Annotated in this window: 51 protein-coding genes and 1 pseudogene (2 of these 52 only partly in view); 27 read left to right on the top strand and 25 right to left on the bottom strand. The window is 73.1% G+C overall.

From position 1 onward, the window contains the following. On the bottom strand, positions 1–1085 hold the start of the coding sequence (locus ABT070_RS07390; RefSeq protein ID WP_451099788.1) for an ATP-binding cassette domain-containing protein. Its footprint begins 1300 nt before the window's first position; the window shows 1085 of its 2385 coding nt (coding positions 1–1085); its start codon is at positions 1083–1085; the stop codon falls past the left edge of the window. A 309-nt stretch (positions 1086–1394) separates the two neighbouring features. Here ABT070_RS07390 and ABT070_RS07385 point away from each other — a divergent pair, with 309 nt between their 5' ends. Continuing rightward, positions 1395–3317 (top strand): PAS domain S-box protein, encoded by a 1923-nt coding sequence (locus ABT070_RS07385; RefSeq protein WP_351755947.1) that lies wholly within the window; start codon positions 1395–1397, stop codon positions 3315–3317. On the opposite strand, the gene ABT070_RS07380 is transcribed toward ABT070_RS07385, so the two are convergent. The 3 genes from ABT070_RS07380 to ABT070_RS07370 form a co-directional block, all read right to left on the bottom strand. After that, positions 3301–4278: an ATP-grasp domain-containing protein gene (locus ABT070_RS07380; RefSeq protein ID WP_351755944.1), complete on the bottom strand. Its 978-nt coding sequence runs from the start codon at positions 4276–4278 to the stop codon at positions 3301–3303. The two genes, ABT070_RS07385 and ABT070_RS07380, sit on opposite strands and share 17 nt — an antisense overlap. 356 nt (positions 4279–4634) lie before the next feature. Continuing rightward, a complete protein-coding gene (locus tag ABT070_RS07375; protein ID WP_351755941.1) occupies positions 4635–7019 on the bottom strand; it encodes a phosphoketolase family protein in 2385 nt (794 codons plus the stop codon). Positions 7020–7170: 151 nt separating this feature from the next. Beyond that, complete coding sequence (locus tag ABT070_RS07370; protein ID WP_351755938.1) at positions 7171–7641, bottom strand: RpiB/LacA/LacB family sugar-phosphate isomerase; 471 nt, start codon at positions 7639–7641, stop codon at positions 7171–7173. 573 nt (positions 7642–8214) lie between these two features. Between ABT070_RS07370 and ABT070_RS07365 the strand changes: the two genes are divergently transcribed. Next, entirely contained in the window at positions 8215–11136 is a 2922-nt protein-coding gene (locus ABT070_RS07365) for a glycosyl hydrolase 115 family protein (protein ID WP_351756033.1), read from the top strand. Between the two features lie 205 nt (positions 11137–11341). On the opposite strand, the gene ABT070_RS07360 is transcribed toward ABT070_RS07365, so the two are convergent. The 3 genes from ABT070_RS07360 to ABT070_RS07350 form a co-directional block, all read right to left on the bottom strand. Further along, complete coding sequence (locus ABT070_RS07360) at positions 11342–12109, bottom strand: YqjF family protein (protein ID WP_351756030.1); 768 nt, start codon at positions 12107–12109, stop codon at positions 11342–11344. Positions 12110–12478: 369 nt separating this feature from the next. Further along, a complete protein-coding gene (locus ABT070_RS07355) occupies positions 12479–13624 on the bottom strand; it encodes an RNA polymerase sigma factor (protein ID WP_351755935.1) in 1146 nt (381 codons plus the stop codon). Further along, the gene (locus ABT070_RS07350) at positions 13621–14040 is read right to left on the bottom strand and encodes a YciI family protein (protein ID WP_351755932.1); all 420 of its coding nucleotides are present in this window, start codon (positions 14038–14040) and stop codon (positions 13621–13623) included. The genes ABT070_RS07355 and ABT070_RS07350 overlap by 4 nt, the downstream gene beginning before the upstream one ends. A gap of 313 nt (positions 14041–14353) precedes the next feature. Here ABT070_RS07350 and dhaK point away from each other — a divergent pair, with 313 nt between their 5' ends. The 3 genes from dhaK (at position 14354) to ABT070_RS07335 (ending at position 16452) form a co-directional block, all read left to right on the top strand. Continuing rightward, on the top strand, positions 14354–15346 hold the full coding sequence (gene dhaK, locus ABT070_RS07345; protein WP_351755929.1) for a dihydroxyacetone kinase subunit DhaK: 993 nt from the start codon (positions 14354–14356) through the stop codon (positions 15344–15346). 82 nt (positions 15347–15428) lie between these two features. Beyond that, the gene (dhaL, locus tag ABT070_RS07340; protein ID WP_351756028.1) at positions 15429–16034 is read left to right on the top strand and encodes a dihydroxyacetone kinase subunit DhaL; all 606 of its coding nucleotides are present in this window, start codon (positions 15429–15431) and stop codon (positions 16032–16034) included. A gap of 7 nt (positions 16035–16041) precedes the next feature. Further along, complete coding sequence (locus tag ABT070_RS07335; protein ID WP_351755926.1) at positions 16042–16452, top strand: PTS sugar transporter subunit IIA domain-containing protein; 411 nt, start codon at positions 16042–16044, stop codon at positions 16450–16452. Between the two features lie 168 nt (positions 16453–16620). Here the strand turns inward: ABT070_RS07335 and ABT070_RS07330 are convergent, their stop codons facing one another. Further along, positions 16621–17259 carry a TetR/AcrR family transcriptional regulator gene (locus ABT070_RS07330; protein WP_351755923.1) on the bottom strand — a complete coding sequence of 213 codons (639 nt, stop codon included), beginning with the start codon at positions 17257–17259 and terminating at the stop codon, positions 16621–16623. A 156-nt stretch (positions 17260–17415) separates the two neighbouring features. On the opposite strand from ABT070_RS07330, the gene ABT070_RS07325 reads away from it, so the two are divergent. Then, the gene (locus ABT070_RS07325) at positions 17416–18177 is read left to right on the top strand and encodes an SDR family NAD(P)-dependent oxidoreductase (RefSeq protein WP_351755920.1); all 762 of its coding nucleotides are present in this window, start codon (positions 17416–17418) and stop codon (positions 18175–18177) included. A gap of 680 nt (positions 18178–18857) precedes the next feature. On the opposite strand, the pseudogene ABT070_RS07320 reads toward ABT070_RS07325, so the two are convergent. Then, a pseudogene (locus ABT070_RS07320) lies at positions 18858–19556 on the bottom strand (glycoside hydrolase family 75 protein); the annotation flags it as partial. Positions 19557–20008: 452 nt separating this feature from the next. On the opposite strand from ABT070_RS07320, the gene ABT070_RS07315 reads away from it, so the two are divergent. Continuing rightward, on the top strand, positions 20009–20989 hold the full coding sequence (locus ABT070_RS07315) for a fibronectin type III domain-containing protein (RefSeq protein ID WP_351755917.1): 981 nt from the start codon (positions 20009–20011) through the stop codon (positions 20987–20989). A 208-nt stretch (positions 20990–21197) separates the two neighbouring features. Further along, positions 21198–21749, top strand: coding sequence for a hypothetical protein (locus ABT070_RS07310; RefSeq protein WP_351755914.1), 552 nt, complete (start codon positions 21198–21200; stop codon positions 21747–21749). Here the strand turns inward: ABT070_RS07310 and ABT070_RS07305 are convergent. From ABT070_RS07305 to ABT070_RS07290, 4 genes are all read right to left on the bottom strand, one after another. Beyond that, positions 21746–22291, bottom strand: coding sequence for a PadR family transcriptional regulator (locus ABT070_RS07305; RefSeq protein WP_351755911.1), 546 nt, complete (start codon positions 22289–22291; stop codon positions 21746–21748). The two genes, ABT070_RS07310 and ABT070_RS07305, sit on opposite strands and share 4 nt — an antisense overlap. Positions 22292–22322: 31 nt before the next feature. Then, entirely contained in the window at positions 22323–24338 is a 2016-nt protein-coding gene (locus ABT070_RS07300) for an FAD-dependent oxidoreductase (protein WP_351755908.1), read from the bottom strand. A gap of 116 nt (positions 24339–24454) precedes the next feature. Further along, positions 24455–24823, bottom strand: coding sequence for a hypothetical protein (locus ABT070_RS07295; protein WP_351755905.1), 369 nt, complete (start codon positions 24821–24823; stop codon positions 24455–24457). Between the two features lie 236 nt (positions 24824–25059). After that, the gene (locus tag ABT070_RS07290) at positions 25060–25962 is read right to left on the bottom strand and encodes a hypothetical protein (RefSeq protein WP_351755902.1); all 903 of its coding nucleotides are present in this window, start codon (positions 25960–25962) and stop codon (positions 25060–25062) included. A gap of 240 nt (positions 25963–26202) precedes the next feature. Here ABT070_RS07290 and ABT070_RS07285 point away from each other — a divergent pair, with 240 nt between their 5' ends. After that, positions 26203–28269 (top strand): SpoIIE family protein phosphatase, encoded by a 2067-nt coding sequence (locus tag ABT070_RS07285; RefSeq protein WP_351755900.1) that lies wholly within the window; start codon positions 26203–26205, stop codon positions 28267–28269. A 118-nt stretch (positions 28270–28387) separates the two neighbouring features. Beyond that, complete coding sequence (locus ABT070_RS07280; RefSeq protein WP_351755897.1) at positions 28388–29080, top strand: hypothetical protein; 693 nt, start codon at positions 28388–28390, stop codon at positions 29078–29080. Here the strand turns inward: ABT070_RS07280 and ABT070_RS07275 are convergent. After that, positions 29073–29930 carry a putative protein N(5)-glutamine methyltransferase gene (locus tag ABT070_RS07275; RefSeq protein WP_351755895.1) on the bottom strand — a complete coding sequence of 286 codons (858 nt, stop codon included), beginning with the start codon at positions 29928–29930 and terminating at the stop codon, positions 29073–29075. The genes ABT070_RS07280 and ABT070_RS07275 overlap by 8 nt on opposite strands. A 251-nt stretch (positions 29931–30181) precedes the next feature. Between ABT070_RS07275 and ABT070_RS07270 the strand changes: the two genes are divergently transcribed. Further along, on the top strand, positions 30182–30643 hold the full coding sequence (locus ABT070_RS07270; protein WP_351755892.1) for a MarR family winged helix-turn-helix transcriptional regulator: 462 nt from the start codon (positions 30182–30184) through the stop codon (positions 30641–30643). A 16-nt stretch (positions 30644–30659) separates the two neighbouring features. Here ABT070_RS07270 and ABT070_RS07265 read toward each other — a convergent pair whose 3' ends face one another. Together ABT070_RS07265 and ABT070_RS07260 are read right to left on the bottom strand one after the other, a co-directional pair. Beyond that, complete coding sequence (locus ABT070_RS07265) at positions 30660–31388, bottom strand: GNAT family N-acetyltransferase (protein WP_351755889.1); 729 nt, start codon at positions 31386–31388, stop codon at positions 30660–30662. Beyond that, on the bottom strand, positions 31385–32317 hold the full coding sequence (locus ABT070_RS07260) for an NADP-dependent oxidoreductase (RefSeq protein WP_351755886.1): 933 nt from the start codon (positions 32315–32317) through the stop codon (positions 31385–31387). The genes ABT070_RS07265 and ABT070_RS07260 overlap by 4 nt, the downstream gene beginning before the upstream one ends. 207 nt (positions 32318–32524) lie before the next feature. Between ABT070_RS07260 and ABT070_RS07255 the strand changes: the two genes are divergently transcribed. The 7 genes from ABT070_RS07255 to ABT070_RS07225 all read left to right on the top strand — a co-directional run bounded on the left by ABT070_RS07255 (position 32525) and on the right by ABT070_RS07225 (position 38313). Continuing rightward, a complete protein-coding gene (locus ABT070_RS07255; RefSeq protein WP_351755884.1) occupies positions 32525–33130 on the top strand; it encodes a sulfite oxidase-like oxidoreductase in 606 nt (201 codons plus the stop codon). A gap of 7 nt (positions 33131–33137) precedes the next feature. Beyond that, the gene (locus ABT070_RS07250) at positions 33138–33893 is read left to right on the top strand and encodes a ferredoxin reductase (RefSeq protein WP_351756026.1); all 756 of its coding nucleotides are present in this window, start codon (positions 33138–33140) and stop codon (positions 33891–33893) included. Between the two features lie 156 nt (positions 33894–34049). Beyond that, entirely contained in the window at positions 34050–34637 is a 588-nt protein-coding gene (locus ABT070_RS07245) for an Rv1733c family protein (RefSeq protein ID WP_351756024.1), read from the top strand. A gap of 87 nt (positions 34638–34724) precedes the next feature. Further along, positions 34725–35693: an acetylxylan esterase gene (locus ABT070_RS07240; protein WP_351755882.1), complete on the top strand. Its 969-nt coding sequence runs from the start codon at positions 34725–34727 to the stop codon at positions 35691–35693. A 10-nt stretch (positions 35694–35703) separates the two neighbouring features. Further along, positions 35704–36108 carry a nuclear transport factor 2 family protein gene (locus tag ABT070_RS07235; protein WP_351755879.1) on the top strand — a complete coding sequence of 135 codons (405 nt, stop codon included), beginning with the start codon at positions 35704–35706 and terminating at the stop codon, positions 36106–36108. Positions 36109–36218: 110 nt separating this feature from the next. Continuing rightward, the gene (locus tag ABT070_RS07230; RefSeq protein WP_351755877.1) at positions 36219–37385 is read left to right on the top strand and encodes a serine hydrolase domain-containing protein; all 1167 of its coding nucleotides are present in this window, start codon (positions 36219–36221) and stop codon (positions 37383–37385) included. 166 nt (positions 37386–37551) lie between these two features. Continuing rightward, the gene (locus ABT070_RS07225; RefSeq protein ID WP_351755874.1) at positions 37552–38313 is read left to right on the top strand and encodes a GntR family transcriptional regulator; all 762 of its coding nucleotides are present in this window, start codon (positions 37552–37554) and stop codon (positions 38311–38313) included. Here the strand turns inward: ABT070_RS07225 and ABT070_RS07220 are convergent. Both ABT070_RS07220 and ABT070_RS07215 read right to left on the bottom strand, forming a co-directional pair. Continuing rightward, positions 38291–39058, bottom strand: coding sequence for a class I SAM-dependent methyltransferase (locus ABT070_RS07220; protein WP_351755871.1), 768 nt, complete (start codon positions 39056–39058; stop codon positions 38291–38293). The genes ABT070_RS07225 and ABT070_RS07220 overlap by 23 nt on opposite strands. A gap of 5 nt (positions 39059–39063) precedes the next feature. Next, positions 39064–39627 carry a PadR family transcriptional regulator gene (locus ABT070_RS07215; RefSeq protein WP_351755868.1) on the bottom strand — a complete coding sequence of 188 codons (564 nt, stop codon included), beginning with the start codon at positions 39625–39627 and terminating at the stop codon, positions 39064–39066. Between the two features lie 79 nt (positions 39628–39706). Between ABT070_RS07215 and ABT070_RS07210 the strand changes: the two genes are divergently transcribed. Beyond that, a complete protein-coding gene (locus ABT070_RS07210; protein WP_351755865.1) occupies positions 39707–40114 on the top strand; it encodes a nuclear transport factor 2 family protein in 408 nt (135 codons plus the stop codon). A 2-nt stretch (positions 40115–40116) separates the two neighbouring features. Here the strand turns inward: ABT070_RS07210 and ABT070_RS07205 are convergent, their stop codons facing one another. The 5 genes from ABT070_RS07205 to ABT070_RS07185 all read right to left on the bottom strand — a co-directional run bounded on the left by ABT070_RS07205 (position 40117) and on the right by ABT070_RS07185 (position 46402). Further along, the gene (locus ABT070_RS07205; RefSeq protein ID WP_351755863.1) at positions 40117–42018 is read right to left on the bottom strand and encodes a hypothetical protein; all 1902 of its coding nucleotides are present in this window, start codon (positions 42016–42018) and stop codon (positions 40117–40119) included. A gap of 251 nt (positions 42019–42269) precedes the next feature. Then, the gene (locus ABT070_RS07200; protein ID WP_351755860.1) at positions 42270–43040 is read right to left on the bottom strand and encodes an SDR family NAD(P)-dependent oxidoreductase; all 771 of its coding nucleotides are present in this window, start codon (positions 43038–43040) and stop codon (positions 42270–42272) included. Then, entirely contained in the window at positions 43037–44338 is a 1302-nt protein-coding gene (hisD, locus tag ABT070_RS07195) for a histidinol dehydrogenase (protein WP_351755857.1), read from the bottom strand. Before hisD ends, ABT070_RS07200 begins: the two co-directional genes overlap by 4 nt. 82 nt (positions 44339–44420) lie before the next feature. After that, positions 44421–45356 carry a VOC family protein gene (locus ABT070_RS07190; RefSeq protein WP_351755855.1) on the bottom strand — a complete coding sequence of 312 codons (936 nt, stop codon included), beginning with the start codon at positions 45354–45356 and terminating at the stop codon, positions 44421–44423. Further along, positions 45353–46402 carry a fumarylacetoacetate hydrolase family protein gene (locus ABT070_RS07185; protein ID WP_351755853.1) on the bottom strand — a complete coding sequence of 350 codons (1050 nt, stop codon included), beginning with the start codon at positions 46400–46402 and terminating at the stop codon, positions 45353–45355. The genes ABT070_RS07190 and ABT070_RS07185 overlap by 4 nt, the downstream gene beginning before the upstream one ends. Before the next feature lie 263 nt (positions 46403–46665). Here ABT070_RS07185 and ABT070_RS07180 point away from each other — a divergent pair, with 263 nt between their 5' ends. The 8 genes from ABT070_RS07180 to ABT070_RS07145 all read left to right on the top strand — a co-directional run bounded on the left by ABT070_RS07180 (position 46666) and on the right by ABT070_RS07145 (position 54445). After that, on the top strand, positions 46666–46962 hold the full coding sequence (locus tag ABT070_RS07180; protein ID WP_351755851.1) for an antibiotic biosynthesis monooxygenase family protein: 297 nt from the start codon (positions 46666–46668) through the stop codon (positions 46960–46962). Between the two features lie 43 nt (positions 46963–47005). Continuing rightward, positions 47006–48130, top strand: coding sequence for an FAD-dependent monooxygenase (locus ABT070_RS07175; protein ID WP_351755848.1), 1125 nt, complete (start codon positions 47006–47008; stop codon positions 48128–48130). Beyond that, complete coding sequence (locus ABT070_RS07170; RefSeq protein ID WP_351755846.1) at positions 48127–49149, top strand: amidohydrolase family protein; 1023 nt, start codon at positions 48127–48129, stop codon at positions 49147–49149. The genes ABT070_RS07175 and ABT070_RS07170 overlap by 4 nt, the downstream gene beginning before the upstream one ends. After that, positions 49149–50117 carry a cyclase family protein gene (locus ABT070_RS07165; protein WP_351755843.1) on the top strand — a complete coding sequence of 323 codons (969 nt, stop codon included), beginning with the start codon at positions 49149–49151 and terminating at the stop codon, positions 50115–50117. Before ABT070_RS07170 ends, ABT070_RS07165 begins: the two co-directional genes overlap by 1 nt. A 7-nt stretch (positions 50118–50124) precedes the next feature. Continuing rightward, positions 50125–51531, top strand: a complete 1407-nt coding sequence (locus tag ABT070_RS07160; RefSeq protein WP_351755841.1) for an FAD-binding oxidoreductase — start codon at positions 50125–50127, stop codon at positions 51529–51531. A gap of 3 nt (positions 51532–51534) precedes the next feature. Beyond that, on the top strand, positions 51535–52491 hold the full coding sequence (locus tag ABT070_RS07155) for a fumarylacetoacetate hydrolase family protein (RefSeq protein WP_351755839.1): 957 nt from the start codon (positions 51535–51537) through the stop codon (positions 52489–52491). 158 nt (positions 52492–52649) lie between these two features. Continuing rightward, complete coding sequence (locus ABT070_RS07150) at positions 52650–53624, top strand: LysR family transcriptional regulator (protein WP_351755837.1); 975 nt, start codon at positions 52650–52652, stop codon at positions 53622–53624. Between the two features lie 38 nt (positions 53625–53662). Next, complete coding sequence (locus ABT070_RS07145) at positions 53663–54445, top strand: SDR family NAD(P)-dependent oxidoreductase (RefSeq protein WP_351755834.1); 783 nt, start codon at positions 53663–53665, stop codon at positions 54443–54445. Between the two features lie 82 nt (positions 54446–54527). Here the strand turns inward: ABT070_RS07145 and ABT070_RS07140 are convergent, their stop codons facing one another. Continuing rightward, on the bottom strand, positions 54528–55433 hold the full coding sequence (locus ABT070_RS07140; protein WP_351755832.1) for a hypothetical protein: 906 nt from the start codon (positions 55431–55433) through the stop codon (positions 54528–54530). A gap of 174 nt (positions 55434–55607) precedes the next feature. Continuing rightward, positions 55608–56630, bottom strand: the 3' portion of a protein-coding gene (locus tag ABT070_RS07135; RefSeq protein ID WP_351755829.1) for an MFS transporter. 513 nt of this gene lie beyond the right edge of the window; only the last 1023 of its 1536 coding nucleotides appear in the window; its start codon lies beyond the right edge, outside the window — the gene reads right to left on this strand; its stop codon occupies positions 55608–55610.

Raw genomic sequence — 56630 nt, 5'->3', positions numbered from 1 at the left:
AGACCGATCTCCACGAACGACTCCAGGGTGTGCTGGAGTGCGGTGAGCAGCGGCGCCACCGAAGGCTCGTCGAGGCCGCGGACCCATACGGCCAGGTCGCTGATCTGCATCGCGCAGGCGTCGGCGATGCTGACCTTCTCGATCTTCGACGACCGGGCGCCCTCGCTGAGCCGGGTCCCGTCGCAGTCCGGACAGACGGTGAACGTCATCGCCCGCTCCACGAACGCCCGGATGTGCGGCTGGAGCGCCTCGATGTCCTTGGCCAGCATCGACTTCTGGATCTTCGGGATCAGGCCCTCGTACGTCAGGTTGATGCCGTCGACCTTGATCTTCGTCGGCTCCTTGTGCAGGAGGTCGTGCAGCTCCTTCTTGGTGAACCGGCGGATCGGCTTGTCCGGGTCGAAGAACCCGCAGCCGCCGAAGATGCGGCCGTACCAGCCGTCCATGCTGTAGCCGGGGATGGTGAGCGCGCCCTCGTTGAGCGACTTGCTGTCGTCGTAGAGCTGGGTGAGGTCGATGTCGGAGACCGTGCCGCGGCCCTCGCAGCGGACGCACATGCCGCCGGTGCGGGAGTAGGTGGCCTTCACCGTCTTCTTGGCGCCGCGCTCGACGGTGATGCCGCCGCTGGCCCGGACCGTGGCGGTGTTGAAGGAGTACGCGGTGGGCGGGCCGATGTGCGGCTGCCCGAGCCTGCTGAAGAGGATCCGCAGCATCGCGTTGGCGTCGGTGGCGGTGCCGACGGTGGAGCGGGGGTCGGAACCCATCCGCTGCTGGTCGACGATGATCGCCGTCGTCAGCCCTTCGAGCACGTCGACCTCGGGCCGCGCCAGCGTCGGCATGAAGCCCTGGACGAACGCGCTGTAGGTCTCGTTGATCAGCCGCTGCGACTCCGCGGCGATCGTGTCGAACACCAGTGAGCTCTTGCCCGAGCCGGAGACGCCGGTGAACACCGTCAGACGGCGCTTCGGGATCACGATGCTGACGTCCTTGAGGTTGTTCTCGCGGGCGCCGTGCACGCGGATCAGACCGTGGCTGTCGGCGACGTGCCGCGCAGGCGACGGGTCCGTCTTCTTGGCCATGCTCATCGTCTCTCCATCTGCTGTCCGGGACCGCCTTCGCGGGCTGGGGCGTCGCCTGGCTCGATCTGACCGACGCCACGCTAGCTGTGACCCGATGACCGGCGCTTCTCGAATACTGATCGGTTCGGTCGCGTTCAGGTTCGGACAGGGGGCGGACAGTAAGCGACAACGCGCGGCGCGGGCGGGCCGGAGGCGCTGAGATGGCCTGATTCGTCGTGCGGGATGAGGTGGAAGATGGCCGACGTGATACGAGCGGAACCAGCGCGGCGCGCGGGCACGGGGGCGGGCGCGGGAGCGGGCACCGCGAAACGGAGCATGAAACAGCAGGCTCAGCAGAAACGGTGCGGCTGCGGAGCGCCCTCGTCGGAGGGTGCGGTCGGCGGGGCCGAGGAAAGGTTCCGGGGGCTTCTGGAGGCGGCCCCCGACGCCATGGTCATCGTCGACGACTCCGGCATCATCAGACTCGTCAACGCCCAGACCGAGGCCCTGTTCGGGCACGGCCGGGAGGAGCTGCTCGGCCAGCCGGTCGAACTGCTCATCCCGCACCGGTTCCACGGCCAGCACACCGCGCACCGCAGCGGGTACACGGCCAACCGCCAGGTGCGTCCGATGGGCGCCGGCCTCGAACTGCACGGGCTGCGCAAGGACGGTACGGAGTTCCCCGTCGAGATCAGCCTGAGCCCCCTGGAGACGGCGGACGGGCTCCTGGTGTCGGCGGCCGTGCGCGACGTCAGCGACCGCAAGGCGGCCGAGGCGCGCATCAACGAGCTCGCCGCGCTCGTGGAGTCCTCGCAGGACGCGATCCTCGCCCACACCCTCGACGGGTACATCACCTACTGGAACGCGGCCGCGCAGCGCCTGTACGGCTACACGGCCGAGGAGGCCATCGGCCGGCACGTCTCGCTGCTGGCCCCGTCGGAGCTGCGGGGCGAGATCCACGACCTGCTCCAGCGGCTGCGGCACGCCGAGAAGGTCGAGCACTACGAGACGCTGCGGATGACCAGCACCGGAGTGCTGCGCGACGTGGACGTCACGCTGTGGCCGACCCGGGACACCCAAGGCACCGTGGTCGGGGCGTGCGCGATCGTGCGGGACATCAGCGACCGCAAGCGCGCGGAGGCCGAGCTCACGGCCCTGTACGAGCAGCAGCGGCACATCGCCCTGACGCTCCAGCGCAGTCTGATGGGCACTCCGCCCGCGCTGCCCGGCCTGGCCACCGCGAGCCGCTACCGGCCCGCCACCCAGGGCGCCGGTGTGGGCGGCGACTGGTTCGACCTGATTCCGCTGGGCGCCGACCGGGTGGGGGTGCTGATAGGCGACGTGATGGGCCGCGGGCTGGAAGCGGCCGCCGTGATGGGCCAGTTGCGGTCGGCCGCGCACGCGCTGGCCAAGACCGGTATGCAGCCACGGCAGTTGATGCGGGCACTGGACACCTGCGTCGCCGACCTCGACGTGCCGGACCAGCTCGTCACCTGCTGCTATCTGGTGATCGCCCCGGACGCGGGCACGGTCACGGTGTGCTCGGCGGGACACCTTCCGGTACTGGTCGCCGGGGTGGGCGAGGGCATCAGCCCCCTGCCCTGTCCGGTCAACGCCCCGCTCGGCGTGGGCGACATCCTGTACGAGCAGTCCAGTTCGGAGATACCTCCCGGAGCCACGCTGGTGCTCTACACCGACGGTCTGATCGAGACGCCGGGCAGCGACATCGAGGTGCGGATCGGCGAACTGACCTTGTTGCTGAACGAGTTGTTCGTCGGAACACCTTGTCTGGAGGCCGCGGCGGACCATGTCCTCGCGGGTCTGCTGCCGGACGCCGACGGCCACAACGACGACGTGACCCTGCTGCTCGCGCAACTGCCGGCCGCTCCGCTGGCCGCCGTCACCACCCATCTCCCGGCCACCCCGGCCTCCGTGCCGGAGGGGCGGGCCTTTCTGCACAAGGCACTGACCTCGTGGAACTGCACGGACCGGACGGACGACGCGCTCCTGCTGCTGTCGGAGACGCTGACGAACGCCGTCCAGCACTCCGAGGGCCCGATCGGCCTGCATCTGCACCGCACCGCCACCGACCTCACGGTCGAGGTCAGCGACCCCAGCCCGCAGCTCCCCCAGCCGCGGGTGGCGGTCGAGGACGCGGAGTCGGGGCGCGGCCTGATCCTGGTCCGCGCCCTCGCCGCCGGCTGGGGGGTGCGGCCGACGGACGAGGGCAAGACGACCTGGTTCACGCTGAAGCTGTGAGCCCCCGGGGCGGTCCGCCGAAGGCCGGCGCGAAGGCGTCCAGGTGCGCCTGGACGTACGGCACGGCCACCGCCCGCAGTTCCAGCTCGCCGTCGACGAAGGCGGGCTGGACGTTGACCTCGAAGACGACCCCGCCGTTCTCCACGGCCAGGTCGACACCGGCGAAGGGGAGCCCGACCGACGCGGTGGCCGCGACGGCGAGTTCGGCGAGCCGGGGCTGGAGATCACGCGGGGAGATGTGGACGGCGGTGGCGCCCTGGCAGGTGTTGCAGGGAGTGTCCATCGCCGGCTGCAGGTGCTCGCGGGCGTGCACGACGCGGTCGCCCAGGACGAAGACACGGAACTGGTGCCGCCGGCCGTCGGCGGTGATGTTGCCCGCGTCGCGGGACAGCAGCCAGTCGGTGCCGCGCTCGGCGTAGTAGGCGGCGGCCTGCTCCAGCTGGGCGGGGGTGGTGACATGGAAGGTGTCGTTGCCGCCGGTGCCGACGACGGGCCGGGCCCAGGTGTCCCGGCCGAGCCGGTCGAACGTGTCGGCCGCGTCCCGCGGCGAGGGCCGGGACAGCACGGCGGTCTCCATCTGGGCGACCCCGTCCCGGACGAAGCGTTCGACGGTGAGGTTCTTCTCGGTCGCGGTCCGCCAGGCGTCGGGGCCGGCGGCCAGGGTCACCACGTCGTGGCTCTCCAGGAGCTCCTGGAAGCCGGCGAGGGCCCGCCGGTGGTGCGGCGGGATCTCGTAGAGCAGCACGACGTCGGGCACGAAGTCCAGCCGCTCCTCGGGGACCTGGAGCCGTAACCGGCCTCCGTCGCGGACGCCGCGGCCGGTTCCGCCGGTCGCGAAGTGCCGGGAGTCGACCCGGACGGGCGGGGCGCCGGTGAGCAGTTCCACGGCGTCGGCGAGGTACTCACGGCAGCCTTCGGGAGAGGTGGGGTCGGCGATCAGGGCGATGCACGGTCGGGCCACAGCGGCCTCCAGCGGCTATGGACGCGCGCTCGTACCGCGGACGGGCCCTCACACGGCACGAGCGGTGTCACGGATGGTGTCTGTCGCGCGGGTGGTCGTCGCACCCGTCGCCCTGGGAGCCGCTCCGGTGCGCGGAGCCGCGCCCGGGTCCGGACGCGTGCCGGTCGGGGGCGAGGACGACTGGTGACCACGGGGGTGGGACTCGCCCCGCCGGATCCGCGCGCAGGGCTGGCCGACCACTGTAAGCACCGGGCGGGACGCCTCACCAGGGCGCACGACGGCCTGCCCGCTGCCCCTCCCCCTGCGCCGTCCGCCCCGGTCCGTGCGCCCTGTCCGGTCGCCGGTGAGCTGCCGTCTCACCCGTCCCAGGTCCAGTCGGCGACCTCGGGCAGGTCGGTGCCGTGGACCCGGATCCAGTCGTGGTGGCGCAGTCGCGCGTCCTCCATCCGCTGCCGTAGGGCGGCGGCGCGCACGGCGAGGCCGGGGACACGGTCGATGACGTCCATGACGAGGCGGTAGCGGTCCAGGTCGTTGCGGACGACCATGTCGAACGGCGTGGTCGTGGTGCCGAACTCCTTGTAGCCGCGCACATGCAGGTTGCCGTGGCCGGTGCGGCGGTAGGCGAGCCGGTGGATCAGCCAGGGGTAGCCGTGGTACGCGAAGATCACCGGCTTGTCGGTGGTGAACAGTCCGTCGTACTCGAAGTCGCCCATGCCGTGCGGGTGTTCGCCGCTCGGCAGCAGCCGGGCGATGTCGACGACATTGACGACCCGCACGGCGAGATCCGGCAGTTCGCGACGCAGCAACTGGGCGGCGGCCAGCACCTCCAGGGTGGGCACGTCACCCGCGCAGGCGAGGACCACGTCGGGTTCGCGGGTGCCGTCGTCGGTGCCGGCCCAGTCCCAGACGCCGGCTCCGCGCGCGCAGTGGGCGCGGGCCTCGTCCATGCTCAGCCAGTCGAAACAGGGCTGTTTCCCGGCCACGATCACATTGACGTAGTCGCGGCTGCGCAGGACGTGGTCGGCCACGGACAGCAGGGTGTTGGCGTCCGGCGGCAGATAGACCCGTACGACTTCGGGGCTCTTGTTGAGGACGTGGTCGACGAAACCGGGATCCTGGTGGGAGAACCCGTTGTGGTCCTGGCGCCACACGTGCGAGGTGAGCAGGTAGTTCAGGGAGGCGACGGGTGCGCGCCAGGGCAGTTTCCGGGTGACACGCAGCCATTTGATGTGCTGGTTGACCATCGAGTCGACGATGTGCGCGAACGCCTCGTAGCAGGAGAACAGTCCGTGCCGGCCGGTCAGCAGATAGCCCTCCAGCCAGCCCTGGCAGGTGTGTTCGGAGAGGATCTCCATCACCCGGCCGTGCCGGTCGAGGTTCTCGTCGACCTGGAGGGTCTGTGCCTGCCAGGCCTTGCCGCTGGCGGCGTAGACGGCCTGGAGGCGGTTGGAGGCGGTCTCGTCGGGGCCGACGAGACGGAAGTCGCGCCGGTCGGCGGTGGCGCGCATGACGTCTTCGAGCAACCCGCCCAGCACCGCGGTGGGTTCGTGCCGGGTGCCGCCGGGCCTGTCGACCGGGACGGCGTGCGACTCCGGTTCGGGCAGGGGGAGTTCACGCAGCAGCAGGCCGCCGTTGGCGTGCGGGGTGGCACCGAGGCGACGGGTCCCGTCGGGGATCCAGGCGAGGACGTCCAGGCGGGGGCCGCCGCGGGCGTCGAAGAGTTCCTCCGGCCGGTAGGAGCGCAGCCAGGCCTCCAGCTGGCGGAGGTGTTCGGGGTTGTCGCGGACGGCGGACAGGGGCACCTGGTGGGCGCGCCAGGTGCCCTCGACGGGCAGCCGGTCGACATGGGCGGGGCCGGTCCAGCCCTTCGGGGTGCGCAGCACGATCACCGGCCAGCGGGGGCGCTCGCCCGAGCCGTCCTCGCGGGCGGCGCGCTGGAGGGCGGCGATGCGGTCCAGGGCGGTGTCCATGGCCTGCGCCATCGCGCGGTGGACGGCGTTCGGCTCGTCGCCGGTGACATGGATCGGATCGTGGCCGTAGCCGCGCAGCAGCTCGTCGAGCTCGGGTTCGGGGATGCGGGCCGGCACCGTCGGGTTGGCGATCTTGTAGCCGTTGAGGTGGAGGATCGGCAGGACCGCGCCGTCGTGGACGGGGTCGAGGAACTTGTTGGAGTGCCAGGAGGCGGCCAGCGGCCCGGTCTCGGACTCGCCGTCGCCGATCACGCAGGCGACGAGGAGATCCGGGTTGTCGAAGGCGGCGCCGTAGGCGTGCGAGAGGGAGTAGCCGAGCTCACCGCCCTCGTGGATCGAGCCGGGCGTCTCCGGGGCGACATGGCTGGGGATGCCGCCGGGGAAGGAGAACTGCCGGAACAGCCGGGCCATGCCGTCCGCGTCGCGGGTGACGTCCGGGTACGTCTCGGTGTAGGTGCCCTCCAGCCAGGAGTTGGCGACGACCGCGGGACCGCCGTGGCCTGGGCCCCAGACGCACAGGGCGTGCAGGTCGCGGGTGCGGATGACGCGGTTGAGGTGGGTGTACACGAGGTTGAGCCCCGGTGAGGTCCCCCAGTGGCCCAGCAGCCTCGGCTTCACGTGCTCCGGCCGCAGCGGCTCGGTGAGCAGCGGGTTGGCCATCAGGTAGATCTGTCCGACGGAGAGGTAGTTCGCGGCGCGCCAGTGGGCGTGCAGCGTCCTGAGCTCGTCGTCGGTGAGCCGGGCGGACGTCGCTTGCGGTTCGACGGACATCTCGGGTTCCCTTCCGGATCGGGTCGCTCGGAGGTGCGTACCGGTCCGTACCTCCCCACCCTCTCCGGCCGCCGGGTACCCGGCAGGGCCGGGCGACCCGTACGGAGGAGCGAAGCCGTCCGTACGAGGGGCTCCCCGGGTCGGACACGCCCTAGGACCCCGAGCCCTCCCGGGCGGCGTCGAGACCGTCGAGACCGTCGACATGGGCCACGTTCCACCGGTCCTCGGCGTCCCCGCCGGCCTCGGCGGCGAACCAGGCGTCGAGGATCTCCTTGAGCAGCGGCTCCGAGGTCAGACGGAGGCTGAGGGCGAGGACGTTGGCGTCGTTCCAGCGGCGGGCGCCGTCGGCGGTGTAGGCGTCGGCGCACAGGGCGGCCCGGACGCCGGGCACCTTGTTGGCGGCGATCGACGCGCCGGTGCCGGTCCAGCAGCAGACCACCGCCTGCTCGCAGGTCCCGTCTGCCACGTCCCGGGCCGCCACCGCCGAGCACGCCGCCCACCGGGAGTCGTCGCCGGGCCGCAGCGCGCCGTGCGGCACCACGTCGTGCCCCCGGCCGCGCAGCTCCGCGACGAGGGCGCGGGCCACTGGTTCGTCCATGTCCGAGGAGACGGAGATCCGCATGCCGGAGAGCCTACTGAGGAAAGGGCGCGGCGGCACGGGCGCCTCCACTCGGGCCGCGCGGCGAGCGCGCGCCGAGCGGGCGCACACCCGGCGGGCGCACAGCCGCTGGGCGCACACCCGGCGGGCGCACAGCCAGCGGGCGCACAGCCAGCGGGCGCACAGCCAGCGGGCGCGGCGCGCATCCAGCGGGCGTAATGGATGGCTCCGCCGGGGGGCGGCGGGGGCCGAGCAGGAGCCGTGGCACAGCCGCCGTGCCTCCCGGCCCGCAGCGCCTCCCGGCCCACAGTGCCCCGCCTCCCATCCCGTAGGGCCGTGCCGCCCCGCCCCGCCCGCAGCGCCGTGCCGCGCCGATCGGACCGCCACCGACACCAGCACCAGCAGCGGCACCAGCAGCGGCACCGCACGGATATGGACGCCGCCGTCGGCACTGGCCTAGGGTGCCGAGGGAAAGCGCTTTCTAGCATGGTCATGCCACTTCCGTAGCTGTCACTGCCCAGTCCAGGAGCGTCGATGCCGACCACCGCACCGCAGGACCCCTCCCAGCCGTGGACCCGGAAGGCGTTCCTGCGGGGCATGACGGCCGCCGGGCTGGCCCCGCTGCTGCCCGCGATGCTCCCGGCCGCCGCGCACGCCGCGCCGGCGGCCGCCCGGCCGGGTTTCGACCTGGTGCGGGACGGCGTCGCGGTCGACGTGTTCGTGGACGCGGCCGACGACCCCGCCGTGATCCGCGCGGCCGGCGACCTCCAGGCCGACGTGGAAAGGGTCTGCGGGGTGCGGCCCGGGTTACGGCACACCCTGCCGGAACGGTCCACGGCGCTGGTCCTGGTGGGCACGCTCGGCGCGAGTCCGGTCATCGACCGGCTCGTGGCACAGGGCCGGCTGGACGTCGAGCGGGTGGAGGGGCGCTGGGAGGCCTCGGTGACCCAGGTGGTGGAGCGCCCGGCGCCCGGCGTGGACCGCGCGCTGGTGATCGCGGGCAGCGACCGGCGCGGCACGGTCTACGGGATCTACGACACGTCGGAACGCGTCGGCGTCTCGCCCTGGTACTGGTGGGCCGACGTGCCCGTCGAGCAGCGTGACACCGTCTCCGTGCCCGCGGGCCCCTTCGAACGGCGCGAACCGTCGGTCCGTTACCGAGGTGTCTTCATCAACGACGAGCAGAACCTGACCACTTGGTCGCAGCGCACCCAGGAGCCGGACAAGAACATCGGCCCGAAGACGTACCGGCGCCTCTTCGAACTGCTGCTGCGGCTGAAGGCCAACTACCTGTGGCCGGCCATGCACCCGTACTCCGACTTCTTCAACGAGTACCGGGAGAACCCCGAACTCGCCGACCGCTACGGCATCGTCGTCGGTTCCAGCCACCCGGAGGCCCTGCTGCGCAACGGCGTCCACGAGTGGGAGCCGTGGGCCGAGGAGCATCGCGACGCCGACGGCGTACCGCCGGTGTACGACTACACGGTGAACCCCGCCGTGATCTCCGCCTACTGGCGGGCCCGGGCCCGGGAGAACGCGGCGTACGAGAGCAGTTGGACCATCGGCATGCGCGGGCTGCACGACACCGCGCTGGAGACGAAGTACGCCACGACGGTCGCGGAGAAGGTCGTGGTGATGAACGACATCATCGCCGACCAGCGCCGGATCCTCGCCGAGGAGGTCGGCGCGGCGGCGCAGCCGCAGATCTTCATCCCGTACAAGGAGGTCCTGGACCTGTACAACGCGGGCGTCCGGGTACCCGACGACGTCACGCTGATCTGGCCGGACGACAACCACGGCAACATGCGCCAGCTGCCGGACGACGCGGAGCGCGCGCGGGCCGGCGGCAACGGGATCTACTACCACCTCTCCTACTGGGGCCGCCCGCGCAGCTACCTGTGGCTGGACACCACGCAGCTCGCCAAGGTCCGGCAGGAGCTGCGCCGGGTGTACGAGCACGGCGTGGACCGGATGTGGATCTTCAACGTCGGCGACCTCAAGTCGATCGAGACCGGACTGTCCTTCTCCATGGACATGGCCTGGGACGTGGACCGGTGGCCCGCCGACGACGTCGGGGGTTTCCTCGCGGAGTGGTACGGACGGCAGTTCGGGCTCCGCCACGCCCAGGAGATCGCCTCGATCCGCACCGAGTACTACCGGCTCGCGGCGGAGCGACGCCCCGAGTTCATCGACCGGAACATCTTCTCCGTGGTGCACCACGGGGACGAGGCGGGACGCCGTACGGCCGCGTACGACCGTCTGCTGGAGCGGGCCGTGGCGCTGGGAGCCGAACTCCCCGCGGCCTACCGGGACGCCTACTTCGAGCTCGTCCAATACCCCGTGCACGGCGCGTACTTGATGAACCTCAAGTACTACTGGGCCGACCGCAACGCCCTGGCGGTGCGCCAGGGCCGCGGCGCGGGAGCCAACGTCTTCGCGGACCTCGCCGAAGCGGCGCACGCCCTGGAGGCGGCGCTCACCAAGCGGTACAACACCGAGGTGGCGGGCGGGAAGTGGGACGGCTACGTCAATCCCTACCCGTCGCAGATCCCGAAGGCGCCGGGCCGCCCGGCCGTCACCAGGGTCGCCCGGCGGGAGACCTCGGGGCTCGGTGTCGCCTCCGAGGGGAACGAGATCGGCACGGAGCGGCCACTGGCCTTCTCCGCAGCCACCCGGGACCGGCGTTTCGTCGATGTCTTCAACACCGGTTTCCTCGCGGTCGACTGGGTCGCGGAGGCCGGACATCCCTGGGTCCACCTGAGTTCAACGGGCGGCACGCTCACCGAACAGACCCGGGTATGGGTCGAGATCGACTGGGCGCGGGCACCCGAGGGCACGCACGACGGCACGGTCGTCCTCACGAGTGGCGCGCAGCGTTTCGAGGTGCCCCTGAAGGTCGTCAACGACGGGGAGCGGGCGCGCCGGCGTGCCCGCGGGTTCGTCGAGGCCAACGGATACGTCTCGATCGACGCCGTGCACACCGAGCGCCGGGTGGAGCGCGGCGGGGCCCGCTGGCGGACCGTGCGCGGGCTCGGACGCCGTACCGCCGCCGTGGTGGCGGGGCCGTCCACGGCGGCCCCGGTCACCGCCGACTTCGCCGTTCGCGCACCGGAGTTGAGGTACCGGGTGCGGTTCAGCAGCACCGGGTCCTTCCCCGTGACCGTCTTCCGGCTGCCCTCGCTCGACGAGCGCGGCGCACGGCGGCTGGCCCTCGCGCTCGACGACCGGCCGCCGACCGTGCTGTCGGGGCAGTCCGTGGCCACCGGCAACCGGGGCGACGCCTGGGCGCGCAACGTGGAGGAGGGCGTCGAGAAGCTGACCGCGACCGTCACGGTCACCGAGCCCGGCGAGCATGTGCTGCGGGTGTTCATGGTCGACCCGGGGATCGCCGTGGACCAGATCGTCGTCGACACCGGGGGGCTGCCGGCCACCGCCTATCTCGCGCCCCCGGAGAGCTACCACCCGGTGTTCAACCCCGATCCGGACACCGGGACGGGTCTGGACGCGCCGAGCCGGTAGGCGGCCGACCCGCTCGCCGCCTTCGGCACCGCGCCGGAGCCGGGCCACCTGGTCCTGCCCGGCGCGACGACCGGGGCGCCCTTCGTCGAGGCCGGCCGGCGGGTCCCGGCGCGCTTCGGCGGACTCAGGCGCGGTGTCGGTGACCTTGGTCTGCCCCGCGGCGAACGAGCACGGGAACGGGCGGGTGCGGTGCGCTGCGCTGCGGTCAGGGGGTCGGGATGCCGGCCGGGCGGGCCGGGCGGTCGAAGCGGGCCGGGACGCCCGGCGAGTACAGGACGCTCACCGGCTTCCCCACCGGCTCCGGCAGGCCCGCCGCAGTCACCAGGTCCTCCTCGCACTCCACGAGTTCGGCCCGGTGCAGCGGCCAGCGCGGATGGGCGTTCGGCAGATACATCTGCCGCCCGAAGAAGGTGCTGTGCATGCCCCAGCGGGCGGTCAGGAAGTGCTCCAGCGCGGTGGGCTCCCCGATCCGTTCCCCCACCCGCACGGTGAGCCGGCTGCTTGCCCCGCGCGGGCCGGGCCATCGGCGGCGGCTGGTGTACGTGACGGTGTCGGTGTCGGCGTCTGCCTCGATCGCCATGCGGGACCACACGTAAGGCATCCGGAAGCCGATCCGCGCCACGGCCACCGGCAGCAGACGGGAGGCGTCGAGCGACCGGAAGACCACGCCCCGCCGGCCGTGCGCGTCGACCGAGTAGAGACGGACGTTCGTCTCGGGGAACGTCCCCAGGTAGGGGACGCCCGGGAGCCGGAACCAACCGACGCGATGCATCCGGAACGCGACCAGACCGACGTAGGTCACGCCGTCCAGGGTGTCCGGGACGGTCCCCGGCGGCAGCAGACCGGCCACGTCGGCCGGGTCCGCGGCCCAGTGCACGAAGGTGAGGTCGAGCCAGGACTGGGTGAGGAGGGGCCGCGCAATCGCGTCCGGCGCGTCGGGCGTGATGGGCGTGATGGGAAGCGGGGGAACCAGGCCCTGCGGCTGCTGCGGCTGCTGCTGCGGTCTCGACGGCACAGTGCCAGTATCACAGAGCGCCGGCGCGCCCCCATGAGCATGCCAGGCCACCCGACCGCGGCCGCGTGGCCGGGTGGCGGCCTGGCCGGGTGGCCGGGTGGCGGCCTGGCCGGGTGGCCGGGTGGCGGCCTGGCCGGGTGGCCGGGTGGCGGCCTGGCTGGCTGGCTGGCTGGCTGGACATGGCACCCGTTCGGCCGGGCCGCCTGCCCCGCCGGAAAGCGACTGCCCCGCCGGTGAGCGACCGGCCCGCCGCGCCTGCCCGGTCCTGGGCCGCGTCCGCACGGTCCCGCCCGGCTCGCGACGCCCGGCCCGGAGCGGCGCGGCCCGTCAGCGGGGTCCGCGGGTGTTGAGCCGGGCGGCCTGGCGGATCAGGTGGTCGCGCTCGGCGAGGTCGGGCGCCTTCCGGGCCGCCTCGGCGTACAGCCGTGCCGCCGTCGTCAGGTCGCCGTCGCGTTCGTGGAGGTACGCCGCCACCGCGGTGTGGCGGGGCAGCGAGTCGTCGAGTGCCGCGAGCGCCGCCAGACCCGCGCGCGGTCCGTCGGCCTCGCCGACGGCCACCGCGCGGTTGAGCCGGACGACCGGGTTGTCGGTCAGGCGCGCGAGCTCGTCGTACCACTCGACGATCTGCACCCAGTCGGTCTCCCCGGCGGTGGGCGCGTCGGCGTGGAGCGCCGCGATGGCGGCCTGGGCCTGGAACTCGCCCAGCCGGTCGCGGGCGAGGGCCGCCTGGAGGATCTCGACACCCTCGGCGATCGCCCGGGTGTCCCACCGGCCGCGGTCCTGCTCGGCGAGCGGCACCAGGCTGCCGTCGGGCGCGGTCCGGGCGGCGCGCCGGGCGTGGTGGAGCAGCATGAGGGCGAGCAGCCCCGCCACCTCGGGGTGGTCGATCGCCGCCGCGAGCTGCCGGGTGAGCCGGATGGCCTCGGCGACGAGGTCGACGTCTCCGGAGTAGCCCTCGTTGAAGACCAGGTAGAGGACGCGCAGCACGGTGGCGACGTCGCCCGGCTGGTCGAACCGCGCGCCGGAGACGGTGCGCTTGGCCCGGCTGATGCGTTGCGCCATGGTCGCCTCGGGCACCAGGTAGGCCTGGGCGATCTGGCGGGTGGTCAGCCCGCCGACGGCGCGCAGCGTGAGCGCGACCGCGGACGACGGCGTGAGCGAGGGGTGGGCGCACAGGAAGTAGAGCTGGAGCGTGTCGTCCGCCGTCGACGCGGGCCCGGGCGTCGGCTCCTCGTCGACGGCTTCCTCGCGCCGGCGCCGGGCGGTGTCCGCCCGGGTCGCGTCGAGGAAGCGGCGCCAGGCCACGGTGACCAGCCAGCCCTTCGCGTCACGCGGCGGATCGGCGGGCCAGACGCGGACCGCCTCGACCAGCGCGTCCTGCACGGCGTCCTCGGCCGCCGCGAAGTCGGCTCCGCGGCGGACGAGGATCCCGAGCACGCCCGGGGTGAGACTCCTCAGCAAGGCCTCGTTCACGGGTGCGGGCACTCCGTGACGGTGGGCGGGGCGGCGAGGAACGGGCGCAGCTCCAGCCACTCGTGGATCGGTTTCCCGCCCGCCCCGGGGGCGGCCGACAGCTCCCCGGCGAGTTCGACGGCGCGCTCGTAGCTGTCGACGTCGATCACCATCCAGCCGGCGATCAGGTCCTTGGTCTCGGCGAACGGACCGTCGGTGACCGGCGGGCGGCCCTCGCCGTCGTACCGCACGAACGTGCCCTCGGGGGCGAGCGCCTGACCGTCCACGAACTCGCCGGTCTCTTCGAGCCGGGCCGCGAAGTCGCCCATGTACCGCACATGGTCCGAGATCTCCTCCGGCGTCCACCGGTCCATGGGCACGTCGTTGACCGCCGCCGGGGCGCCACGGTAGTGCTTGAGCAGCAGGTACTTGGCCATGGTTGTTCTCCTCGGTACTGGTGCGCCCCATTGTGGTCGCGTTCACCACGGGGACGGAGCCGGACGTGGGTTCTCGACATCACCGACGAAAGTTTTTCCGGCCGGTGTGGAAGACCCTGGTGGGAACCCTCCCGCGGTGACCCGGTCCCCGGCGGGACGCTCCCCCCGGCCCGCGCCGCCGGCATCTGGTAGCCGCCCGGGATATCGGGGATGCTCGAAGGGAACGCGGAACACGCCCGATCCTGGGATCGAGACACTGACCTGCGACAACAGGGGTCAGAGGCCCCTTTGTCCGTCTCATCAGGAGGTACCGATGAAGATGTTGATCAACGTTGCGGAGACCGTGGTCGCGGACGCGCTGCGTGGAATGGCGGCCGCCCATCCCGAGCTGACCGTCGACGTCGAGAACCGGGTGGTCGTGCGACGGGACGCTCCGGTGGCGGGCAAGGTGGCGCTGGTGTCCGGCGGCGGCTCGGGGCACGAGCCGCTGCACGGCGGGTTCGTCGGGCCGGGGATGCTCTCCGCGGCCTGCCCGGGTGAGGTGTTCACCTCACCGGTGCCGGATCAGATGCTGCGTGCCGCGGCGGCCGTGGACAGCGGGGCGGGTGTGCTGTTCATCGTCAAGAACTACACGGGCGATGTGCTCAACTTCGACATGGCGGCCGAGCTGGCCGAGGACGAGGGCATCCAGATCGCGAAGGTCCTGGTCGACGACGACGTCGCCGTGACCGACAGCCTCTACACGGCCGGACGGCGTGGCACGGGCGCGACGCTGTTCGTGGAGAAGATCGCGGGGGCGGCGGCCGAGGAGGGGCAGCCGCTGGAGCGGGTCCAGGCGCTGGCCCGCCAGGTGAACGAGAACTCCCGCAGCTTCGGCGTGGCGCTCAGCGCCTGCACCACACCGGCCAAGGGCAGCCCGACCTTCGATCTGCCGGCCGGTGAGCTGGAACTGGGTGTCGGCATCCACGGGGAGCCCGGGCGGGAGCGGCGGGCCATGATGACCTCCGGTGAGATCGCCGACTTCGCCATCCACGCGATCCTGGACGACATGACGCCCCGCAGTCCGGTCCTCCTGCTGGTCAACGGCATGGGCGCGACACCCCTGCTGGAGCTGTACGGCTTCAACGCCGAGGTGCACCGCCTGCTGGCCCAGCGCGGGGTGGCGGTCGCCCGTACGCTCGTCGGCAACTACGTGACGTCCCTCGACATGGCGGGCGCCTCGGTGACCCTGTGCCAGGTGGACGAGGAGCTGCTGCGGCTGTGGGACGCGCCGGTGCGGACCCCCGGACTGCGCTGGGGTGTGTGAGGCCGGGACAGGGACAACAGGGACAGGACAGGACAGGACAGGAACAGGCGGCTCGACCGTACCGACCATGCAAGGAGATCCCGTGCTCGACGCCGACTTCTTCCGCCGTTGGATGACCGCGACCGCCGCGTCCGTCGACCATGAGGCGGACCGGCTCACGGCCCTCGACTCACCCATCGGGGACGCGGACCACGGCAGCAACCTCCGGCGGGGCTTCACCGCGGTGAAAGCGGCGCTGGAGAAGGAGGCACCCGAGACGCCGGGCGCCGTCCTGGTGCTCGCGGGACGCTCGCTGATCTCGACGGTCGGCGGGGCCTCGGGACCCCTGTACGGCACGCTGCTGCGCCGGACCGGGAAGGCGCTCGGGGACGCGGCCGAGGTGGACGAGGAGCGGTTCGCCGAGGCGCTGCGCACCGGGGTGGACGCGGTGATGCAGCTCGGCGGTGCCGCGCCCGGCGACAAGACCATGATCGACGCGCTGGTGCCGGCGGTCGACGCCCTTCCCGACGGTTTCGACGCCGCCAGGACCGCCGCCGAGCAGGGCGCCGAGGCGACGACGCCGCTCCAGGCCCGCAAGGGCCGGGCCAGCTATCTCGGCGAGCGCAGCATCGGGCACCAGGATCCGGGCGCCACCTCGGCGGCGCTGCTCGTCGCGGCCCTCGCCGCCACGAACGCGGGCGGGGAGTGAGGCACCGGTGAGCGACGAGAAACTGGTGGGCATCGTGCTGGTGTCGCACAGCGCGGCGGTCGCGTCGGCGGTGGCCGAGCTGGCGCTGGGCCTGGTGGGCGGTGGTCCGGCCGTTCCGGTCGCCGCTGCGGGCGGTACGCAGGGCGGCGGGCTGGGCACGAGCGCCGAGCTGATCACCGCCGCGGCCGCCTCGGTGGACCGGGGCGCCGGGGTCGCGGTCCTCACCGACCTGGGCAGCGCCGTTCTCACGGTGAAGGCGCTGCTCGCGGAGGGCGACGAACTGCCCGACACCGCACGGCTGGTGGACGCCCCCTTCGTGGAGGGCGCGGTCGCCGCGGTGGTGACGGCGGCGACCGGCGCCGACCTCGACTCGGTGGAGGCCGCGGCCGCGGAGGCGTACAGCTACCGAAAGGTGTGACGCGGCCCAGCGAGGCTGTGCCACGGCTCAGGAAGGCTGTCACGCGGCTCGGCGAGGCTGTGACACGGCTCAGTGAGGCTGCGGCACGGCTCGGCGAGGCTGTCACGCGAGGCGGGGTACGACACGGGGTCGGGGTGTGCCGCGAGGGCGGCGGGCTGCGGCGCGGGGTCAGGTCAGTCCCTGCGACGCCACCGTGAGGGCCGAGCGCAGGGCTTCGGCCAGCTCGGCCCGTACCGTCGCGGGGTCCGTGCCGCTGTCGGTGGCGCTCCACGCGTGGTGCTCCACGGCGGCGCGCAGGGCCGCGTTGAACATCGCCGCCTGGACAGCCGGCCGGAAGTCACCGGCCGGCAGTCCGGCGCGCTCGGCGAGGGCGCGGGCGAACGCCGGTTCGGCCTCGTCGTAGGTCTGGAGCCAGATCGCGCGCAGGCCGGGTTCGGTGCGGGTCAGTCGTACCAGGGCCCCGACGGTGGTCGGGTCGGGGCCGCCGACGAGCCGCCGGCCGCTCTCCAACTCGCCGGCGAAGGCGTCCGGCAGGGGACGGCCGGGCCGCCACTCCCGCAGACAGGCGGCAATCGCGTCGATGCCCGCGGTGAAGAGCGGGCTGACGCAGCTCTCCTTGCTCGGGAAGTAGCGCCAGACCGTCCGCGCGGAGACCCCGACGGCCTGGCCGATCTGCTCGCCCGTGGTCGCGGCGACGCCCTGCTCCACGAAGAGGTCCACCGCGGCGCGGGCGATCTCCAGCCGGATCTCCGCCTTGCGCTCTTCGGTGCGGGGCGGTCGACCCGTGCGTCCGCGCGATGCGGTCATCCATTTCTCCGGTCTCGGTCGCCTTCCATGAACTCCGTACGCCTGGATTCTTCCCCACGACTTTATGTCACTCAGCGACATTAAGTCGTAGGGTGGCGGCACAAGCACTTCGGGGACGCCCCCCACCCGCACATCGCAGCAAGCTAGGAGCACCTCATGGCCACTGGACCGGAAGGCCGCAGCGTCGTCGTCACCGGAGCGAGTTCGGGCATCGGACGGGCCACGGCCCTGGCCTTCGCCGCGGAGGGGGCGCGGGTCCTGGTGGCCGACCTCAACACCGAGGGCGCGCGGGCCGTCGTCGAGGAGATAGCGCAGGCGGGCGGTACGGCCGTCGCCGTCACCGGCGATCTCAGCGAGCAGTCCGTCGTCGACGAGGTGACCGCCACCGCGGTGGAGCGGTTCGGCGGGGTGGACGTGCTCGTGAACAACGCCGGGATCATGGACCGCATGTCGGCCCTGGCGGACGTGAGCGACGCGGAGTGGGAGCGGGTCATCCGGGTCAACCTCACCGCCCCGTTCCTGCTCACCCGGGCGGTGCTGCCGCACATGCTGGCCGCGGGCAGGGGCGTGATCGTCAACACGGCGTCCGAGGCCGGCCTGCGGGGCAGCGCGGCCGGTGCGGCGTACACCGCGTCCAAGCACGGCGTGGTGGGGCTGACCAAGTCCCTGGCGGTGATGTACCGGGGCAAGGGGATCCGGGTGAACGCGATCGCGCCGGGCGGCACGAAGACCGCGATCGTCGTGGAGGCCGAGCAGGGTGCGCACGGCCCGGCGGCGCTCGGCCCGCACTTCGTCAACGTGGGCCGGCTGGCCGAGGCGGAGGAGCAGGCCGCCGCGATCGTGTTCCTCGCCTCCGACGCGGCGAGCAACATCAACGGGGTGATCCTGCCGGTCGACGACGGCTGGTCGGCGGTCTGATGACCTTCGAGTGCCGGGCCCGACGACCCGTCACGCCGGCCCCGGCACCTCGGGCCCGGGATCCCTTCCGCCGGACGGCCACGCGGCCCCCACTCCGGCCGTCCGGCCGGCGGAGGCCGCCGCGCCCGGGGCCGACGGCCGTTCGGAGCGGCCACCGTACGGGCTCCGGACCTGAGCTCCCGCACGAGGTGGCAGGGTGACAGCGTGACAGCGCCGCAGAAGGAGGCGGCCCGGGCCGTACGGCAGGGCCGCCCCTTCGCCTACTCGCTCCCGTCGTCCCCGCCGTTCCCTTCGTCTCCTTCGTCGCCCTCGGCGTCCGGACCCTGGGCCTCCGCGTCATCCGCCTCGTCCGACGACGCCTCCTGAGCCTCTCCGTCCTCCGACGCCTCCTGGTCCCCTCGCTCCCCCCGGCCCTCCTGGGCCCCTTGGTCCGCATGACCCTTCGGCCCCGCGGGGGTGGTCCTGCGGTCGCCCTTGGCGGCTGCGCGGCCCTGACCGCCGGCCCCCGTACGTCGTTCCGCGCCGCCCTCGCCCTGCGACGGCTCCGCGAGCCCGCCCGGCGCCCATTCGTCCTCCGGCTCCTCCGGCTCGACCGGAGTCTGCGGCGCCTGCGGGGGCTGCGGCGCCTGCGGGATCTGCGGGGGCTGCGGGGTCTCCGGCGGGCGGGACTGCTCCTTCGTGCCGCGCACGAAGAGCCGCGCGAGCCGCTCCCCCACCTCCACCGCCGAGGCGTGACTCTCGATGGGGGTCGCCCGGGAGTCCTTGAAGACGATGTACGTGACGCCGGAGGGGGTGCCGCCGCCGCGCGGGTCCGGGCGGATGCCGAGCGCCTTGGCGGTGGCGTACGACGCCTCGCCGATGATCTCGCTCGGTCCCGTGTCGCCGACGACCGCGTACTGCACCCGGTCCTGGTAGACGACGGCCGCGACCGACCCCCCGCGCACCCCGTGGTCACGGTGGTCCCAGATGCCGCTCACCCCCGGCACCACGATGTAGGGCAGCGTCTCGGCGCTCAGATAGCGGCCGTCGGACTGCTGGTAGGCGGTCGCGTCGGAGAACAGCGGGTCGGTGCGGCTGTTGCACTCGGGGCCCGCGCGGCCGTCGCAGTCGATGTCCATGTCGGCCGTCCAGAACACCGCCTCGTCGGTGCCGCAGACCGGGATCGTGGCCGGCGCGCCGTCGTCCGCGCGGTACCGACCGCGCGAGACGGGGGTGCAGTCACGGACCCGGGCCAGCAGGTCGGCGGCGCGCACCGAGCCTTCCTGCCGGGCCGCGGAGGCCCCGAGGGCACCCGAGGACGGATGCGGGGCGGCGGGTGAAGTGGTCGGGGCCAGCAGGGCAAGGCCGGCCGCGGCCAGCGTCAGCGACTGGACGCGCACGATACGGACCCTCTCGTGGGGGCATGGGCGGACACTCGGAACAATCTGGTGTCGGTCACGTCCGGGGGCCACCCCGAGGGGGCCGTACGGAGCACGCAAGTACGGAGCACGGCAGGCGTTCCCGGGGAGCACGGCAGGCGTTCCCGGGGAGCACGGCAGGCGTTCCCGGGGAGCACGGCAGGCGGGACAGAGGGCCGGGGGCCCGGACGCCGTTTCGGCTCCGGGCCCCGGGCCGCTCTCCCGGCGCGGGATCAGCGACGACAGCGGTCCGCGCCACCGGCCTGAACTCCTGAGCGATCAGGGTGAGTTCAGCCGTGAGGAACGTCAGCATACGTAACCCCCGGAAGCGGTCGCCGACGGCGGCTCCTCCGCACCGCCCTCTTGATGTGCGCGCATCACCACGCCATATTGGTCCGGACCATTGCCGCCGTGCCGGGCCGGGAGGCGAAGCCGTGCGACGCGTTGTGCTGTGGGTGGTGCTGTGCGCCCTGGTGACGGCCCTCTGCTGCGGGTGCGCGGGCGGGGGCGGGGGCGGCGACGACGGACGGGCGCCGGGCGCTCCGACCGGGGTCACCGCGCAGGCCGGGAGCGCGACGAGCGTGCACGTCATGTGGAACGCGGTGACCGCGGACCCCGCGGTCGGCGTCTACGAGGTGTACCGCGGTACCGAGAAGGTCCAGGAGGTGCCCGGCTCCACGCACATGCTGGACGTCGTCCGCCTCTCGCCGTCGACCACGTACGTCTTCACCGTCCGGGCCCGCGACGGCGACGGGCGGCTCGGCCCGCGCAGCCGGGAGGCGCGGGCCACGACACCGGCGGCCGCCGCGGCGGACCGCTCGCCCCCGACCCCGCCGGGCGCGGTGACCGGCCGGGCCGCCGGGAGCCGGGCCGTCCAGCTGTCCTGGACGGCGTCGACGGACGACCGGAAGGTGGTCTCCTACGACGTCTACCAGGGCGGCGTGCGGATCCACAGCGTCGGCGGGGGCCAGACGGCGACGGTCGTCACGGGACTGCGCCCCGGCGCGCGCTACTCGTTCACCGTCCGGGCCCGGGACGCGGCCGACAACGTCTCGCCCGCCGGCGCCCCCGTGCGCCTGACCACCGCCCCGGGTGACGACGAGGGGGCGGACACCGCGCCGTCCGACTTCCGGGCGGGCGCCCACCTCGCCGACGGGTCGTACTACCTCGACCTGTCGTGGACGCCGCCCCGGGTGGACGGTGTGGTCACGGAGTACCAGATCCAGCTCGACGGGCGGCCGGCCACCTCGCTGGTGTGGGGCGGGACCCCGCCCCCGGGGAGGGCGACGTACAGCTTCTACGTGGGGCGGGAGGAGGGGACCGGACACCGGGTGCGGCTGCGGGCCCGGCTGCCGGACGGCACCTGGGGCGCGTTCTCGGTGGAACGCACGGTCACGACGGGCGCGCGACGGTGAGAGACGGCGCCGGTGCAGGCGGCAGGGCCGCAGGGCGGGGAGGGCGGTCCGCATGGGCCGTCCGAAGGAATCCGTCACCTGGCCGGTGGCCGTCCGCATGCGGGGCGCAGCGGGGGCGCGTTGGCTGCCCCTGAGGCAGCACGGGCGTACCCGACCTTCGGCGGCGCAAGGGATGTACCGCCAACCGTGCCGCCGCGGAGGACATCCCATGCGCACTTCCCGTTTCCTCGTCCGTTCAGGACTGACCGTGGCAGCCGCCGCCGCGCTGCCGCTGGCCCTCACCGGCCAGCAGGCCGTGGCCCGGGCCTCGGGCATCTCCGTGAGCACGACCGGCTCCACCGTGTCGGTCGTGACCAGCGCCTGCACCCAGATCAACGGCAGCTGGGGCACGGCGGCACTGCTCGGCAGCGCCCAGGCGAGTTTCGCCCAGGGTCGCCAGGTCGCCCTGTCCGGGACGGCCGCCGGCCAGTCGGCGGCCTGGTCCGGCGTCTCGCCGGGCACGTACACCGTGGTCGTCATGTGCTCCAACGGCAGCACCGCGGGCACCCAGTCGGTGATCGTCTCCACGCCGGTCACCCCGAGGGTCTCGACGACGCCCACGGTCACCGCCTCGCCCTCGCGGGGCGTCATGGGCGGCCTCGGCGGCGCGGCCCGCGACTACGGCCCCGTCGCCATGGGGGTGGGCGGGGCGCTGGTGGGGACGGGCGTCATCGCGGCGGCCTGGTTCCTGCGCCGCCGCTCGAAGCCGTACCGGCTCTAGAGGCTGTCCCCCGCCGAGGGCAGTTCCTCGATGGCCTCGGTGAGCCACTGCGTCCAGAAGGTCTCCAGCTCGATGCCGGCGCGCAGGACCAGGTGCTGAAGCCTGGCCTGCGCGCTGTCGTCACCGGGCGGGAAGTCGCGCTTCTCGATCTCCTCGTACTCGGCCAACTGCCGCCGGTGCAGGTCGAGATGGCGGCGCAGATCGGCCTCGATGCCCGCGGTGCCGACGACCGCCGCGGCGCGCAGCCGCAGCAGCATGGCGTCGCGGTGCGGCTTCGGGTCCTGGGCGGCCGCCGTCCACCGGGCGAGTTCGGCGCGTCCCGCGGGCAGCACCTCGTAGGCCTTCTTCTGCCCGCGGGCCGGCGCCTGTGCCGGCAGCGCCCGGATGTGCCCCTCGGACTCCAGTTTTCCCAGCTCGCGATAGATCTGCTGGTGCGTGGCCGACCAGAAGTAGCCGATCGACCTGTCGAACCGGCGGGTCAGATCCAGCCCCGACGAGGGCCTCTCGAGCAGGGCGGTGAGGATCGCGTGCGGGAGTGACATGCGGTCATCCTAGGGAGGCGCCGGTACGGTCCTACAGCGCCGCCGCCAGTTCCGTGCCCTGCTGGACGGCGCGCTTGGCGTCCAGTTCGGCGGCGACGTCGGCACCCCCGATGAGGTGCACCTTCGCGCCGTCGGCGAGCAGCGCCTCGTACAGGTCCCGGCGCGGGTCCTGACCCGTGCACAGGACGATGGTGTCGACCTCCAGGAGCGTGCTCCGCTCGCCGACGGTGAGGTGCAGCCCGGCGTCGTCGATCCGGTCGTAGCGCACCCCGGGAACCATCGTGACGCCCCGGTGCTTGAGCTCGGTGCGGTGGATCCAGCCGGTGGTCTTGCCCAGGCCCGCGCCGACCTTGCCGGTCTTGCGCTGGAGGAGGTGGACCGTGCGGGGCGGGGCGGGGCGCTCGGGGGCGGCGAGCCCGCCGGGGCCCGCGTAGTCCATGTCGACGCCCCACTGGCGGAAGTAGGCCGCCGGGTCCTCGCTCGCCTTGTCGCCGCCGTCGGTGAGGAACTCGGCGACGTCGAAGCCGATGCCGCCCGCGCCGAGGATCGCGACACGGTCGCCGACGGGCGCGCCGTCGCGCAGGACGTCGAGATAGCCGACGACGCTCGGGTGGTCGACGCCGGGGATGTCCGGGGTGCGGGGGCTGACGCCGGTGGCGACGACGACCTCGTCGTACCCGGTCAGGTCCCCGGCGGCCACGTGTGTGTCGAGCCGTACGTCCACGCCGTGCGCGTCGAGCTGGTGGCGGAAGTAGCGCAGCGTCTCGTCGAACTCCTGCTTGCCGGGGACCTTGCGGGCCACGTTGAGCTGGCCGCCGATCTCGCTCGCGGCGTCGAAGAGGGTGACGTCGTGGCCGCGTTCGGCGGCGCTCACGGCGCAGGCCAGACCGGCGGGGCCGGCGCCCACCACCGCGACCCGCTTGCGCAGCCGGGTCGGGGCGAGGACCAGCTCGGTCTCGTGGCAGGCGCGCGGATTGACCAGGCAGGAGGTGATCTTTCCGCTGAAGGTGTGGTCGAGGCAGGCCTGGTTGCAGCCGATGCAGGTGTTGATGGCCTCGGGGCGGCCGGCCGCGGCCTTGGCCACGAACTCGGGGTCGGCGAGCATCGGACGGGCCATCGACACCATGTCCGCGCAGCCGTCGGCGAGCAGTTCCTCGGCGAGTTCGGGGGTGTTGATGCGGTTGGTGGTGACGAGCGGCACGGAGACCGCGCCCATGAGCTTCTTCGTCACCCAGCTGTAGGCGCCGCGCGGCACGGAGGTGGCGATGGTGGGGATGCGCGCCTCGTGCCAGCCGATGCCGGTGTTGATGATGGTGGCGCCGGCCGACTCGACGGCCTTCGCGAGGGTGACGACCTCGTCGAGGGTCGAGCCGCCGGGCACCAGGTCCAGCATGGACAGCCGGTAGATGACGATGAAGTCCTCGCCGACGGCCTCGCGCACCCGCCGCACGATCTCGAGGGGGAAGCGCGTGCGGTTCTCGTACGAGCCGCCCCAGCGGTCGGTGCGGTGGTTGGTCGGGGCCGCGATGAACTCGTTGACGAGGTAGCCCTCGGAGCCCATGATCTCGACGCCGTCGTAGCCGGCCTGCCGGGCGAGGCGGGCGGCGCGGGCGTAGTCGTCGATGGTCCGCTCGATGTCGGCGTCGGTGAGCTCGCGGGGCGGGAAGGGGCTGATCGGCGCCTGGAGGGGGCTGGGGGCGACCAGGTCCTGGTGGTAGGCGTACCGGCCGAAGTGCAGGATCTGCATCGCGATGCGGCCGCCCTCGCGGTGCACGGCGTCGGTGATCGCCCGGTGCTGCTCGGCCTCCGCGTCCGTGGTGAGCTTGGCGCCGCCCTCGTAGGGCCGGCCCTCGTCGTTGGGGGCGATGCCGCCGGTGACGATGAGGCCCACTCCCCCGCGGGCCCGGGCGGCGTAGAACGCGGCCATGCGCTCGAAGCCGCGCTCGGCCTCTTCGAGGCCGACGTGCATCGAGCCCATCAGGACGCGGTTGGGCAGCGTGGTGAAGCCCAGGTCGAGCGGGCTCAGCAGGTGCGGGTAACGGCTCATGACAGCCCTCCGTGCGCGGTGTCTTCCCTCCAGTTCTAGAGGACCGCGCACGGGTTGTGCAACTAGTTGCACAATGGGATCGGGCTCATGTGCCGCAGGTCACCGGCGACGCCGCCTCACCGGCTCTCCAGCAGGACGTGCAGCTCCCGCTCCTGGTCCCCGGAGGCCGAGGAGAGGTCACGCACCGCGAAGACCGAGTCCAGCGTCGTGCGCAGCCGCTCGATCGCCCAGTAGCTGCCCTGGGCATCGGCCTCCACCGAGGACGAGAGCCGGGCCGGCCGGGCACAGTCGCGTGCCTCGGTCACCTCGAAGGTGCCGAGCCACACCATCGGACGGGTCTCGTGCAACTGCTGCGGCAGCTCGTCGCTGCCGCGGTCGGACTCGAAGCACTCGCCCAGCATGTCGAAGACGATCCGGGCGTCCTCCTTGCTGCATCCGCTGATCTCGACGGAGACGGACTCCTCGTGCGGTCGTTCGCGATCCATCGTGATCGCTCCTCTCGTGGGATGTGGCGCGGAGGTGCGGGTTCCCCGCGAACCGCGCCACATCCCCAGAAAAGCACCACTTTCCGAGTGGGACCAGCGACAGGAGGGACAGCGGAGGCCCGCTCGGCCCCGGCCGGGCCCTGCGCCGCTCCGCCCTGCCCCGCGCTGCCCTGCCCTGTCGGCTCCGGCCTGCCCTGTCGGCTCCGGCCGGCTCCGGTCAGATCCGGTCGGTTCGGTCAGCTCCGGGTGAAGCGGTAGGTCTTGCTGTCGGTCAGCACACAGAACCCGGGCGACACGACGATCACCCGCAGGGTGCCGGAACGGCGGTCGTAGTCGATGCCCTCCGCTTCGAACGTGCCCGAGCAGGAGCTGCGCAGCGGGAGCTGGCGCAGCGCGGTGACATGCCCGGTGACGTCGGAGGTCCCGTTCGGTTCGGCGGACAGGTCGATCTGGAGGAGGGGCTTGGTGATGCCGAAGAGGGTGCCCGCCGGGTCGTCCGAGGCGCACAGAAGGGTGGTCGGGCCGGTGAAGTCGCAGCCCTGGACATCGCGCACGGCGTGGTCGAGGCGGACGGTCGACACCTGCGGCAGGTTCGCGGAGGGCGAGGTGGCGGAGTTGGCGCCGGGGGTCGGGAAGACGAGGAACCGGGTCATGGTGCCCCACTCGCCGGACAGCATCCACTGGCTGTTCGGGGTGATCGCCGCCCAGGAGTTGTTCAGGGCCTCACCCGAGCCGAGCGCGTGGACGTACTCCGACCAGGCGCCGCCGGGCGCCTGTACGCGGTACATCTTCGCGTTGTTCGAGTCGCTCTGGTACGGCTCGACGTAGTAGCCGTCGTAGGAGGCGTCGGGGTCGCCGACGTGGTTCCAGCCCCGGGTGGAGACCGAGAAGGGGATGGTGCCGATGCCGGTGTAGCGGTTGCCGCTGCCCGCCGGGACCTCGACCGACGTCAGGCCCTGGCTCTCGGTCAGCGGGTCGGCACGGTCGGATCCGACCTCGGTCCAGGTGTCGGCGGCCGCGGCGGGCGGGGCCGCGCTGAGGACGGTGACCGTTGCCACGGCCAGCGCCAGGAAGCCGGCGCGGGCGGTGCGGGCGGTGCCGGCCGTGGTGCGACGGCGGCGGGCAGGACGCAGGGGCATGGGACTCCTCGTCGAGGGGGGTGGGCGCGCTCGGCGGACAGTCTGGCCCGGCATGATGGTCATGTACAGACCAATCCCATGGACAGGTGCGGACCTTGAGGAGAACGGCGCGCGACGCCGTACTGGAGGAGCATGAAGAAGGGCGCCCAAGGCGTGGGAGAAAAGGGTTGAGCACGGTAGAACAGGGGAGTCGGCACGGGGGACGGCGTGCCGCATCGATACGCGGAGGCGGTGCGTGGCATGAACGAAGCCGGATCGTCCGCGGCTGAGGGCGGTGGCCCGACCGGGCCCAGCGGCCTGCTGGACGTGCTCAACGTGGCCTCTGTGGTGCTCGACACCCAGGGGCGCATCGCCCTGTGGAGCCCCCAGGCCGAGGAACTGTTCGGGTACTCGGCCAACGAGGCGCTGGGCCGGTACGCGGCCCATGTGATGGTCCACGAACGGCACGTCGACCTCGTCGTGCAGCTGTTCGCCGACGTCATGGCCACGGGGGAGAGCTGGGCGGGAGCGTTCCCGATACTGCGCAAGGACGGCACCACCCGGTTGGTGGAGTTCCGCAACATGCGGCTCATGGACGACCGGGGCGACGTCTACGCCCTGGGTCTCGCCACCGACCGGACGACGGTACGGCGGCTGGAACGGGACCTGGCGCTGTCGACGCGGATGGTCGCGCAGTCCCCCAACGGCCTCGCCGTCCTGGACACCGACCTGCGGTACGTCTCGGTCAACCCCGCGCTGGAGCGGATGAACGGCGTTCCGGCCGCCGATCACCTCGGCCGGACCGTCCACGAGGTGCTGCCCCGGCTGGACGCGGAGGCCCTGGAGGCGGCCGCCCGCCAGGTGCTGCGGACCGGGGAGCCGCTCGTCGACCGGTCCACGGTCGGCCGCACCCCCGCCGACCCGGACGAGGACCACGCCTGGTCCCTCTCCCTGTACCGCCTGGAGGACGCCCGCGGCACCGTGCTGGGGGTGGCCGTCTCGGTCGTCGACGTCACCGACCGGCACCGGGCGGCCGTCGAGGCCGAGGCGGCACGCCGCCGGCTGGCGCTGATCGCGGACGCCTCCGCCCGGATCGGCACCACCCTGGACCTGGAGCGCACCGCCTTCGAACTGGCCGACGTGGCCGTGCCGGAACTGGCGGACGTGGCCGCGGTGGATCTGCTCGACGCGGTGATGTCGGGCCGTCGCACCAGCCTCGGGCCCGCCGAATCCGCCGTGATCCGCGCCCTGGCGGTGCGCGCCGCCGACGAGCCGGACGCGCTGCGGGCGGCCGACCAGCCCGGCCAGGTGGCCCGCTACGCGCCCGACCGGCTCGTCACCGAGTGCGTACGCTCCGGTCGGCCGGTCATGGTGGCCCAGGTCAAGGACGAGGACCTCGGGCGCATCGCGCACTCCCCCGAGGCGGCCGCCCTGCTGGCGCGGGCCGGGGTGCACTCCTATCTGGCCGTGCCGCTCATCGCCCGGGGCGAGGTGCTGGGCGCCCTCGACCTCAAGCGGACCCGCAATCCGCTGCCGTTCGGCCGCGACGACCTGCTGCTCGCGCGGGAGCTGGCGGCCCGGGCGGCCGTCCAGATCGACAACGCCCGCTGGTACCAGAACGCCCGCACCACCGCGCTCACCCTCCAGCGCAGCCTGCTGCCGAGCCATCCGCCCGTCACCGGCGGCCTCGAGGTCGCCTCCCGCTACCAGCCCGCGGGCGCCACCACCGAGGTCGGCGGCGACTGGTTCGACGTCATCCCGCTCCCGGACGGCAAGACGGCGCTCGTCGTGGGTGACGTGATGGGCAGCGGGATCGACGCCGCCGCCACGATGGGCCGGCTGCGCACCGCGACGACCACACTGGCCTCCCTCGACCTCGACCCGGCGGTCCTCCTGGAACACCTGGACCGGATCACCCAGGGCCTGGACCACTCCATCGCCACCTGCGTGTACGCCGTCCACGACCCCCGGTTGGGGAGATGCCGGATCGCCAACGCCGGGCATCTGCCGCCGGTGCGCGTCCGCCCGGGCCGTCCGCCGGAGCTGCTCGACCTGCCCACCGGCGCGCCGCTGGGCGTGGGCGGGGTGCCGTTCTCGACGACCGACGTCGACTTCGCGCCCGGCGAGCAGCTCGTGCTGTACACGGACGGCCTGGTCGAGACCCGCACCCACTCGCTCGACGAACGTCTGGAGGCGCTGCTGGCGCTGCTGGACGATCCCGCGCGGCCGCTGGAGGAGGTGTGCGACCTGCTGCTGAGCGCGTTGCACCACCCCGACAACCACGACGACGTGGCGCTGCTCGTGGCGCGTGCGCGGGCCGAGGAGTGAGCGACGGCGCCCGTCCGATTCACAGGCTCCTGTTATCGCTTCCTTACCCGGCACCTCGGACAATCACAGTGAGGCGTGGCAGTGGTGCCGCCGTCGTGGCCGAGGAGAGTGAGCCGTGATGCAGGAGCCGGACAGGCCCGAAGGGCCGGAAGAGGTCGAACTGCTCTCGGGACCGGTCGACGGGGAACGGGTCCGTGCGGACCCGCGCGCGCTGTGGCGGCGCCGGTCCGCCCGCGGGCGGGCGGTGATCGCGGCGACCACCGTCGCCGTCCTGGCGCTCGGCGGCACCGTGGCGTACGCGGCGGCCTCGGGTGACTCCGGTGGCGGCCCGCCGTCGGCGTCGCCGTCCGCCTCCTCCTCCGAGGGACCCGGTGGCCGGCACGGCCACGGCGGCCCGTGGTCCGGCCTCGGCGGGGACGCGGCGCACGGCGAGGCGACCGTCAAGGACCCGGGCACCGGCGACTGGGTCGTCCGCGTCTGGCAGCGGGGCACCGTGACGAAGGCGGCCGACGACCGGGTCACCGTCAAGAGCGAGGACGGCGTCTCGTGGACGTGGACGGTCGGCTCGGGCGCGACCGTGTCCGCGGACGGCGCGTCCGGCTCCTCCGGGGCCGACGCGCTGAAGAAGGGCGACACCGTCTTCGTCGTCGGCTCCCGTTCCGGTGACACCAACACCGCCGACCGCGTCCTGTCCGGCGCCTTCGGGGAACACGGCCCCGGCGACCGGCGCGGCGGCTCCCCGGGGCACGGCCCGTGGAACCACGGAGGCGACCGCTCCCCCGGCCCCACGGGCAGCGGAGCGGCTACCTGACCCTGGTGCCGACGACCACGTGGGCGTACAGCTCCTCGTCGGCCGCCAGACGCGCCGTCAGGCCGCTGCGGGTGAACGCCTCTACGGCGGCCGGGGCCTGGCGCTCGCTGGTCTCGACGAGGAGACAGCCGCCGGGGGCGAGCCAGGACGGCGCCTCGGCGGCCACCCTGCGCAGCACGTCCAGCCCGTCACCGCCGCCGTCGAGGGCGGTGAGCGGCTCGTGGTCCCGGGCCTCCGACGGCAGCTGGGGGATCTCGCCGCTGGGTACGTAGGGCACGTTCGCCGCCAGGATGTCCATCTGGCCGCGCAGTCGCCCGGGAAGCGCCGCGAACAGGTCGCCGACGTAGGCGTGTCCGCCGTGCTCGGCGATGTTGCGCCGGGCGCACCTCACCGCCGCCGCGTCGATGTCCGCGGCGTGCAGTTCGACCTGCCCGAGGGACGCGGCGAGGGCGGCGCCGACCGCGCCCGAGCCACAGCACAGGTCGACGACGACGCGGGCGTGCGGCACCGCGGCGAGGGCCTGGTCGACGAGGAACTCGGTGCGGCGACGGGGCACGAAGACGCCCGGCTCGACGGCGATCCGCAGACCGTGGAACTCGGCCCGGCCGACGACGTGTTCGAGAGGCAGGCCCGCCGCCCTGCGGGCCGCCATCGCGTCGGCCTCGTCCGGGGTACGGGCGGCGGCGAGGATCAACTCCGCCTCGTCCTCGGCGAAGACGCACCCGGCGCCACGCAGCACGGAGACCAGCACGTCACGGGACGAAGACGGGAAGGGCACGGAAGAAGCGGGAGGGTTGGGCGAGGAAGAAGAAGCGGGAGAGGCAGGGGAGGCGGGAGTAAGAGGGGGCATGAAGCCGAGAAGCCTTTCGGAAGCCGAAGGGCGCTCTCACGGTCGCCTACCGGCGGCGATCCACGCCGCCACGGGAGGAGAGCACCCGACCTGACACTGCGGTAATGGGTCCCACCTCCTCTTCGCCTCGCGCGACGGGGGACCTCCCCGGCCGGACGGCCACCCTACCCCAGGGGTCGGACGACGTTCCTGGCTCGGGCGCCCTCACCATCCAAGTTGTATTATGCAACCAGGCTAGTGAGGGAGGACCGGTGGAAGCAGCCGAGGCCGTGGAGACGATCCAGCGGGAGATGACGAGCTTCGCCCGGCGGGCCCGTGCCTCGGCGGGCCGGCTGCACCCCGAGCTGTCGCTGGTGTCCTACACGCTCCTGGGCCACCTGGAGGAGAGCGGCGGCTGCCGGGCCACCGACCTCGCCGCGCACTACGCCCTGGACAAGTCCACGGTCAGCCGCCAGGTCGGCGCCCTGGAGCGCGCCGACCTGATCGAACGGCGCCAGGACCCCGAGGACCACCGCGTCCAGGTCCTCGATCTCACCGACGCGGGCCGCCGCATCCTCGCCCAGGTCACCGAGAGCCGCCGCACGGCCTTCCGGGAACGGCTGGCGCAGTGGCCGCAGGCGGACCTGGAGCGGTTCGCCGAGTACCTGGTGCGCTACAACGCGTGGCGCGGGCCCGCCGCCGGGAGCGACCTGCCTCCCGCGGCGGCCCCGTGACCCTCCGGCCGGCCCGCTACGCCACCGGGACCGACTCCCGCCCCTCCCCCAGCCGCTCCGGCACCCGTGCCGCCAGGAACGCCGTTCGGCGGCGCAGCCGGAAGCCCAGGGACTCGTAGAGGCGGATGGCGTTCGTGTTGCCGGCGCTGGTGTGCAGGAAGGGCGTCTCGCCGCGTTCGCGGATGCCGTGGGCGACGGCCAGGATCAGCCGGGTCGCCAGGCCCTCGCCCCGGAAGGCGGGGTCGGTGCAGACCGCGCTGATCTCGGTCCAGCCCGGCGGGTGCAGCCGCTCGCCGGCCAGGGCGATCAGGGCGCCGTCCCGTCGTATGCCCAGATAGGTGCCGAGTTCGATGGTCCGGGCCTCGAACGGCCCCGGCTGGGTGCGGGCGATCAGGTCCAGGATCTCCGGTACGTCGGCGGGGCCGAGCCGCACCGCCTCGGGTTCGGGTGCGGCGGCCAGCCCGTCGTCGACGAACTGCACGCCCTCGATCTGGAGGGTGAGTTCCCATCCGGGCGGGAGCTCTCCGCGGAAGCCCGGCAGCGGGACCTCCGCGCCGGGTCCGGCGAGCGCCGCGAGATCGGCCCAGTCGTCCGCGTCCGGCTCGTCCGGCAGCGCCAGCCAGGGCGACACGTCGACGGGGTAGCGCAGCACCCGGCCCCGGCGCTCGGCGAAGTGCGCGTGCGGACCGGTGAGGGAGGCGAGGGCGGGGTTGTCGAGGACGTGCGGGGGCTCGATGGCGCTCATGCGTCCGCTCCGATCTCCAGGACGACCTTGCCCCGCGCGTGGCCGCTCTCGACCTCGCGCAGCGCCTCGCCCGCCCGCTCCAGCGGGAACGTGAGGGTGACATGCGGGTTCAGCTCGCCGCGGACGACCAGGTCCGCCACCGCCCGCAGAACGGCCGTGTCGCGGGCGCGCGCCACCCGGGCGCCGCCCAGCCGCTCGACCTCCTCGGCCGGGGCTCCGGCGGTGATCAGCCGCGAGCGGTCCCGCACCAGGCCGGCCGCCTCGCGCAGCACCTCGCCGCCGACCAGGTCGTAGACGCCGTCGATGCCGTCCGGGGCGGCCAGGCGGACGCCTTCCGCCCAGTCCGGGCCGGACGGCACGTGCACGGCGCCCAGCGACTCGAGGAAGTCCTTCTTGCCCTCGCTCGCGACGCCCACCACCCGCAGCCCCCGCGCGCGGGCGATCTGTGCGACGGCGACGCCGACTCCGCCGCCCGCGCCGGTGAGCAGCAGCGTGGCCCCGGCCGGCAGGTCGAGCTGGTGCACACCGTCGTAGGCCGTCGCGGCGGCCACGGGGAGGGTCGCCGCGTCGGTGAACGACAGTCCGGCGGGCTTGTGCGCGGTGATGCCGGCGGCCAGCAGCGCGTACTCCGCGTAGCCGCCCGCGACCGCCGTGCCGAACACCTCGTCGCCCGGCGCGAACCCGGTGACTCCCTCGCCGGTCTCCTCGACGACGCCGGCCACCTCGTTGCCCAGAACCGAGGGGAACGCGCGCTCACCGCTCTCGCCGGGGCGCCGGTAGCCCGTGCGCTGCTTCCAGTCGACCGGGTTCACCCCCGCGGCGCGCACCGCGACGAGGACCTCGCCGGGCCCTGGCCGGGGACGGTCCAGGTCGACGAGGGCCTCGGTCTCCGGGCCGCCGTACCGGGTGAAGACGTACGCCTTCGGCATTGCTCCCACTCTCCTTCGCTGGCACCGGACCGCTGGACCGCTGGATCCGGAACGACACGTGCAAGAGCCGGGGCGCGGCGGCTATTCCCCGCTCGCGGGACTGTTCATACGGGCTTAATGATCGGCGGGCGGACCGGGTGCGGAGCACTGCTGACATGCACGTACGGTTGATGGCGTGAACAACCGCCGTCCTCCCGCTGGAACCCCATGAACGTCACCCGAGGCTTCACCGGCCGCCCCCGCGTCCACCATCCGGGGCTGCCCCCCGGCCAGTACGACGCGGGCGACGACTGGCCCGTGCTGTCCGCCGAGGTCACGCCCGACCTCGCGCCCGCGGACTGGACCTTCCGCGTCGACGGCCTGGTGGCGGAGCCCCGCACCTGGGACTGGGACGGGGCGCACGCGCTGCCCGGGTCCGCGTACGAGGGTGACATCCACTGCGTGACCAGCTGGTCCAAGTTCGGGGTGCGGTTCGGGGGCGTGTCCCTGGACGCGTTCCTCGCGGCCGTCCGGCCCGACGCGTCCGCGACCCACGCCGTCGCGTACTCGCACACCGGTTACACCACCAACCTGCCCCTGTCCGACCTGACCGGCGGACGGGCGTGGATCGCCTGGGAGTACGACGGGAAGCCCCTCACGGCCGAGCACGGCGGCCCGGCGCGGCTGCTGGTCCCGCACCTGTACTTCTGGAAGAGCGCCAAGTGGATCGCGGGCCTGCGGCTCCTCGACCACGACGAGCCGGGCTTCTGGGAGCAGAACGGCTATCACGCGCGGGGCAACCCGTGGGAGGAGCAGAGGTACTCCGGTGACTGACACCCCGGTGACCGAGACGTTCACTCCCCCGACCCGGTTCGCGGTGCCCGGCCGGATCGCCGTGAGCAACCGGGCCGCCGCCCTGTGGCAGACCGCGACGCTCACCGAGATCCGCCGCGAGACCCCGCGGGCGGCCACCTTCCGGTTCGCGGTGCCGGCCTGGGCGGGACATCTGCCCGGCCAGCACCTGATGCTGCGGCTGACCGCCGACGACGGCTACACCGCCCAGCGGCACTACTCGATCGCCTCCGCGCCGGACGACGAGGGGCACGTCGAGCTGACCCTGGACCACGTGGACGGCGGCGAGGTCTCGGGCTGGTTCCACACCGGGGCCCGGCCGGGTGACGAGGTCCAGGTGCGGGGTCCGCTCAGCGGCTTCTTCGCCTGGCCCGGCGACCGGCCCGCGCTGCTGATCGGCGCCGGCTCCGGCGTCGTCCCGCTGATGTCGATGGTCCGCCACCACCGGGTGCGCGGCCTCGGCGTGCCGCTGCGGCTGCTGGTCTCCGCGCGCGGCCCCGAGGAGCTGATCTACGCGCGTGAGTACGGCGCCGAGACGACGCCCGTGTTCACGCGGAGCGCGCCGGCGGGGGTGTCCGTGGGGCGGCTCGCGGCGCGTCACCTCGCTCCGCTGCTCGCCGAGGAGCCGGCGGGCGGCTGGGAGGCGTACGTGTGCGGCTCCAACGCGTTCGCCGAGCACGCCTCGCGGCTGCTGGTCCGGGCGGGGCAGCCGGTCGACCGCATCCGGATCGAGCGCTTCGGCTGACCCGCCCGGCTGTCCCGCGGGGCCCCTTCCTCCCCACCCGTCCCCGGCGTCCCCGGCCGCCGAGGGGCCGACGTGAACGATGCGTGAAACGATGTACTCCGAACGGAGTATGACGCTCATGTGGGCACTCGTACGCGTGACGGCGAGGAGGTCGACATGCGAGGCCGGGTGCGGGGCCGGCTGCGGCGGGACAATCCGCTGCGGCGCCGGTCGGATGTGGTGGAGGCGTGGACGGCGCTGTTCGTCGCCGTGCTGCTGCTGGTCGCCGTGCCGCTGGCCGGGGCGCTCGCCGGCCGGTGGGGCCATGCCGACGCCCAGGCGGTCGCGGACCGGCTGCGGGCCGAACGCCATCGCGAGCGGGTCGAGGTCGTCGGCCATGTGCCCGAGACCATGCCCTCGGTGGAGGGCGTCAGACAGCAGATGTTCCGGGTGACCGTGCGGTGGACCCCGCCGGGCGAACACACGCGGACGGCCACCGCCCGGGTCCCGGCGGGCACCCGCGAGGGTGAGGTGGTGGACGTGTGGTTCGACACCCGGGGCCGCAGCGTCGCACCGCCGCCGAACGACACGCTGGTGTGGCAGCACGCCTTCGCCATGGGTGCGTGCGCGGCCGGCGGCACCGCCGCCGTGGTGCTGCTCGGGCACGCCGTGGTCCGCCGGGTGGCGATGCGGCACCGGCTGGGCGAGTGGGAGCGGGAGTGGGCCCGCACGGAACCCCAGTGGACCCGCCGCAGGCCCGCCTGAAGCTCCTGGCCGGGGTCTGGCGAGGCCTCCCGGTGCCCACGTACGGTGTGATCATTCGTATGGGCACTTAACAAAAGGCGGTCCTTCATGCCCCTGTTCGACCTGGCCGACGAGGAGCTCCGCGCCTACCGCAGCGAGTCCACCGAGCCCGAGGACTTCGACGCGTTCTGGTCCAAGACCCTCCAGGAGGCCCGCGAGCACGACCTGGACGCCCGCTTCGAGCCGGTCGACACGGGCCTGACCACGGTGCAGGTGTACGACGTGACCTTCGCCGGGTTCGGCGGGCACCCCGTCAAGGGCTGGCTGACGTTGCCCGCCGGGGCCGACGAACCGCTGCCGCTGGTCGTGGAGTTCGTCGGCTACGGCGGTGGCCGCGGACTGCCGCACGAGCACCTGCTGTGGGCGTCGACGGGCCGCGCGCACTTCATCATGGACACCCGCGGTCAGGGCAGCGCCTGGGGCGGGGGCGGCGGCACCGCGGACCCGGTGGGCGGCGCGCCCTCGTACCCCGGTTTCATGACGCGGGGCATCGACGCCCCGGAGAACTACTACTACCGCCGGGTGTTCACGGACGCGGTGCGCGCCGTCGAGGCGGCCCGCTCCCACCCGCTGACCGACGCGGCACGGACCGTGGCGGTCGGCGCGAGCCAGGGCGGCGGCATCACGATCGCCGTGGGCGGTCTGGTGCCGGATCTGGCGGGCGTCGCCCCGGACGTGCCGTTCCTGTGCGACTTCCCGCGTGCGGCGGTCCTGACGGACCGTCACCCGTACCGCGAGATCGGCCTGTTCCTCAAGACGCACCGCGGCCGTTCCCAGGACGTCCTGGGCACCCTGGCGTACTTCGACGGGGTGCACTTCGCGTCCCGGGGTTCGGCCCCCGCCCTGTTCTCGGCGGCCCTGGAGGACCAGACCTGCCCGCCGTCGACCGTGTACGCCGCGTTCAACGCGTGGGCGCACGAGGACAAGAAGATCGAGGTGTACGACTTCAACGACCACGAGGGCGGCGGCCCTTACCAGGAGGCGGCCAAGCTGCGCTGGCTGCGGTCCTACGTCTGAGGGCGGGCGCATGGACACGCGTGCCGCCGCCGAGCGGTTCACCGGCGTGTGGGAGCGGGCCTGGGCCTCGCACGACGTGGCGGCGCTGCTGGAGCTGTACGCCGAGACCTGCGTCCACCGGTCGATGCCGTTCCGGGAACCGCACCGGGGGCGGGCCGAGCTGGAGGCCTATCTGCGCTGGTCGTTCGCGGCGGAGCGGGTGACCGACGTGCGGTTCTCGCCCCCGGTCGTGGGTGCCGACGGGGTCGCGGTGGCCGAGTTCCGGGTGCTGTCCGAGGAGGACGGGGCGGCCGGCACGCTGGCCGGCTGTGTCTTCGTCCGGTTCGACGACGCCGGGCTGGCGGTCGAGTCACGGGACTACTGGCACACGAGCGAGGGGCATCGGGAGCCGACGGGACGGACGTTTCTCCTGTGAACCAGGACCTCCTGTCCGGCGGACTTCCCTCCAGTCCGACCAGTCGGTATGTTCGGGACGCCCGGGCCGCGGCGTAGCGGTCCGGGGTTCCGGCGGACCACGGAGGCCCCATGTCCGAGCACGTGCCACAGATCCACGGCCACTGCGACCCCCGGTTCGCGGCGGTGCGCGCGGCCTTCGAGGAGAACTTCCGGGACCGGGGCGAGCTGGGCGCCGCGGTGAGCGTCACGGTCGACGGCGTGCCGGTGGCCGATCTGTGGGGCGGCTGGGCCGACGCGGCGCGCACGCGCGCGTGGGAGCGGGACACGCCGGTCAACGTGTGGTCCACGTCGAAGGGCCCGACGGCGCTGTGCGCGCACATCCTCGCCGACCGGGGGCTGCTCGACCTCGACGCCCCGGTGGCCGGGTACTGGCCGGAGTTCGGCGCGGCGGGCAAGGAGCGCGTCCTGGTCCGGCATCTGCTGTCCCACCGCGCGGGCCTGGCCGGGCTGCGCCGGCCGCACTCGCTCGAGCAGCTCTACGACTGGGAGTTCACCACCGCGCGCCTCGCGGCCATGGAGCCCTGGTGGGAGCCGGGCACCCGGTCCGGCTACCACGCCCTCACCTACGGCTTCCTGGTCGGAGAGGTGGTGCGGCGGGTGTCGGGGCTGCTGCCGGGAGCTTTTCTGGAGCGGGAGGTGACCGGGCCGCTGGGCGTCGACTTCACGATCGGGCTGCCGGAGAAGGAGGCCGGGCGGGCGGCCGAGCTGGTGCATCCGCCGGTCGCCTCGTCCAGCGAACAGGCCGCGATCTTGAGCCAGTTGGCACCGGCGGCGGTCGCCGCCCTGACCAATCCGGTGGTGGGCGCGAGCGAGGCCAACGCGCCGCGGTGGCGGGCCGCGGAGATCCCGGCGGCGAACGGCCACGGCACCGCGCGGGCGGTGGCCGCGCTCTACGGGATCTTCGCCGGCCGGGGTGCGTACGGCGGCCGTCGCGTCCTCTCCCCCGAGGCGGCCGAGCGGGTGCGCGAGGGGCAGGGCGCCTGCCGGGACCTGGTACTGGGGGCCGGGTTCGCGCACGAGACGGAGATCGGGCTCGGGCTGTGGCTCAGCGGCCCGAACGGATCGTACGGACCGAACCCGCGCGGTTTCGGACACGACGGCTTCGGCGGCTCGTGCGGGCTGGCCGACCCGGAGGCGGGGGTGTCGCTGGGGTACGTGATGAACCGGATGGGGCCGCACATCGCCGACGACCCACGGAAGAGGGCGTTGGTGGACGCCCTGTACAGCGCGCTCTGAGCGCGGGCGCGGCGCGGGCGCGGTACGGGCGCGGTGCCGGCCGGGGGCGGTCCGGTTTCGGCCGATCGGGCGGCCGGCCCTTCCCTGCTGGTTTAGACCAATGCTAGATCTGGTGGCGCACCGAGTCCGCACGACCACGGCACGTCACTCACAGGAGGCGCGCGGCATGGCCCGCAGCACCACCCCCACCACCCCGCACGTCCACCCGCACCCCGACGACGACGGACCGCTGTACCGGCGGATCGCCACGGAGCTGCTCGGCGAGCTGCGCGACGGCACCATCGCGCCCGGCGAACGGCTGCCGGCCGAGCGGCGGCTGGCCGGGCACTTCGGCGTCAGCAGGCAGACCGTACGGCAGGCCCTGGAGGTCCTGCGCGGCGACGGGCTGGTCGAGACCGACCGGCGGGGCAGCCATGCCGCCCTGCCGGGCGGGCCGCTCGGCACCCCGTCCTTCCTGGCCTTCCCCGTGGGCGCCCGGCCCGCGGACGATCCGTCGGCGGTGGCCCATGCCGCCCTGAGCTGGGAGGCTCCCCCGCCCGAGCACGCCGAGGCGCTCGGAATCGCCCCGCACCGGCCGACACTGGTGCACCGCTACGAGTCGGCCCGCGCCGACGGACGCGGTCTGCGTACGGCCGTCACGTCCTTCTCCGCGGTGGCCCTGGCCGAGGTCGAGGAACTGGGCCGTTACCGTGACCGCGCCGACTCGAAGGCCTCCCCGGAGCTCCGGCGGGCCTACGACTGGATGCGCCGGGCGGGCCTGACCCTGCACCACCGGGACTGCATCACCCACCTCGACGACGACCCGTCGATGCGGGTCACCCGGCGTGTGCACGACCAGTACGCGCGCCCCCTGGAGATCACCGACCTGGTGGTGGACACCCGGCGGGAGGCCCTGGTCTACGCGTTCACGCTGCCCGCGGCCGGGTGATCCCGTCCGGGCCTGCCGGGCCGTCCGTCCGGCGCGCCTCGACCATGCGGACCCGTGGACTTCCGTCGCTCCTCGTCCCGAACTCGGGCAGGGCGCGGAGGTCCACGCGGAACCCGGCGCGCTCCAGCTCCCGCCGCACCTCGCCGAGCCGGAACGCGCGGTAGTACATGACGAACGGCGGCCGCCACAGGGCGTTGCGCACCCGCATCACGGCGTCGAAGCCGAGGAGCGTCCAGAAGGCCGGGGAGGACGGCCCGGGCGGGGCCAGGACGGGGAACGCGAAGCAGCCGCCCGGCCGCAGCGCGGTCCGCACCTGGCCGAACAGGCCCGGCAGCTCGCGGGGCAGGAAGTGCCCGAACGCGCCGAAGCTGACGACGAGGTCGAAGGCGGCGGTGAAGGGCAGGGCGCGGGCGTCGGCGCGCACCCAGGACACCCGGGGGCTCGCCGGACGGGTCCGCCGGCGCGCCTGCGCCAGCATGCCGGCGCTGAAGTCGACGCCCGTCACACTCCCGCGGCACACCGTCGCCAGGACCTCGACGCCCGCCCCCGTGCCGCAGCACAGGTCGAGGCCGTCCTCGTACGGGCCGGAGTCCTTCAGGGCCGAGGTGACCGCGTCCAGGACGGCGTCCGGGGTACGGAAGGGCGTGTGGTCGAACTTCGGCGCGAGGAGGTCGTAGCCGTGCTCGACGGACGACAGCGCCTGGACGGCGAGTTCGCGCAGGGTGGGGCCTTCGGGACTGAACATCCGTGTCAGCCTACGGCCGTCCGCCGCTTCAGGAGCAGCAGGGCGCGGTCGCACCAGGCCAGGTTCGTCTCCTCGAAGGCGATGCCCGCCATCAGCGTCAGATAGGGGCCGATCCGGTCGGCCTCGCTCAGGTACGCGTCCTCGGTGCGCCCGTCGAGGAGGCGGTCGCGCACCCGCAGGTAGCGGTCGAGCTTGGCGCGGGACCAGGTCCTGCGCTCCTCGACCAGCCCGCGGGTCACCTCCGGGTCCACACCGTCCATCGCCTGGATCCTGATGAGGAGTTCGTCGCGGATGGCGGTGGGCCGCCGGGGCGGGGTGGCGGCGAAGGCGTCCAGGTCCGCGCGGCCGGCCTCGGTGAGGGTGAACATCCGCTTGTTGGGACGGCGTTCCTGCTGCACCACCCGTGCCTCGATCAGGCCGTCCTGCGCGAGGCGCTCCAGTTCGCGGTAGAGCTGCTGGGGGGTCGCGGGCCAGAAGTTGGCGAGGGAGACGTCGAAGACCTTCGACAGTTCGTAGCCCGAGGCCTCGCCTTCCAGAAGGGCGGCCAGGACGGCGTACTTGAGCGACATATGGACACGGTAGCAGGAGGTGACTATTCTCATCGGCACCTACTCAATAAATTTACTAATCATGCTATGAGGTGATCCGATGCGCGCGTTCCGTGAGGCGGTCGAGGCCGGCGATCTCGACGCCGTCGAAGCACTGCTGGCCGAGGACGTGGTGTTCACCAGCCCGGTCGTGTTCAAGCCGTACCCGGGCAAGGCGATCACCGCGTCGATCCTGCGCGGGGTGACGCGGGTCTTCGAGGACTTCCGCTACGAGCGGGAGCTCGACGGGGCCGACGGACGTGACCACGCGCTGGTGTTCAGGGCCCGGGTGGGCGAGCGGGAGCTGACCGGCTGCGACTTCATCCACCTCGACGAGGAGGGGCTCATCGACGAACTCACGGTCATGGTCCGCCCGTTGTCGGGCGCCCAGGCCCTCGCGGCGGCGATGGGGGCGCAGTTCGACCAGATCCTGAAGGAGGCGGAGGCCCGGTCGGCCGCCGCCTCCTGACATCAGGCCACGGTGAGCGTGAGGGCTCCCGCATAGGTCGCCCCGGGCGTGAGGGCCGTCGGCGTCCCGTCGACGGCCAGGGTCACCGTCCTGCCGCGCGGCGCCCGTACGGCCGCGTCGGCGGCCAGGGTCAGCGAGGTCAGGTACGACGTCCCGGTGACCGTCCAGGTGGAGCCGGAGCCGAGCCGGACGATCACGCCGTTGTTGACGGCGGGCCGCGCGGTGTTGGTGACGATGCCGAGCTCGTGGAAGGTGGACGCGTCGATCGACGGCACCCGGTGTACCGCCTTCGTCGCCGAGATGACGCCCTCGAGCGCCGACCCCTCGAAGGTGAGGACCATGTTCTTGCCGCCGCGCATGGCGTTGTAGAAGTCGCCCTCGAGGTCGATGTCGGTGAAGGTGGCCGCGCCGTCGGTGGAGTGGACTGCGGTGACGTCGAAGGAGGCGTTCCTGACGGGGTCGGTCGTCGGTTCGGTGTAGACGCCGACGTTCATCATCCTGCCGCCGACGTCGACCGGCCCCGGGTCGTCCAGCTCCATCATCTGGAGGAGGACGCCGTCCCGCGGGTTCAGGCGGGCGCCGCCGGACCCGTCGACGGCGATGGCGGTCTGCTGGCCCTTGTTGAGGAAGGTGGCCCGCTCGGAGTTGATCACCGTGCCGCCGTCGAGGGTGAGCGTGCCGGCGCCGAAGAACATGAAACCGAAGTGGCCGGAGTCGACGACGGTGTTGCGGACCGGCAGGGCCGCCGACTCGGCCCGGGTGAGCCCGAGTTCCAGCTCCGCGTCGAGGGCGGCGACCGCCTCGCGGGTGCTGTCGCCGTAGTGCACGACGGCGGCCGGTCCGGCGATGATCGTCGCGTAGCTGCCGACGTCGAACCGGGAGCCGAGGACCCGCACGGTGGCGTCGCCGATGGCGTAGGTCCCGTAGCCGTACTCCCCGGTGTTCCCGATGTGGCTGTTGATCGCGGTGAGTTTCAGCCCGCTGCCGCCCTCCACGGACAGGGCGCCCCAGGTCTCCGAGAACACGGTGGAGTTCAGATAGGTGGCCCTGCTGTTCCGGCCGATGAGATTGGTGGCCCGGACGTTGCCGTCGAGACCCAGCATCCAGGGCACCGATTCCATGTACGGGGTCTCGACCGTGGCCCGGTAGTCGGCGGGCAGCACGCCGTTGCGGGTGTGGACGGTGGAGTTCTTCACCACCACGTTGGCGCCGTCGTCGGAGATGACGCCGGTGCGCACGACGCCCTTGGTGCTGATCCGGGCGCCGTCCACGACCAGGGTGGTGCCGGATCCGTCGCCCACGACCGCAGCGCCGTAGCCGGCGAAGTCGCAACGGCCGTTGCCGGTCAGGGAGATGACGGGCCGTCGCAGCGTGTAGGTGCCGTCCTGCACGAAGACGCCGTCGAAGCACTCACCGGTCGAGGCGATCGAGATGCTCCGGGCGAGCGTGTCGGTGAGCCGGCCGCCGGTCACCGCGGCCAGGACGGAGCGGTCGCGGTCGACACCGTCGCCGTCGACGTAGAGGGCCTGCCGGAAGGGGAAGGTGAGGCTCTCGTAGGTGACGTCGTTGGCGGCCGCCACCGTGAGGACGACGTCACCGCGGTACGTACCCGGCCGGATCAGGGTGGCGGTGCCGCCCGTCGCCGTCAGCAGCTGTCCGGTCTCGACGCCGTCCACGGTCAGGGTGAGGCGGTGGCCGGCCGGGGCCGCGAGCGCCCCGCCCTCGGCGAGGGCGAGCACACTCAGGCGGGTGGTCGCGGCCACCTCGTACGTCTCGCCGGAGCCGACCGTGAGCGTCCTGCCGGAGGTCTTCGCCGCCGCGGTGGCGGTGGCCGTCGGGACGAGGACCGCGCCGGCCGTGGCGGTACCGGCGATCAGGACCGAGCGTCGAGTGATCAGCGTCATTGCTTGCCTTCCCAGAGGTCGATTCGCGCCGTCGCGCCCCAGGACCGGGTGCGTCGTCGCGCAGCGTGAGCGCCCGCCGTCGGCGACAAAGGCCCGGACGGCACGGGCGGGGGCACCGGGGGTGCGCACGAGGGAGTGAATCAGCCCCCTCCACCTGGCAGTAGAGGGTGTGCGCACCCATTGCGGAACCCGATGCCTCGGATCGCGCCGCCCGGTGCACAGTGGTGACACAGGGTGGTGAAAGGCGTCGCCTAGGCGGGTGCGATCATGCCCGCCGACAGGTCGATGTCCGCCCCGCACAGCCCCGGCATGGCGAGCATCGCCACCAGGGCCCGGGCGACCTCGTCCTCCTCGATCAGGCGGCCCAGCGCGGCCCGGGACGCGAAGTCGTGCTCGGCCTCCTCGACCGTGCGGCCGGTCAGTTCGGCGGTGAGCCGGAAGTTGCGGTCCATGCGCGGGCCGCGCACCGGGCCGGGTGAGAGGGAGTTGACCGTCACGCCGAGCGGCCCCACCTCACCGGCGAGGGTCCGGGTCAGGCCGAGCAGGGCCATTTTGGAGGCGGTGTAGGGCGTGCGGTTCAGGAGCGGGCGTTTGCCGCTCACGGAGGCGACGTTGACGACGTCACCGCGTCCGGCCGCGAGCATCGGCGGCAGGAACGCCCGGCACATCAGGTACACCCCGCGGACGTTGGCGGCGAAGACCTCGTCCCACTCCACGGGCTCGACGTCGACGAGAGGCCGCACCGGGCCCGCGACCCCGGCGTTGTTCACGAGCAACGACACGTCCTCGTCGGCGAGTTCGGCGGCCAGGGAGCGCACCGACTCCGGATCGGACACGTCGCAGACCGCCGTACGCGCCGCGCCGCCCCGCCGGTCCACCCGCTCCGCAGCCTCGGTGAGGCTCGCCCGGTTGCGGCCGGTCAGGAGAACCCGGGCGCCCGCGGCCGAGAGCGTCAGCGCGAACGCCCGGCCCAGCGGGCCTCCCCCGCCCGTGACGAGCGCGGTCCGCCCGGCGAGGCTCACGCGGTGTTCCAGGGCAGCTCGTCACCCGCGGCCCGAGCCGCGCGTACGTCACCGGAGCGCGCGTGCCCCTCGAACAGCTCCACCCGGGAGGCCCGCCCGCACAGCCGGCCGAGCAGGGCCTGGGAGGCGGTGTCGGTGACCTCCTGATAGGTGACGGTCCTGAGGTACTTCCCCACCCACAGGCCGCCGGTGTAGCGGGCGGCGCCCCGGGTGGGCAGCACATGGTTGGTGCCGATGACCTTGTCGCCGAAGGACACGCAGGTGCCCTCGCCCAGGAACAGGGCGCCGTACTGGGTCATCCGCTCCAGGGCGAGCCTCGGCTCCGCCGTCAGCACCTCCACGTGCTCGAAGGCGAACTCGTCGGCCAGGGCGTACAGTTCGTCGATCGAGTCGACGACATGGACCTGGCCGTGGTCGCGCCAGGCGGGCCCGGCGAAGTCCCGGGTGGGCAGGCCGGGCAGCAGCCGTTCGACCTCCGCGACGGTCCGTTCGGCGACCGCCCGCGAGGTGGTGATCAGGACGGCCGGGGAGTCGGGGCCGTGTTCGGCCTGGGAGAGCAGGTCGACCGCGCACACGAACGGGTCGGCGTGCTCGTCGGCGAGTACGAGGATCTCGGTCGGCCCGGCGAACAGGTCGATGCCGATCTCGCCGAACAACTGCCGCTTGGCCTCCGCCACATAGGCGTTGCCGGGCCCGGCGATCAGGTCGACGGGCCGCATGGTGTCCGTGCCGACGGCCATCGCCGCCACCGCCTGCACCCCGCCGAGCAGCCAGATCTCGTCCGCGCCCGCGAGATGCATCGCGGCGACGGTGGCCGCGGGGATCTCGCCGCGGATCGGCGGTGTGCAGGCCACGACCCTCGGTACGCCCGCCACCTTCGCGGTCACGATGGTCATGTGCGCGGAGGCGGTGAGCGGATACCGTCCGCCGGGGACGTACGCGCCGGCCGCCCGAACGGGCAGATGCCGCTGTCCGAGCCGTACCCCGGGCAGCGTCTCCACCTCGAACTCCCCCAGGGAGTCGAGCTGACGGCGGGCGAAGGCGCGCACCTGCTCCTGGACGAACCGGATGTCCTCGATGACCTGTGCGGGCACCGACGCGACGATCGCGGCGACGTCCTCCTCGGACAGCCGGAAGGACTCCGGGCTCCAGTCGTCGAACTTCTCGGAGTACTCCCGCACGGCGGCGTCACCGCGCTCGCGCACGTCCGCGAGGACGTCGGACACGGTCGCGCGCACCTGGTCGAGGGAGGCGGTCACCTCGGCCCGGGGTACGGCGTGCTTCAGGATCTCTGCCACGACTGCGGCCTTTCTCGGGGAGAGGGGAGAGAGGAGAAGGAAGAGGGGAGAGGGAGGAGGGAGGAGGGGGGAGGAGCCGGCCTCACACGGGCGGCGCCTCGAAGAGCACGTCGGGGTCGTTGAACTGCTCCTTGGCGACCGACTCGCTCATCGGGTCGGCGGTGCCCCACTGGTCCTGGGTGAGCGGGTCGTCGACGTCATGGCGTCCGGGGTGCCAGAGGTCCTCTTCGAGGACGGCGAGTTCGGTGGTGTACTCCACGGTGTTGCCGTGCGGGTCGTGGAAGTAGGAGAAGGTGTTGTCGCCCGCGAGGTGCCGTCCCGGACCCCAGGTCAGCCGTGTCCCGGCGCGCAGTGCCCGGCCGGTGCCGCGCATGTACTCCTCGACGCCCCGCATCTCGAACGAGGCGTGGTGCAGGGAGACATGGGGGCCGCGCGCGATGGCGAAGGAGTGGTGCAGGGGGCTGCAGCGCAGGAAGTACATGAGGTCGCCCATGTGCGCGGAGTACAGGGTGTCGGTGAGCCGGAAGCCGAGGTGCCCGACGTAGAAGTCCCGCAGCCGCTCCGGGTCCTGGGAGTTGACCACGCAGTGGGAGAGCCGGACCGGGACGGCCTCGCGCTCCTCGATCCTGCGGTGGGTGCGGGTGGCGACCTCGGCGGAGACCTCGACGACCCGGCCGTCGGGGTCGAAGAAGCGCAGCCCGTGGCCGCCGCCCGGGGTGTCCAGCGCCCCCGGCTCACCGATGAGCCGGATCCCGGCCCGGGCGAGTCGTACGGCGAGTTCGTCGACGGCTCCCGCGGACACCGCCCCGAAGGCGACGAGGTCCATCCGCTTGCGCTCGTCCGCGCGGATCCGGACGACATAGTTCTCGGGGCTGCCCTCGGCGGCGAAGAAGGCGAGTCCGCTGTCGCTCGCCACCTCGGTCAGGCCCCAGGTGGAGCCGTAGAAGGCGCGCTGCCGTGCGAAGTCCGGTACGGCCAGGTCGACATGGCGGAGATGGGTGATGAGGGAGGACGTCACGGTGCGCTCCTGACGGTGTTGCGCCGGTGGCCCTTGACGGTGTTGCGCCGGTGGCCCTTGACGGCGTTGCGCTGGTGGCCCAGCCCCGAGATCTCCGCCTCCAGCACGTCCCCGGGGCGCAGGAACACGCCCCAGTGGGCGCCGTTGCCGGCCGGGGAGCCGGTGAGCAGCAGATCGCCGGGGCGCAGGGTGGTGGTCGTCGAGACGTACGCGATGAGCTGCGGGATGCCGAAGATCATGTCCTTGGTCGACTCGTCCTGCCGCACCACGCCGTTGTGCCGCAGGGTGATCCGCAGGTCGCCGGGGTCTCCGGCGAAGGCGGCGGGCACGAGGAAGGGTCCGGTCGGCAGGAAGGTGTCGGCGTTCTTGGCGGTGAACCAGTCGGTGCCGATGGCCTTCAGGTCGGGCCGGTAGAGACGGTCACGGGTGGTGAGGTCGTTGCAGACGGTGTAGGCGGCGACGTGGTCGTAGGCGTCCCGCGCCTCGATGTCGCGGCCCGCCTTCCCTATGACCAGGGCGAGTTCGAGCTCCCAGTCGTGCTGCTCGCCGAGCGCGGGCAGCACGATGTCGTCGTAGGGGCCGCACATCGCGCGCGGGGAGCCGAGGAAGACGTACGGGACCCCGCCGCGGATCCGCTCGTCCATCATCTTCTCGGCGTCGGCGCGGGCCTCCTGCGGGGTGGCGCCGTGCACGCTCTCCTTCTCGGCGGCGACCAGATCGACCACGTGCTTGCGGTAGTTGGCACCGCTCTGGAGGATCTGCCCCGGCTCGATCGGGGCGAGGATCCGCAGGCCGGCCAGATCGTGCCAGGCGCCGTCGGCGCCTCCGTCCGCGGCGGGTCCGGCGAGTTCGGCGAGGCGGGGCAGCCAGGTGTCCCAGTCCTCGACCAGGGCGCGCACGGACGGCACCAGGTCGGACAGGTCGCGCACCCGGGCACCGGTCACCAGACCGGGGAAGGGGCCGGGTGGCGGGTCGTCGGAGGCGGCGGCGGTCCGGAACGTGCCGAGCGCGAAGGGTCCGGCATGGGTGGGGAGTGGATCGGGCACGGGCGGCTCTCCTCGTCCGGGTGGGGGCTCGCCGTCGACGCTAGGCAGCCCGGGGCGGCGGCGGAAATGGCCGTTGGCGATGCCTGCCATCACCGGCGTGCCCGCCCCCGGCCGCGCCGGGGCGCGGCTTCACCGCGCGGCACCTCCATCGCCGTCCGGGATGGATGACGTCCCCCTTGGCGATGCCTCGATCCGTTGACCGCGCGGGCGGCCGCCGACCAGGCTCGGAGCACCCCGTCCCGAGGAAACCAACGGAGTTCGCCGTGGTCGTCGAGCATGCCCAACTGACCGTCGAGGCCGGCCGGGAGGAGGAGTTCCAGGAGGTCTTCCGCACGGCGCGGGAGGTGCTCGCGGAGGCCGACGGCTTCCGGTGGGCGCGGCTGCTGCGCTGCGTCGAACGGCCGCGGGCGTTTCTGCTGCTGGTCGGCTGGGAGTCCGTCGAGGCCCACACGGTCGGCTTCCGGGAGTCCGGGCGCTTCGGGCGCTGGCGGGCGCTGGTCGGACCGTTCTTCGCCGCGCCGCCGGCCGTGGAGCACTACGACGAGCCCGACCCGCGCTGAACCCGATCGCCTCCACCTGTTCCTACGTCCGCAAGGATCGCCCATGCCCGTACAGAAGGTGCTCGTCGTCGGCGGCGGCATCACCGGAAGCGTGCTGTCCGTCGCGCTGGCCCAGCGCGGCGCCGACGTCGAGCTCGTCGAGATCTCCCCCCGGTGGTTCGGCGTGGGCCACGGCATCACCCTTCAGGGCAACGCGCTCAAGGCGCTGCGCTCCGTGGGCGTACTGGACCGGGTCCTCGAGCGGGCCGTGCCGTTCGACGTGCTGCGGCTGCTGCGGGCCGACGGCACGCTGATCGCGGAGCTGCCCACTCCGCACACCGGGGGGCCGGACCTGCCCCCGACCGCGGGTGCGCTGCGGTCGGACCTGCAGGACGCACTGTGTGACGCCGTGCACGCGCACGGCGTCACCGTGCGGCTCGGGCTCACCGTCGACCGGATCGATCAATCCGCCGACCACGTGGACGTGACCTTCACCGACGGCGGCACCGGCCGCTACGACCTGATGGTGGGCGCCGACGGGATCAACTCCCGGATGCGCGAGCTGATCGGGATCGCGGCCCGGCCCGCTCCGGTCGGGATGTCGATCTTCCGGGTGGTCGCCGAACGGCCTCCGGAGATGGTGTGCCACGAGGTTTACTACGGCGGCCCGCGCTTCAAGGCCGGCTACAGCCCGATCTCCGTCGACCGCTGCTACACCTACCTCCTGGACGAGAACCTGGACGCCTCCCTCGTGGGTCCGCGGGCCCCGCTGTCGCTGATGCGCGAACGCGGTGCCGGGTACGGCGGCACCTGGGCGAAGATCATCGCCTCGCTGCCGGACGACACGGCGGTCGACTACCGCTGGATCGAGGCGGTGCTGGTGGACGAGCCCTGGTACCGGGGCCGGACGATGGTCGTCGGCGACGCCGCGCACGCCTGTCCGCCGCTCATCGCCCAGGGAGCGGCGATGTGCCTGGAGGACGCGGTGCTCCTGGCCGAACTCGTCACCGGGGACGAGCCGTTGGAGAAGGCCCTGGACCGCTTCATGGCCCGGCGGCTGCCCCGGGTGCGGATGGTGCTCGAGAACTCGCTGCGGCTGGCCGAGTGGGAGATCCACCCCGACACGCCCGGCGCGGACCCGGCCCGGATCATGTCGGAGACCCTCGACTCCCTGACGGCGGCCGCGTGAGCGCGCCCGCCGGCCCGCCGGGTACACCCGTCGTCGACTTCCACGGCCATCTCGCCGTCCCGGCCGCCGAGGCGATCGTCGCGGGGACACCCGGCTTCGCCGCCGAACTGGCCGCCGAACGGCGGGCCCACTCCCCCGCCTCCCTGGCCGTCAACCGCGCCCAGCTGGAGCGGCTGCGGCCGAGGCTGACGGAGGTGTCCGCGCGGCTCGCCGACCTGGACGCGATGGGCGTCGACGCGCAGGTGGTCGGTCCGATGCCGATGCACCACTACTGGACCGGTCCGGCGACGGCAGCACGGCTGGCCCGCACCGTCAACGAGGCCGTCGCCGCGCACTGCGCCTCGGCGCCCGCCCGCCTGCACGGCCTCGGCACGGTGCCGCTCCAGCACCCGGACCTGGCCGTGACGCTCCTGGCGGAGGCGGTGGGCGGACTCGGCCTGCACGGGATCAGCGTCTCCACGACCGTGCACGGCCGCGAGCTGGCCGACCCGGCGCACGACCCGGTGTGGCGGGCGGCCGAGGAGACGGGGGCCGTCGTCTTCGTGCACCCCTGGGGCTGCTCACTGGGCGAACGGCTGGCCACGCACTACCTGGGCAACACCGTCGGGCAGCCGGTGGAGACCATGGTCGCCCTCTCGCACCTGATCTTCACCGGGGTCCTCGACCGCTTCCCGCGTCTGAAGCTGGTGGCCGCCCACGGCGGTGGCTGTCTGCCGACGTACATCGGGCGCTCCGACCACGCCTGGCGGGTGCGTCGGGACGCGCGCGGCTGCGCCGAGCCGCCCAGCGCGTATCTGCGGCGGATGTGGTTCGACTCGCTGGTCTACACCCCGCGCGCCCTGCGGCACCTGGTGGCGGAGGTGGGCGCCGACCGGGTGGTGCTCGGCACGGACCACCCGTTCGACATGGGTGTCGACGATCCGCTGGCCCGCCTGGACGCCGCCGGTCTCGCCCCGGCCGACCGGGCCGCCGTCGCCGGCGGCACCGCACTCGACCTGCTGCTGAAAGGACACCCGTGATGACCCTCGGTCCCATCGAGGAGGAGCTCGCCAAGGCCCGTTCCGCGTACCGCAACTGGGGTCGCTGGGGCGAGGACGACGTGCTCGGCACGCTCAACTTCCTGGACGACGCGATACGCGCCCACGCGGCGGGCCTGGTCCGCCGCGGACGCTCCTTCTCCCTCGCCCTGGAGTTCAACGAGGCGGGGCCGCAGCGCGGGTTCCGCGGCCGGATCAACCCCGTGCACTACATGAAGGACACCGGGTCCGACGCGGCCGCGGGCACCCAGGGATTCCCGCACGGCTTCGGCGGGGCGGACGACCATGTGGTGATGCCTCTGCAGGCCTCCACCCAGTGGGACGGGCTGGGCCACATATTCGACAACAAGCAGGCGTGGAACGGCCGTTCGTGCACCGTCGTGAACGGCGACGGCGACTCGGTCACCGGCATCGAGCACATGGCGGACGCCTTCACCGGACGCGGGGTCCTGCTGGACGTCGGCCGGGCGGTCGGCGACGAGCACGGCGAACTCCCGGACGGTTTCGCCGTCCTGGAGGAGCATCTGCGCGCCACGATCGAGGCGCAGGGTGCCACGTCGACCGTCCGCCGAGGCGACCTCGTGCTGGTGCGCACCGGTCAGCTCGGCCGGGTTCGGCGGCTCGGCGCCTGGGGCGGATACGCGGCCGGGGACGCGCCAGGGCTGTCCTTCACCACCCTGGGTTGGCTGCACCGCACGGAGATCGCGGCGATCGCCACGGACACCTGGGGCCTGGAGGTACGGCCGTACGAGTTCGCCGAGCCGGCGATGTCCCCGCTGCACCAGATCGCCATCCCCAACATGGGCCTGCCGCTCGGCGAGATGTGGGACCTGGAGGCCCTCGCGGAGGACTGCGCGGCCGACGGTGTCCATGAGTTCCTGCTGGTCGCCGCCCCGCTGCCGGTCACCGGCGCGGTGGGCGCGCCGGTCAACCCCATCGCGGTGAAGTGAGTACCCCTTGACTGTCGTCGACCGGGGAGCGACCCCCGAACCCCCGCACGCGAAGCGCTTCTCCGGCACTCTCCACCTCCCCGGCGACGAGGGTTTCGAGGAGGTCTGCCTCGGGCGGGTCTTCAACGCCCGGCGGCCCGCGGACCGTATGCCGGCGGCCGTCCTGGAGGCCGTCTGCGAGCAGGACGTCGTGGAGGGCGTGCGGCTCGCGCTGGAGCGCGGCTGGCAGGTCGCCGTCCGCTCGGGCGGGCACAGCTGGGCCGCCTGGTCGGTGCGCGAGGACGCGCTGCTGATCGACCTCGGCGAGTTCCGGGAGATGGCCTACGACCCCGCCACCGAGATCGTGACGGCCACCCCCAGCGTCAAGGGCGGCGACGAACTCAACCCGTATCTGGGTGAGTTCGGCCGCTTCTTCAACGGGGGGCACTGCCCCTCCGTCGGCATCGGCGGCTTTCTGCTCCAGGGCGGGCAGGGCTGGAACGCGCGCGGGTGGGGCTGGGCGGCGGAGAACATCGTCGCGATCGACGTCGTCACCGCCGAGGGCGAAGCGGTGCGGGCGGACGAGGAGCGGCACAGCGACCTGTTCTGGGCCGCTCGCGGGGCGGGCCCCGGCTTCTTCGGGGTCGTGACCCGCTTCCACCTGCGCACCCGGCCCCTGCCGCGGCACCTCGCCCACACCGTCCACGCCTACCCCCTGGACCTGTTCGACGAGGTCATGACCTGGCTGCACGGGATGCACCACACGGTGTCCGAGCTGGTCGAGATCGTCGCCCTGACCCAGACCCCGCCGGGCTCCGGCACCGCCGTGCTGCTGGTCACGGGCGTGTCGATGACGGACACCCCGGCGCAGGCCGCCGAGGCGCTCGCCCCGCTGCACGCGAACCCGTACGCCGACCGGGCCCTGTTCCGGGTCGAGGCGCAGCCGACCACCCTGGCCGAGCAGCTCGCGGGCCAGCGCACGGCCAACCCCGAGGGCCACCGCTACCTCGTCGACAACGCCTGGCTGACCGGCCCGGCGCGGGAGGTGGTCCCGGCGATCCGCGAGGCGTTCACCGGGCACCCGACCCCGGGGACCTTCACCATCTGGTTCTCGATGGCTCCGCTGCGCCGGCTCCCCGACATGGCCTTCTCGTTGCAGTCGGAGATCTACTGCGCCACCTACGTCGTGTACGACGACCCGGCGCGGGACGCGGAACTGCGGGCCTGGCTGGACTCGGCGACGGCGGCGATGCGGCCGGTGACGGCGGGCCAGTACCTGGGCGACTCCGACTTCACCGTACGGCAGTTGCGGTTCATGGGGGACGCGCAGTGGCGGCGGCTGAACGAGATCCGGGCCGCGCGGGATCCCGGGGGCCTGTTCGCGGGCTACCTCAGTTCCGGGGCCGTCACCAACACCAACCACTGGGAGCAGTGAGCGATGCGGTTCGTGACCTACGAGTACGAGGGTGTGGAGCGCGCCGGTGTGGTGCGGGACGGTGTCGTCCATCCGCTGTCCGAGGGCGTCACCGTCCTGTCCCTGGTCGAGCGGGACGTACTGCACGCGGCGGGACGCGAGGCGCTCGGCCGGCCCGGCGGACCGGCGGTGGACCGGGTGCGGCTGCTGCCGCCGCTGAAGCCCCCGTCCATCCGGGACTTCGTCGGCTTCGAGGCGCACATCGAGGGGGTGTCGAAGTCGCTCGACGGGCTGGAGCACGTGCCCGAGGAGTGGTACCGGGCGCCCAACTTCTACTTCACCAACCCGCACGCGGCCTACGGCGCCCACGACGACGTGCCGGTACCGGCGGGCTGCTCGGTGCTGGACTTCGAGCTGGAGGTCGCAGCCGTCGTCGGACGGGCCGGCCGCGACCTCACGCCCGAGCGGGCACGCGGGACGATCGTCGGCTACCTGGTCTTCAACGACTGGTCGGCCCGGGACCTCCAGAAACCGGAGAAGAACCTGGGGCTGGGCTTCTCCAAGGGCAAGGACTTCGCCCACACGCTGGGCCCCGCCCTGGTCACCGCCGACGAGGTGGAGGACAGGCGCGACCCGGACGGCTTCCTCGACCTGGAGATGACGGCCACGCTCAACGGGAGGCTGATCGGCCGCGACACCCTGGCGAACGTCTCCTGGACCTTCGAGGAGATGGTCGCCTACGCCTCCCGGGACGCCTGGGTGCGTCCCGGTGACGTCCTCGGCTCGGGCACCTGCGGGTGGGGCGCGCTGGCCGAGTTCTGGGGCCGGGCCGGGGAGCGCACCCCGCCGCCGCTGCGGCCCGGCGACGAGGTGGAGCTGCGCGTGGAGCGGCTGGGCACACTGCGCAACCGGATCGTGCCGGGGCGCACGGACGTCTATCTCCCGCGGGCGCGCAAGCGGGGCCGCACGCCACGGCCGTAGCGTGCTCGCTCCACGTTGACCTGCGGGTATCCGGGGATCCGATGGCTGCTATCGGATCCCTGTGAGTTGCCTCCGGAGTCTTCCTCGCCATGGACGGGGTCGTTACGCTCCGGTTCCACCGAGCTTCAAGGACGCGGCGCGGCCGGAAGGGGACAGCAGTGGGTCTCGGAGCGATCGACCTCAATCTTCTGGTGGCGCTGGAAGCCCTCCTGGAGGAGAAGAACGTCACCCATGCCGGGGTACGGCTCTCCACCAGCCAGTCCGCGATGAGCGGCTCGCTGGCCCGGCTGCGCCGCCACTTCAACGACGAGCTGCTGATCCGGATGGGCCGCGAGTACGAGCTGACGCCGCTCGCGGAGCGGCTGCTGCCCGTCGTCCAGGCCTCCCTGCACAAGGCCGAGGAGGCGCTGTCGCTGACCCGGCACTTCGACCCGTCGCGCAGCCGGCAGCGGTTCTCCGTGGTGATGTCCGACTATGTGATGACGGTGTTCGTGGAGCCGCTGCTGCGGGTCATCGCGCAGGAGGCGCCGGGCGTGCGGATCGACGTGCACCCGATCGTCGACGGCCAGCTGGAGACGGAGACCCATCTGCGCTGTCACGACCTGATGGTGGTGCCGCTCGGCTACCAGCTGCCCGGGGTCAGCGAGGCCGTGATGCACGACCGGTTCGTGTGCATCGTCGACCCGGACCATCCGCGCCTGGTGGACGGGCGGCTCTCGCTGACCGACCTGGCCCAGATGCCGCACGCCGCGTCCGCGATCGGCAAGAGCCTCACGCCCACCGACCGCCAGCTGGAGACCCTCGGCATCGTCCCGAGGGTGCAGGTCAGCACGCCGGGCTTCAGCGTCCTGCCGTTCCTGGTGGCCGGCACGGAACTGGTGGCCCTGGTCCCGGAGCGGCTTGCGCGGCGCTACGAGGGCTTCGCGCGCTGCGCCGTCGTACCGACGCCGTTCCCGGACGTGCCGCTGGTGGAGGCCATGTACTGGCATCACAACCGGCACTCCGACCCGGCGCACCGCTGGCTGCGGGAGACGGTGCGGCGGGTCGGTGCGTCGCTGGACGAACCGGTGATCGCCGGAGTGGATGCCAGCCATGGTGAACACGCGTTTCCGGAGCTGACCGCGGCTACCTAGCGTGGACGGGAAGGAATCCCGTACCCCCAGGAGGAGCCGTGAGCCGTACACGTCTGGCGGGCCGTACCGTCGTCGTCACCGGAGCAGCGCAGGGCCAGGGGGCCGCGGAGGTGACGGCCGCCGCCCGGGAGGGCGCGACGGTGGTCGCGGCCGACGTCCTGGACGAGCCCGGCGAGAAGCTGGCCGCGGCCCTGCGCGCCGAGGGCCTCGATGTGCGTCACCGGCACCTGGACGTGTCCTCGCCGGACGACTGGGCCGGCCTCGCCGACGAGCTGGACGTCGTGCACGGCCTCGTCAACAACGCGGGCATCGCGATGCGTGCGCGCCTGGGCCAGGTGCGACTCGCCGACTGGGAGCGGGCGTTCGCGGTGAACACGACCGGTCCGCTGCTCGGCATCCAGGCGCTCGCTCCGCTGATGCCGGCCGGCTCGTCCATCGTCAACGTCGGTTCGGTGGCCGCCCTGACGGCTCATCACGCGGTCGCGTACACGGCCAGCAAGTGGGCGCTGCGCGGACTGTCGAAGGTGGCCGCGCTGGAGCTGGCGCCGCGGGGGATCCGCACCAACCTGGTGCACCCGGGGTACATCGAGACGCCGTTGATGGCGTCCGCGAACCCGGTGTTCGTGGGGGCGCACCTGGCGATGACACCGCAGGGGCGCCCCGGCCGCGTCGAGGAGGTGGCGCCGCTCGTCGTCTATCTGCTGTCGGACGAGGCGTCGTACGTCAACGGCGCGGAGATCACCGTCGACGGCGGGTACGCGGCGCACGGCGGGGTGATGGCGATCACGAACGCGCTGGACGCGCCGGAGGCCGGCCGCTGAGGCGTTTGCCCGCGTGCCGGCCACCGTGCCGTGCGGTCCTGGCCCTGGCCCCGGCCCTGGCGGCCCTGACCCTGGCCGGACCTCAGCCCCTGAGGTCTTCCAGGGTCGTCCTGGTGTCCGTCTTCAGGTAGCCCGTGACCTCTTCGAGCGTCGGCGGATCCGCGTCGTCGTCGTACGAGGAGTAGTAGGCGCTGTAACTCATCGTGTACGTCACCCAGCCGTCCCGGACGGCGAGCGTCGCGTAGAGGGATCCGCTCGACGAACCGGACGTGGTGTCGTTGCTGACGAGATAGGCCTCGTCGCCTATGCCCGTGACGGATTCCACGTCGTAACCCGAGTGACTGTCGGCGTAGTTCTCCCAGGCCGCGGTGAACTCCGGCCCCGGGTCGGTCTTCTTGTGCAGGTCCAGCTGGGAGTACAGATAGGCGTCCGCGTAGCTGGACGTGGTCTTCTTCAGGCTGATGCTGCACAGGCCCTCGTCGAGGGCGTCGTCCTTGAGGCTGTTGTGCGTCGGGGTGCCGTCGTCGTCCGGGTACTCCTCCTTGAAGGACGAGTAGTCCGTGGAGTTGCACAGGTTCGACGGCGCCGTGTAACCGCGCAGGTCCGGATCGGCTTCGGCGCCGATCAGGAAGACGCCGGCCGCCCAGGCTGCGGAGGCCAGCACCGCGCCGACGGCCGCCCACAGGACGGCCTTCCCCGCACCCCCGCCGCCGCTTCCCGGCGGCGGGCCGACCACGGGGTACGGACCCTGCTGGAGGTACGGGTTGACCGGCTGGGGTTGGGGCTGGGGCTGAGCGGGCTGTCCGACCAGGGTCGGCTGGGCATAGACGCTCGGCTGGCCGACCTGGGTCGCGGGCGCCGCCGGCGGGAAGCCCAACGGCCCGCCGGGGGCCGGCGACTGCGGATTCGGATAGGGGTACGCGCTCGGCTGGGCCGGCGCGTCGGACGGCTGCTCCGGCTGCTGCGGGGGCTGAGGCGGCGTGGACATGACGTGAAGATAATGCAGAAATAGCTGTCAAGTCCCTTGCCGTCACGGATCGTTACCCTCTGGGGATATCTGCGACAGAACCCGGAAGAGGCCAGGACATCCGCCCGGCCTCTCCCGTGTGCGCCGTCGCTCCGGCGCTCCCCCGTGGGTGGTTCCTCCGGCTCGGGACCGGCCCTAGACGGTCGCCGTCCGCACCTGTGCGCCGGCCGTCGCCGCCGCGGTGCTCCTGCGTACCAGCAGCAGCGTGACGAGCGCGCCCAGCAGCGATGCGCAGCCGCAGATCACCACGCCGACGGCCATCCCGTGGCCGAGGGCGGCCTGGGCCGCCGCGCGGGCGCTGTCGCTGCCGGCGTTGACGACCGCGAGGGGTCCGGCGGCCGCCTCCATCCCGGCGTCGGCTCCGCTCAGCTTGCCCACCAGCGCGGCGGACGCGGCGCTCATGGCGACGGTGCTGATGACGGCGGGGCCGAGACCCTGGCCGAACTCGCGCACCAGGCTGGTCGCGCCGCTGGCCATGCCGGTCATGTTGAGCGGTACGGCGTTCACGGCGGCGGAGGTGAGCGAGGAGACCACGCAGATGAAGCCCATGCCGAGCAGCAGCACCGGGCCGATGAAGGCGGCCAGGGAGGTGGTGGTGACGGGCAGGGCGGCGATCCAGAACTGACCGGCGGCCATCGGCAGCAGGCCGCCCATGAGCAGCCAGCGGGGTTCGACGCGGGTGAGCATCCGGCTCAGCACCGGCGCCAGGAGCAGCGGGACCAGCTGGAGGATCACGAACGGCATGCCGGCCCGCAGCGCGCTGAGATGCATGACGGCGCCGAGCCGGATGGAGACGCAGTAGGCGGTGCCGATGAAGCCGAACATGCCGGCCAGCGCGACCACGGCGGCCGCCGCGAACGACGGGATCCTCAGCAGGTCGAGATTGAACATCGGCGACTCGGCGCGCCGCTCCGCGACGACGAAGGCGACGAGCGACACCGCGGCGAGGGTCAGCGAGCCGACGATCGCCGGACTGCTCCAGCCGCGTTCGCCGCCCTCGATGATGCCCCAGAGCAGGGCGGTGAGGCCGACGGCGACGGTGATCTGGCCGGGCCAGTCGAGGGCGCGGCCCTCGGGCGCCTTCGAGTCGGTGACGAGGACCCGGCTGGTGACGGCGACGACCAGACCGAGGACGACGGGGGGCACGAACGCCCAGCG

Origin of the sequence: Streptomyces sp. NPDC002884, from assembly GCF_040295245.1 — a bacterium.
GTDB lineage: Bacteria > Actinomycetota > Actinomycetes > Streptomycetales > Streptomycetaceae > Streptomyces.
This window is presented reverse-complemented; position numbering and strand designations above follow the sequence as displayed.

Bases quoted from the DNA above. Each gene is read 5' to 3' on its own strand.
- ABT070_RS07230 (WP_351755877.1), top strand. From the start codon at position 36,219: ATGTCCGAGCACGTGCCACAGATCCACGGCCACTGCGACCCCCGGTTC.
- dhaK (WP_351755929.1), top strand. From the start codon at position 14,354: ATGAAGATGTTGATCAACGTTGCGGAGACCGTGGTCGCGGACGCGCTG.
- ABT070_RS07255 (WP_351755884.1), top strand. From the start codon at position 32,525: ATGAACGTCACCCGAGGCTTCACCGGCCGCCCCCGCGTCCACCATCCG.
- ABT070_RS07260 (WP_351755886.1), bottom strand. From the start codon at position 32,317: ATGCCGAAGGCGTACGTCTTCACCCGGTACGGCGGCCCGGAGACCGAG.
- ABT070_RS07375 (WP_351755941.1), bottom strand. From the start codon at position 7,019: ATGTCCGTCGAACCGCAAGCGACGTCCGCCCGGCTCACCGACGACGAG.
- ABT070_RS07240 (WP_351755882.1), top strand. From the start codon at position 34,725: ATGCCCCTGTTCGACCTGGCCGACGAGGAGCTCCGCGCCTACCGCAGC.
- ABT070_RS07275 (WP_351755895.1), bottom strand. From the start codon at position 29,930: ATGCCCCCTCTTACTCCCGCCTCCCCTGCCTCTCCCGCTTCTTCTTCC.
- ABT070_RS07245 (WP_351756024.1), top strand. From the start codon at position 34,050: ATGCGAGGCCGGGTGCGGGGCCGGCTGCGGCGGGACAATCCGCTGCGG.
- ABT070_RS07215 (WP_351755868.1), bottom strand. From the start codon at position 39,627: ATGTCGCTCAAGTACGCCGTCCTGGCCGCCCTTCTGGAAGGCGAGGCC.
- ABT070_RS07265 (WP_351755889.1), bottom strand. From the start codon at position 31,388: ATGAGCGCCATCGAGCCCCCGCACGTCCTCGACAACCCCGCCCTCGCC.
- ABT070_RS07300 (WP_351755908.1), bottom strand. From the start codon at position 24,338: ATGAGCCGTTACCCGCACCTGCTGAGCCCGCTCGACCTGGGCTTCACC.
- ABT070_RS07285 (WP_351755900.1), top strand. From the start codon at position 26,203: ATGAACGAAGCCGGATCGTCCGCGGCTGAGGGCGGTGGCCCGACCGGG.
- ABT070_RS07290 (WP_351755902.1), bottom strand. From the start codon at position 25,962: ATGCCCCTGCGTCCTGCCCGCCGCCGTCGCACCACGGCCGGCACCGCC.
- ABT070_RS07325 (WP_351755920.1), top strand. From the start codon at position 17,416: ATGGCCACTGGACCGGAAGGCCGCAGCGTCGTCGTCACCGGAGCGAGT.
- ABT070_RS07165 (WP_351755843.1), top strand. From the start codon at position 49,149: ATGACCCTCGGTCCCATCGAGGAGGAGCTCGCCAAGGCCCGTTCCGCG.
- ABT070_RS07205 (WP_351755863.1), bottom strand. From the start codon at position 42,018: ATGACGCTGATCACTCGACGCTCGGTCCTGATCGCCGGTACCGCCACG.
- ABT070_RS07370 (WP_351755938.1), bottom strand. From the start codon at position 7,641: ATGCGGATCTCCGTCTCCTCGGACATGGACGAACCAGTGGCCCGCGCC.
- ABT070_RS07330 (WP_351755923.1), bottom strand. From the start codon at position 17,259: ATGACCGCATCGCGCGGACGCACGGGTCGACCGCCCCGCACCGAAGAG.
- ABT070_RS07280 (WP_351755897.1), top strand. From the start codon at position 28,388: ATGCAGGAGCCGGACAGGCCCGAAGGGCCGGAAGAGGTCGAACTGCTC.
- ABT070_RS07220 (WP_351755871.1), bottom strand. From the start codon at position 39,058: ATGTTCAGTCCCGAAGGCCCCACCCTGCGCGAACTCGCCGTCCAGGCG.
- ABT070_RS07210 (WP_351755865.1), top strand. From the start codon at position 39,707: ATGCGCGCGTTCCGTGAGGCGGTCGAGGCCGGCGATCTCGACGCCGTC.
- ABT070_RS07305 (WP_351755911.1), bottom strand. From the start codon at position 22,291: ATGTCACTCCCGCACGCGATCCTCACCGCCCTGCTCGAGAGGCCCTCG.
- ABT070_RS07235 (WP_351755879.1), top strand. From the start codon at position 35,704: ATGGACACGCGTGCCGCCGCCGAGCGGTTCACCGGCGTGTGGGAGCGG.
- ABT070_RS07385 (WP_351755947.1), top strand. From the start codon at position 1,395: ATGAAACAGCAGGCTCAGCAGAAACGGTGCGGCTGCGGAGCGCCCTCG.
- ABT070_RS07365 (WP_351756033.1), top strand. From the start codon at position 8,215: ATGACGGCCGCCGGGCTGGCCCCGCTGCTGCCCGCGATGCTCCCGGCC.
- ABT070_RS07175 (WP_351755848.1), top strand. From the start codon at position 47,006: ATGCCCGTACAGAAGGTGCTCGTCGTCGGCGGCGGCATCACCGGAAGC.
- ABT070_RS07310 (WP_351755914.1), top strand. From the start codon at position 21,198: ATGCGCACTTCCCGTTTCCTCGTCCGTTCAGGACTGACCGTGGCAGCC.
- ABT070_RS07140 (WP_351755832.1), bottom strand. From the start codon at position 55,433: ATGTCCACGCCGCCTCAGCCCCCGCAGCAGCCGGAGCAGCCGTCCGAC.
- ABT070_RS07350 (WP_351755932.1), bottom strand. From the start codon at position 14,040: ATGGCCAAGTACCTGCTGCTCAAGCACTACCGTGGCGCCCCGGCGGCG.
- ABT070_RS07295 (WP_351755905.1), bottom strand. From the start codon at position 24,823: ATGGATCGCGAACGACCGCACGAGGAGTCCGTCTCCGTCGAGATCAGC.
- ABT070_RS07225 (WP_351755874.1), top strand. From the start codon at position 37,552: ATGGCCCGCAGCACCACCCCCACCACCCCGCACGTCCACCCGCACCCC.
- ABT070_RS07155 (WP_351755839.1), top strand. From the start codon at position 51,535: ATGCGGTTCGTGACCTACGAGTACGAGGGTGTGGAGCGCGCCGGTGTG.